The organism is Corynebacterium sp. HMSC073D01, assembly GCF_001815555.1.
In the GTDB taxonomy this organism is placed as follows: Bacteria; Actinomycetota; Actinomycetes; order Mycobacteriales; family Mycobacteriaceae; genus Corynebacterium; species Corynebacterium glucuronolyticum.
On the sequence record NZ_KV821013.1, the window covers coordinates 173014 to 215517 of the forward strand.

The window sequence follows — 42504 nt, forward strand, 5'->3', positions numbered from 1 at the left end:
TCACCCCGAATTTCGTCGGTACACTCGGAGACGTTCCAGGTCATTGATATTTATCCAGAAAGGTGAAAAATCATGGGAGATTTACTTACGGATCATGGTCCGAACCCCTACGTGCTGAACATTGAGGAAGTTACTAAGGAAAATGAGAACTTCCGCGATACCCTGTGGACTGGCAAGCACCTTCAAATGACGGTAATGAGCATCCCCGCCGGTGGAGAAATCGGCGCTGAGGTGCATGACGACCATGATCAGTTCCTTCGCCTCGAAGAGGGCAAGGCACGAGTTATGATCGGTGATTCTGAGGATAACCTCGACATCGACCAGGAGGTAGAGGACGACTGGGCAATTTTCGTTCCCGCTGGTAAGTGGCACAACGTCGTAAACGAGGGAGACAAACCGTTCAAGGTGTACTCGATTTACGCAGCTCCGGACCACGTCGCCGGAACCGTTCACAAGACGAAGGAAGACGCGGATAACGATCCGAACGAGCAGCACTAGCGCTCCGGGGCACCGCCGGTTTCTGGCGTGTGAACCACGGCGTAGGTCAGATTGTCGGTAGCGCCCCCACTGCAGACTAAAGCCGACCCAGATCAGAAAAATACTTGGTCGGCTTTGCTTATGTCGGCAGCAATAGCCACGGGGGATTGCCCCCTGCAGCAGTAGCTGCGGGGGTTGCCATCTAACAGCGCTTTGTACGCACTGTTCTCGGCAACTGCTTTTACGGATCCTTGATTCTCAAGCTCTGACGCATGGGAGTAGGAGAGTCTAGATGTAGGAATGAGAAAATTAAGGCGCTAGCTACGCTCAGGCATCGAACCAGGGTGCCACATGCCAAGCTCGGACGGCATGTCGTCATCGTCGGGGATTTCGCCCAGTGGGACGAAGCCTAGACGCTTGTATAAAGCTGCTGAGTCTGGGGTTGATGCTTCCAGATAAATCGGTGTCTCACCGGCACGCTCTATACCGTGTTTTAGGAGTGTGGTACCTAGACCCTCTCCCTGGTGGCCGGGACGCACAGCGAGGGTGTACAGGTACCAGTGGGGGAACTTCGGGTGAAGCATCTCAGAACGTCGTTCACGGAGCACCGCTGCGATAAAGGACTTGCCAAAGACCCGTACGTAGTCAGGGACGTAGCGAAGAAGCGACAGAAAGGTGATGGGCTTTCCAGGCTTGTTCCACAATGCGACCCCAAGCATCTCGCCTTCTTCGTTGAACTCTACGTCAACAATACCGTAGGGGAGATACTCGTGCCGGAGCTGGAGATCGAAGATTTTTCGGAGGTTCTTCGTCTCGTCGGACAGTGGCTGCATGATGCGGCGAAATGCTGGGTCGGTTTCAAATGCATCGGTGAGGATATCAACGATCTGGTTGACATCGCCTTCAGTAGCAGGACGGATCTTTAATGTCATAGTTCTTATCGTAACGCCACGAGGATTCTCACGCCGTGTTGCCTTAGGTATGCAAAATCCCCCCGCATTTCTGCGGGGGGATGCTGTGCCCGAGGGGGGACTTGAACCCCCACCTCCGTTAATAGGAGACTAGCACCTCAAGCTAGCGCGTCTGCCAATTCCGCCACCCGGGCTAGGTGATGTTCACACTCTCGTGTGTGGCACGTGGAATACTTTAACCTACACACCTCAACGCAACCAAATCTGCAGGTCAATAGGTAAAACTTGCGGCTATTCAAGTTACAACGATGTTGTTTTGAACGTGGCGCATCAGGCATCCCACCAAACTGCTGGCAGTCTACGACTGAGACCTTTGGAACAGTGTCTTCCAAGTGAAGTAGCAAGTAGCCATCTTTCTCGAGCATTAGGCCTGGCTAGTCTGTGCGCGAAGGCAAACTTTCACCTAGATTTGGAGTATGACTGACTACCGAAACGACTCTCGCTTTCCAGGCCCTGATCCGTACGCACCGCTGAAGAATCTTCCTTCCTTCACAGTAACATCCACCGATTTTTCCTGCGGTGATCAGCTTCCGAAACAGCAGAGGGGAGCCGCTAGTGTTTCCCCTCAGTTGGCATGGAACGTCGACGAGCTCCCCGAGGGAACGAAGTCGATCGCGATCACGTGCTTCGACCCTGATGCACCAACAGCTTCGGGTTTCTGGCACTGGGGTGTCTTTAACATTCCTGCGACCGTCTCTTCTCTGCCCAGCGGAGCTGGCAAGCCTGAGCTTGAGGACGTACCTGAAGCCGTGTCCTTGAAGGGCGATTCTGGAAACCGTGGCTACTACGGCTCGAATCCTCCTGCCGGACACGCTCCGCATCGCTACCTCTTCGCTATCCATGCAGTTGACACGGAGAAGCTTGATATCGACCCGGATTCTCCTGTCACTGTCCTTGGATTCAATCTCTACTTCCACTCCCTTGCTCGCGCGATCTACTGGGGCTGGGACCAAAACTAGGCTTGCCAAAGGCAGTGGCTGCCGTCCACTGTCTTCACAGGATGCCTAATAGGGTTGGCCTTACTACGGTCGCTCATTCTCTCAACCAGCGATAGCTGAGGCCTAATCCGCTTCTGCACGTCGATGTCGATGCGGAGGGGAGAGGACACTGGAGCCAAAAACTGCACTATAAATTCTTCGCGCCGAGTGGGAGGAGATCGTCCTGCTCGGAGTGAACGCTTGTGCTGATTTCCTCGCTGTGTGTGTCTTCGGGGGGATAATCTTGATCGTGTTGGTTCGCACGGCAGATTCAGGTGTCTCGCTCCCCGTCGCTATCGCCAACCCTCGTGGGGGAGTAGCTGCGCTCCCTTAAGTTACGACTTCTTGTTCATGCTTCCGCAACGAGTGCGGTAGATCATCCGGAGCCAGGTCTTCGGCCCGGACGGTGTGACCAACCCGTTCGATAAACGAAAAGGAGAAAATAAGAAATGGCAAACCGCTACTACCGACGTTCCGGCGAAATCCTCAGAGACGACGGGCAAGAAATCTGGTCAATCTACAATCCGAAACTTAGGGGGTGGGAGCGGACGAAGCGCGCGAACGAAGCGTACGCAACGGCGTTCCAAGACCCGTTCCACAGAATCAGCGGAGAAGAAGCCCTTAAGTCAATCGCAGAGCGACAGCAGCGCCGGGACAAGTGGGAAGAACGATACAAGCGGGAGCACCCCGACGAGTGGAACAAATACCACCCGGACAACCCCGTCCCCATCGACTAGCCCCGTACCGGGACGTCTAGACGGCAACCCCGCCACAACACCGCGCACAGGCAACAATAATCCCGCGCCGGTTGAGGTGAGCACGCGTGAGCTAACCAAGGCGGACGTTAAGGCATGCCTAGACGAAGTTAACCTGACAGCCGTTGACAATGTTGACATCAACCCGCCGGGTATGGGAACACCGGAGAGCGGTGATCTTGGTTTAATCCCCCGCGAGGGGCGGGATGAGGTGGGGAACACAGCAACAGGTATCGCTCCGGGAGACCCCGTAGCGATACCTGTGCCTCTTGTTAATTCTCCTCGGGGACGTAGGGCTGCTTGCAGCCCACGGCATCAGAAAGGTTCTGGTAGCCGTGTACATCCAGCTGTCGCAGAAGATCCTTGTGAATGTCGCGGATGAGATCCGGGCCCTCGTAAATCATCGCGGTGTAAATTTGCAGAAGGTTAGCACCCGCTGCGATCCGGTCCCACGCATCCTTCGGCGAGGAAATACCACCGACAGAGATGATTGCGAGCTCACCGTCAAGCTTGTCGTACAGCCGCTTCGTCACGTCGAGCGCGCGGCTGGTAAGTCGCGGACCGGAAACACCGCCGGCACCCATCTTCTCAACCTTGGCCTTGGGAGTGTTTAGGCCATCACGCGAAATCGTCGTGTTCGTAGCGACAATGCCAGCCAAACCCATCTCGCGCGCCAAGTCGGCGACAGCATCGATATCGTCGTCTGCGAGATCGGGGGCAATCTTTACCAATACCGGGGTCTTCGTAGACTGCTGAACCACCTCGATGATCGGACGAAGCTCATCAACGGCTTGCAGGTTGCGCAGCCCAGGGGTGTTGGGGGAGCTGACGTTGATCACCAGGTAGTCGGCCAGATCACCGAGAAGGGTAGCCGAGCGACGGTAATCATCGGCGGCATCTTCCACGGGGACGACCTTGGTCTTTCCGATATTGATGCCGATAACATCGTCGGATGTACGCCGACGGAGATTGTCCGCAACAGCAGCCGCACCGATATTGTTGAACCCCATGCGGTTGAGGATGCCTCGATCTGCCTTCAAGCGAAACAGTCGGGGAGCGGGGTTGCCCGGTTGCGGCGAAGCCGTGACGGTACCGAGCTCCGCGTAGCCGAAGCCAACGGCCGTCCACGCATCGGGAGAGGTTGCATCCTTGTCAAAGCCTGCGGCAAGGCCCAGCGGACGGGGGAAGGTGACCCCGAAAACTTCTTGCTCAAGGCGGGGATCGTGTACTGCGATGATCTTTTCCAGTACGCGGTTGAGGGGCGTCACCAACTGTAGAACGCCTAGTCCGCCACAAATGATGTCGTGAATACGCTCAGGCTGAATGGTGAACATTACCTTCAAAGCAGCGTCATACAGCGCGGTACGGACAGGGTGAGCCATGTGCGGACTCCTTAACAATACGTGGGCGTTATCCGGTGGTACCCCACATGAGAGTCTTCGCTTTGCACCCGTAACAGGGCGCTTATCTGGACTCACATGCGAGTTATACGACCATTAATGTACCCCACTGTATGGGGGATACTCCAAGCGCGTCCCGCGAGTTTATTTTGCGGGGATAATCTGCAGACCTTCACCGGAAGCAGACCCGATGACGAGGGTGCCGTTGTCAAGAACAGCAAGTGCCTGTGCATCAGCAACGGTGTTCTTTGCGTCCTTCTCAATAGGTTTGCCTGTAGCCAGTGAATAGCTGGTTACCTTGTTGTCGCCCAGGGTTGTCACCCAGGCAGTGTCTGAATGGTTATCCCAGGCTACTGCCCACGGATGCGGACCAATCGGAACCGACTGGTGCAGACGGATGACATCGAGGTTGTTGTAGATCCGCAAGGAATCCCCGATATTATCCGCAACAAGCATCGTTGTGTTCTCTGCGGGGGCGATGCGGGAAACACCAACGCCGGCTCGAAGCGAGCCACCCGTACGGTCCTTCACGAGGTCTACTCCGGTTACCCTGGTCTGACTCATATCGGAGGCTACGACAGCATCCGGTAGGTCCGTTTCACCCGTGCGCGGGAGGGCGATGATTTGGTGAACGGGTCCACCAGTGTTGACCTCGGTGTTGGATGTGGATTCTCCGGGTTTGAAGATTGTCACCGCGTCGGCCTCTGGGCTACCGCCAATGACCGTGCCGTCGGTTGTTACTGCCGCAGCAACAAATGGTTGGAGCGCCGAACGGACATTATCTAACGCTGGCTTTTCGGCATCGATGAGGAAAATCTCACCGGAGTTACCGCCATCCCTAGCAACAGGGCAGGCGATGACGAAAGTCTTTTCGGTGACCGTGAGGTCTCCACACTTCGCACTGATCTGCAGCGTTGTGCCCTCGTTTTTCTCCAGGGCGTCGACGGTGCCAACGTGCAGGAACGGTCCCGTGCGCACAGCGAGGATGTCTCCAGCAGCCTCAATGTCCGTGATCTCCGGGAATTTCTCGTCAACCTGGAAGACCGTGCCATCGGGCTTGTTAGATGCCGGTGACTGCTGAGGAGTGGCGTTGCCTACAGGGTTATTGATGTAGTCCGTTTGTTCCTCAGTTGTCTTCATCGATTCCTGTTCATCGGCAGCACCGCAGGAGGTGAGTCCGATGGACAAGGCCGTAAGAAGGCCACATGCGCTGATAAGTTTCCGGCTCCGAATATTCACTCGTCCTACGCTACCAGAGTGAAAAATGAACTCCCACCACGGCTTTCCCGAGCTGTGTCTGCGTGGTGCTGTGTGCTGGAGGTGCGTGCTTAGGCTGACCCGGTAGGACAGGGCATGATCCCGGTGAGCGGATTTGTGGGTCCCGTTCGAGCAAAATATGAGTGGCCTGTGACTATTCGTGACTACTCCTGCGCCGTGTCTCCCGAGTTGGTTTGGCGACGGTGTATGGTTGCACCCGTGATTGCTACGGAACTAGCCGCCGACGCAGCGGCTCACACCGCCGACACGATGACGTGGGGACAAACGATTGTCCTGTCCATCGTGCAGGGCCTTACCGAATTTCTCCCTGTAAGCTCCTCCGGGCACCTTCGCATTGTCAGCGAACTGCTCTACGGCCATGATGCCGGCGCTTCCTTCACCGCCGTTGTCCAGCTCGGCACGGAGGCTGCCGTCCTGGTGTACTTTGCCAAGGAAATCTGGACGATTATCCGCTCCTGGTGCATCGGTCTGGTGAATAAGGAAAAGCGCGACTTCTACTACCGCATGGGATGGATGGTCATCTTTGGCACGATTCCCGTTGGTGTTCTCGGGTTCCTAGGCAAAGATCTGATCCGTGAAAATCTTCGCAACCTGTGGATCACAGCAGGTGTTCTCGTGGCCTTCTCCTTCGTCTTCATCTGGGCAGAAAAGGTGGGATCCAAGAAGCGTGGCTACGACGAGCTGACTATGCGGGACGCAATCCTCATGGGCTTTGCGCAATGCCTCGCCCTGATTCCTGGCGTTTCTCGTTCCGGAGGCACGATCTCCGCAGGCCTTTTCCTCGGTCTGAACCGCGAGGTCGCGGCGAAGTTCTCGTTCCTGCTCGCGATCCCCGCAGTGCTTGCCTCCGGGCTGTTTTCGCTTCCCGATGCCTTCGCCCCCGAAGCCGGCCAGGCCGCAACGGGCGCGCAACTTCTTGTGGGCACAGTTATCGCCTTCGTGTTGGGCTATGCCTCCATCGCATGGCTGCTGAAATTTGTTTCAAACAACTCGTTCTCCTGGTTTGCCGCTTACCGCATCCCCGTCGGTATCTTGGTCATGATTCTGCTGGCAACAGGCGTTTTAGCAGCCTAGTCCCCGTACCCATCCGTCCACAGCCCCTCCGCGCTCGAATCAAGGTCGCCGGAGGGGTTTCGCCTATCATCGTCCGCTTCCTATCTCCGTCCGCGTCCGCGAGCTTCTGGCCGTTTCCAATCGCTTACCGTTTCCTCCTGTAGATTTGGTTGCTTTCCCCACGGTGGCCCTTTGTCCGCCCGCACCAGTTCAGTGCCGGGGGGCTTGTCTGGAGCGACTCTGGATTTTCTTCCGGTCAGGCACCCTCCGGGCGGCTTTTAGGCACCTGGGTGATCTCTCCTCTCTAAGCTCCCTGTCCCTTTTCAGTGCGTCGGCTTTTCGACGTTTCGTCGTTACGGAGTTCGGTTACCCCCGGGTTTGCCCGCGTACGATGACTATGCAGTCCGCGCAAGAATACGCCCGCGAGGTGCGAAGTAGCCGGATTGTTGGGGTGACAACTAAGGTGGGTGGCATGCAATCGTGGCCTGTACCTGAACATTCCGCTTTCGACTCACTGACCGGCACACCTGTGCCTCTGAACCTTTATGATTCGGCCGATGACCGGATCAAGCCTGTGAAAGCGGGTAAAGTCGCCACCATGTACGTGTGTGGCATTACACCGTACGACGCGACCCACCTCGGCCACGCCGCTACATACCTCGCTTTTGACCTCATCTACCGGCAGTTGAAGGCTAATGGCCACGACGTTCACTACGTCCAGAACGTGACCGATGTGGACGATCCGCTCTTCGAGCGCGCCGAGCGCGACAACGTCGACTGGCGAGAACTGGGCACCTCCCAGATTGACCTCTTCCGCTCCGACATGGAAAAACTCTCTGTATTCCCGCCACAGGACTTCGTCGGCGTGCAGGAAGCCGTGGATGAGGTTATCGATATGGTTCAGGAGCTCATCGATAAGGGCGTGGTGTACGCCATTGACGATCCCGAATACCCCGACCTCTACGTCCGCGTGAACGCAACCGAGCAGTTTGGCTACGAGTCCCGCTTCAGCCGTGAAGAGATGCTCGACGTGTTTGCCGAGCGCGGTGGCGACCCCGAGCGCCCGGGCAAGGAGGACCCGCTCGACGCCCTCGTGTGGAAGATGGCGCGACCGGGGGAGCCCTCCTGGGACGCGCCGTTTGGTGCTGGTCGCCCGGGCTGGCACATTGAGTGTTCCGCTATCGCACGCAACCGGTTGTCGGTGCCCTTCGACATCCAGGGCGGTGGGCGCGATCTTGTGTTCCCGCACCATGAGTTCTCCGCCGCACACGCGGAGGCGGCCACCGGCGAGCCCCGCATGGCGGGGCACTACGTGCACGGCGGAATGATCGCCCTCGACGGTGTGAAAATGTCGAAGTCCCTCGGCAACCTCGTGTTTGTATCCAAACTGCTGGAAGAAGGCCACACTCCCGCAGCGATCCGCCTGTCGGTGTTTAGTGGTCACTACCGCGCCGATAGAGATTTCTCGGGAGCAATCCTTAAGCAGTGCGAAAGCCTTGTGGAACGGCTGCGGGCAAGCGTCGACAAGCCATCAACGCGAGCAGAGGCCGAGGCCCTCGTGACCGAGATCCGTGAGGCCCTAGCCGATGACCTCGACACACCACGAGCCATCGCTGCCATCGAAGCGTGGGCGAACCGTGAGTGGACAGGAGACTCCGACCCGGAGGCCGGTTGCATCGTTGCTAGCGCACTCGATGCCCTCCTCGGAATCAAGCTGTAAGTCCTGGAAGCGTTGCAGATTGGTGACGTACCGCGCGTTGAACGTGCGAAAAGACGGTATATCGGAGACAATGGAGCACATGAGTATTCGCGAGAGCATGCAGGCAAGCGTTGACGAGTTCATCGCCAACCTGGAATCCTACGCAACAGGGTCTTACCTCAGGGAGAACGAAAAGGAATTCTGGGAGCAGCCCTTCGATCCTGCTGTCCTTCCTGAGCTGCGGAGCATCGTCGAGGCATTCCTCGACAGCCTTGACCGGCTCGGTGATGAGCCGTCACAAGAGGCCATCCACGGTGTTGTCAACGGATTCATCGATCGGACGCAGGCCTTTGATGACACGAACGCCGGCGCTGTCATTGAGCCCGAGGAAGAAAACGACCTCAACCTCTTCATTCACCGCGCTTTGGAAGCAGGCGGGTTCGACGAGGAGACCATCGCTTCCACACCGGAGTTCGAGTAACCGCCCGAAGCATTGGCGGGGCAGCGACCTCGCGCTCCTCATCAGGGATGTCGGTACCGCCAGGTTTCCCACCTCCGAAAGGCGGCGATGAAACCCGGCTACATGCTTCTTTACCCACCTTCACTGTCACACGTCTTGTTCGAGAGTCCGTGGGGTGGGTTTTAGTCTGCGAGGACGTGGCGGGCTTTTCCGCATGGGCGGGCTAGATGGGCGCTACTGTATGCGGAGGTTCGGTGGGAGCTCTCGCATGCGAGGAGTGGCTACGCGGGTGTTGTTAGGGGGCTTGCCATGAACAGCCGGACTCCGTACCTCCTGTCTGGCTCTCGTGGCGCTCAAGGGCGGGTTTTGGTGGCTGGGGTAGAACGTCTACGGTTGAAACCATGGCACAAGAGCAGACCTCACGTGGCGGCACGCAATCTACCGCTGCGACCATTGAACAACTCAAACCCAATGAGAAGCGCAACGGTCGCGCGTACGTCACGGCCATGGGGCTGCAGGGAATCGGCGACCAGCTAGTCAACGCAAAGACAGTGCTGCCCTGGGTCTTCTCCGCCACAGGGGTGCCCGCCTTTATCACCGCGTTGCTCGTTCCGATCAGGGAATCCGGCTCGATGCTCCCTCAGGCCGCCATCACCGGCTGGGTTATCAGCAAGAAACGGCGCGCAACAGTATGGTCCATCGGTGCCATTATTCAGGCCCTGTCAGCCATTGCCATGGGCCTGGCCATTGGTCTTACCCGCGGAGTACTTCTCGGACTGCTCGTCATCATTTTCCTGGCCTCATTTTCCACCGGGCGCGCAATCGGGTCTATTTCTTCCAAGGACGTCCAGGCACGGACGATTTCCAAAGGTCACCGCGGCCGACTTACAGGGACCTCGACAATGATCGCCGGCATCATCGCCATCACCGTGGGCTTAGCCATCCGCGCCCGCGGTCACGATCTCTCCGTCGGCTTCCTCGCCCTCCTGATCGCAGCCGGTGGCGTGTGCTGGTTGTTGGCAGCGTTGGTGTTCACTCGGATCATCGAGCCAACACCCGAAAACAGCGCTTCGAAGGGGAACGGATCCAACTGGGTGAAGGATTCCTGGACGCTTCTTGCCACCGACAAGCCCTTCAGGCGGTTCGTCATCGTGCGTGCGCTGCTGCTCGCCTCTGCTTTGTCACCCGCGTTCATCGTGGCCTTGTCCTCACGCACATCGGATGTCCTCTCCGGCCTTGGCTCCTTTATCGTCGCCTCTGGTCTCGCCAGTCTCATCGGCGGGCGGGTCTCCGGAATACTCGCGGACACGTCCTCACGGAACACGATGGCCTACGGTGCGCTAGCCACATCCATTGCTTTGCTTGCCATCGTCGGGCTCAGTTACATTGACTTGATCGCCGCATGGACGCTGCCCATTGGCTTCTTTGCCGTCACCCTCATCCACACCGGTGTCCGCGTCGGCCGCAAAACGTACGTCGTCGACATGGGGGAAGGTGACCAGACAACCCAGTACGTCGCCGTCGCTAACACTGCGATGGGGGTTATCCTCCTTATCGTCGGCGCTATCTCCGGTGTCATCGCCATGGCCGGAGCCCGCGCGGCACTCGTCGCGCTTGCGCTCGTCGGTATCGTTGGGTTCTTTCTCGCCCGTTCCCTCCCTGATGTCTCCGTACGCTCCTCCGAACGTTCTTAGTACGCCTCCGATACATCGGAAAAGTCCTCATTGTGCACGGAGAGCTGTGCGTCGGATATAGTCACCTAGGACAGATTGTTGAATGACACACCAACGGAAGTGGTGCACGCAGTAGCAATGGCGATGAAAGCGATCTTTTTCGATATGGACGGAACTCTTGTGGATTCCGAACCCCTCTGGGGTCAGGTAACCGCAGAGTTCTCCCGTCGCCTTGGACACGAGATGACCGACGAAGAGCTGTACGCGACGATGGGTGGGTCCTTCGACCACACGGTCACCTACGTCGGAAAGCTTAACGGGCGGACGTTCAACGCTGAGGAGCGCAAAGAACTCATGCGCGTGTTCTACGCCGAGGTCATGCAGCTCATGAAGGACGTGCTCGTTCCTAAGCCCGGTGTTGTTGAACTCCTGGAGTCGGTCTCCGCGGCAGGTATTCCCCAGCTCGTAACCACCAACACGTACCGCACGCTTGCCGACGTCGAAATCGCCGCCGTAGGCACCCATTTCTTCTCGTCCTCCGTCGCCGGTGATGAGGTGGAAAACGGCAAACCGGATCCCGAAATGTACCTCAAGGCGGCAGAGATCGTCGGAGCTAAGCCAGAAGAGTGCCTCGTCTTTGAGGATTCCGTTGCGGGAATGACCGCCGCAAGAGATGCTGGATGCGTAGTCATCGGCCTTCCTCCCAGCCACGGCGATGCCATCGATGGTGTAGCAACGCTGCAGGAGCTCCACGGCTCCGATTCCTTCGAGGGAGTCACCGTCGACACGTGCTCAGTCTGGTTCACTCAGCTTGGTAGCAACGCTTAGCCGGAGCTAAGGCGGACTGGACGAGCTCTGCACAGCCATAGTCGGGGGTAAAACGCGTTAGTTTGTGGCTGGAACCAGGCACGGTAGGCGCGTTCGTGTGGCACAATGATTTGGTATGAAAACATTTGACTCTTTGTTCCAGGAGCTCGCTAACAAAACCGCTGAAAGGCCGGAGAGATCCGGCACCGTGCACGCGCTGGATCAAGGCGTCCATTTCATTGGCAAAAAAGTCATCGAGGAAGCCGGTGAGGTTTGGCTCGCCGGCGAATACCAGTCCGATGAAGAGCTCGCCGAGGAGATTTCGCAGCTGTTGTACTGGTCCCAAGTCATGATGATTAAGCGGGGCTTGACCACCGACGATGTCTACAAATACCTCTGACGTTCAGACGCTGCAGGTTCCTGCCTTCGGCTAACTCCGACCAACTTCGACCGACTTCGACTAACGCGAAAGGTTTATCGGAAGCCTCGCCCTCCTAGGCGAGGCTTCCACTGCAGGTGATCACTGACAACCACGTCAGGTCTTAAAAATCCGGGTGATGGCTGATTATTGACTACGCATCGCCCATATTCTTGACACATCCAATTTTTTAACGCTTAAAAGAAAAGAGCACTAACGGCATGCTGCGAATCGCTGTACCGAATAAGGGGTCTCTCAGTGAGGTGGCTATGGAAATCCTCACCGAGGCGGGCTACGCTCGCCGCCCCGATTCGAAAACACTCACTGTTCTCGATAAAGATAACGAAGTCGAATTCTTTTTCCTTCGCCCAAAAGATATCGCCATTTACGTCGCTGGTGGCCAACTCGATATCGGCATCACCGGCCGCGACCTGGCGTTGGATTCACAGGCTGACGTTGAAGAGCTCCTACCACTGGGGTTTGGAAACTCCCGTTTCTTTTTCGCGGCTCCAGCCAACCAAAAGTGGTCAGTAGGAGATCTAGAGGGGAAGCGGATTGCGACAAGTTACCCACACCTTGTGCGTGCTGACCTCGCTCGGCGCGGAATTCAGGCTACCGTCATCCGACTTGACGGAGCAGTGGAGATTTCCATTCGCCTCGGTGTTGCGGATGTCATTGCCGATGTTGTCTCGACTGGACGGACTCTGCGTCAGCAAGGTCTGGCTACATTCGGAGACCCACTCGTGAGCTCTGAAGCAGTTATTTACGGCCGCCGTGGCCGCGATGTAACAGAGGCGATGCGCATTTTCATCCGCAGAATTGAAGGAATTCTACGTGCACGACGGTTTATGATCCTCGACTACAACTGTCCCAAGAGTCTCCTTCCCAAGCTCACCACCATTACACCGGGACTGTCAGGAGCTACCGTGTCTCCACTGGCTAAAACAGACTGGGTTGCCGTGCGCGCTATGGTACCTAGGGCACAGGCAAACACCATCATGGATGCGCTATCTGCCGGCGGGGCAGAGGCAATCCTGGCCACGGATATCCGAATAGCCCGCTTGTAACACACGCGAAAAAGCCGGTCTGGTTCACAGTCACTCTGCCGAACCAAACCGGTTTCGCTTTATATTCAGGTGCTATCCGTCGCAGCGAGCATCCGCCTTCGTGCCGCGCAATGTCGGTCAGCGACAAGAAAGCGGAGCGGGTGTTTCTATCACGGTTGGTCTACGCCTATGCGAGAGCCCCCATCGGATCCCATACGGGCAGAACAATCGGTTCTCCGCCGATGGCCTCTTGATAATCTGCGGGAAGCAGATCACGCCGGACTGCTACAGCAAAGACGTACTCATCAAACCATGAATCGTTCATGGTCCAAAAGCCCTTGTCTGCCTTATCAGGGCCCCACGAGTTCTCCACACGCCAACGACGAGGAACCTTTTCCTCCGACTCATCCACACCAGTGAAGACCATGGCGTGGGTCATGAGTGAATCGCCGGAAATGACCCGTTCTCGTTTGTCCATTCCAAGCTCAACGCCGTACACGCCTTCGTAGTCCAGCACGTGTGCGTCCCAGACCCCGAGTGTGCTCTCTGCCTGTTGCAACGTATCGCAGCCGAACCAGACGGAGGTGCCCTCCGCAAGCGTGGCAGCAACTGCCTTCTTCATAACCTGGATATCCGCGTTGAGGTATGTAACCGGCGTGGCACCGACGACGTTGCCCAAATATTCGACGGTGAGGATATCCTTTGGCGCGTGCCGTGGATCATTGACCACGCACACGAAATCGTCAAGGTTGACAGTGACGTACGTGTCCTTGAACTCGAGGGGCGTCATCGTTCCCTTGCGAGTAAACGCATTATCCTTGTCTCGATACTGCCAGACGAATTCTTTCGGGGGAGTACCGAGGTGAATGGTCAGCACGCGGTACGCATCCTCCAAAGCCTGCCGCTTCACGGAGGCTCGTTCTTCTTCAGACTCGGCCTTGCGGAGCAGGTACGCGCCTCTGCGCAATACAGTGGACAGATCGCGATTCATTGCCCGCGTGTCTGACGATGAATTTGTATCCGGCATCGCATATTGCGGAACGATTCCGTACTTATTGATGAGCGCCACGAGCATGTTCCACTGGCCACCGTCCTCAATAGGAGCCTGCAGGAGGTGTGCCACCGTGCGGTCAAGGATGTCGCGTTCGCGCAGTTCCTCCATTGCCTCTAGGAAGTAGTTTGCTTTTTCAAGCTTGTCCCAGAAGTGAATGAAGGTCTGGGAGAGCTCAAAATCCTTTACCTTCGTTTCCTTCATGATGGGACCGCGCAGCATGTTCATACCTGCGAAAATCCAGCAGCGACCAGACTTCTTTTGGTTAGCAACCGCCCAGTCATCCACCTTCGTGGAAACACTGGTGTCGATGCCAGAGAGAATGTCCCGGTTGACCGCGAGCTTGTCCACGCCTGTTGTCGTGACAGCGTTGCGGGAGACGCGGAATGATCGGTCTGCCTGCAACTTTTCGTTTTCCGCCCTAATTGCATCGAGGGATAGTCCGCGTGTGCTCTCGTTTGTAGCCATTGTGTTTGTTCTCCCTTCCTAGCTCATCGGATCCCAGCAGGGCAACAGGATGCCTTCGCCATCCCATGCCTTCAGCAACTCTTCTGGCGCGTACTTTCTCCTCACGACGACTGAGAAGACGTTGTCGCGGAACCAATCGCTCGTCATCGTTCCGTAGCCGTCGCCACCGAGTTTCACTCCCTTGTGATCCTCATTACCCCAGGAATTTTCCACTCGAAAGTGACCGGACTGCTCATCAAAGCCAGTAAGAACCATGGCGTGAGTAGGAGCCTCCTCCCAGGTCAACATCCTTCCTGCGCGGTCGAAGGCGAGATCGATGCCGTAAATATCGGGAAGATTAATCAGGTTGCGATCCCACATCCCAAGGATTGCGTCGAACTGGGTGTTCACATCACAGCCAAACCAGACGGGATCGGACTGTGCGATGGAGTCAATCGCTGCCTGACGCACGACCTCGATATCAGCGTTTACGTACCGGTAAACGGGGGTGCCCCAGACGTTCGTCGCAAGTTCGGTGTCGTACGCCTGGTTGACCTTGTGCTCCGGCCGGGCATCGAAGGCAATTTCAACGAATTGGTCGAGATCGGGGAGGTATTTCTTTGCGAACTCTTGTGGAGTGAACTCACCTTCGCGGTGGAAATCGCCATCCTTGGTGCGGTATTGCCACACAAAAGATGTCGGCGGGGTGCCTAAGTGGATGCCAACGACACGCTGAATAGCTTTCATGGCCTCGTCAATAGAACCATTTTCCATTACGGTTTTTCGGACAATGGTGTGAATGGCACGGTTCATCGCAGGCGTATCGCCAGCCGAGTCAGAATCGGGCATTGCGTACGAGGGGACAGCGCCGTACTTAGCAACGAGGTTGTTGACGTAATTGAACAGGCCACCGTCACCTGCGGCGCCGTCGAGCACGAATGCAGTCTCGCGGTCACCGAGATCGATTCTGCCGTCATCGGTTCGGGCAGCGTGGGGCTCTTCATTGCCAAGCAAATAGTTAAGGGCAAAGTAGGCCTTTTCCAACTTGTCAAAGTACTGCAGATACGCCTGAGAGAACTCAAACTGCTCGAGATTAAGTTCCTTGGCTATCTTCTGCCGGTACATGTTGAGCGCGGCAAACATCCAGCAGCGTCCAGAGGTCTTCTGGTTCGTTACCTTCAGAGAATCGAGTTTGACTTCGATGGTGGGGTCCAGGCTGACTACCTTGTCCCTGTCCAAGGCGACCTTGTTTACGCTACATGCTGTGACAGCGTTTCGCGCGACGGCTACCGTGGGGTCTTCGGCCACCTTCTTCTGAATCTCCTGAACGCAGTCTCCGGTAAGAGGCTGCTTACGCATATCTTGTTCCATACCCTCCTTTATACGCCTGACATGCACATCTTTTGGGAATTATCGATGGTTTTCGGTACAGCATCCCGAGTGGCGGCATTTGCGGTGCTCGATGGAGGTGGACATGCCGTAGCGAACCGCTCTTTCACAACCTGAACGTGGGGAGCAAAGGAGCACAGTGGACAAGGTAGGGGGACACCGGACGCTCGATTGTCACGAAAAGAAGATGTTTGGGAGGAGGAGTAGTTCAGAGTTAATGCCTGACATTGGCCGGAAGCATGTGTGGAATGCCTAGTTAGTGTTTGAGACTCGTACTGGCGCCGAGTGGCACAGCTCACCAGCACGTAACGGGACTGAAGAAGAGCTGCATGGTCACATGCGGGGCTGTACAACCCCATGTGGGGGGTAAAATCTTACGTTTAAGCCAAAGACAGGGGAGTATGCCCTCACCACGATGTGACTATAGTGATGGAAATCACCCTAGTTGATCCCTAATTTCCGCATCATTATTCACAGACGACTATCTCTAATGAATAAATACCGCAGAGGTGACTGTTAAAAAGCGCCCCCAGATAGGTTCTTACCTCCGATCTCGCCACATTCAATTGCATTCCTGCATAAAAACTGCCCGGATTCCAACTCATTTCGCGGTAAAACTATTTATTTTGGTTGTTAAAAATGTCTGTTGAACAGAACGTTTGGCAGATAGGTCTTACCTAGCTATCGTGATGTTGTTCCTACGAAGCAGTAGGCAAGAGGTTCGTCTCACGAACTGAGGGTGACGTGTGTCCATTCGCCATTTTCGCGCAAGCCGAACGCTTAACCTGTGCAATAATCGTGGGGTAGCTACTCTTATAGTGGCTACAGGGTGAAGTACAAGGAGCCCGGTGCATCCGCAGCAGGTTCCCCGGGACCCTCACCGTATAACCTAATAAGCCGTTGAAGTTCTAAGGATTGATTAACAATCCCCCTTATTGAATAGCCATTTTCTCTAACGCTACGTGGCCCGTGCCAGGTAGCGGACACAGTACGAAAGGGGCTAGGAGAGAACTGCGAGGCGATCGAGTCTCCATCGCTTTTCTTCGTGCCACGCGCTTCCTGGCGGAGTCGTTTGGCGTGTTGGGTTTAGAGATGGGATAGTGACGACCTATCGGTCATGATCTGGATGGTCCGGAAAACGGCTTTTGAGACCTAAACATTTTACGCCTTTTGATTAGACAAAAGGAGAAAGCATCTCATGCTTGTCGCACTACAAATAATCATCGTCATCGCAGCCATCGTTCTCGGCGCGCGATTGGGCTCCATCGGCATCGGCTTTGCCGGCGGCCTCGGTGTACTCGCACTAGGTATCGCCGGTGTCCCCGTAACAAAAGAAGACATTCCGTTCGATGTCATCGGCATCATCATGAGCGTCATCGCGGCGATTTCCGCGATGCAGCTCGCCGGGGGCCTAACTTATCTTGTACACGTCGCAGAAAAGATTCTGCGCAGAAACCCGAAGAACATTACTTTCCTTGCTCCGATCGTTACCTACCTGATGACCTTGCTTGCAGGTACTGGACACACGGCGTTTTCCACGCTCCCCGTGATCACCGAGGTGGCGAAAGAAGGAAAGGTTCGCCCGTCCAGGCCGTTGTCCGTGGCCGTTGTCGCTTCCCAAATGGCGATTACGGCATCACCGATCTCCGCAGCCGTCGTCTTCATGGCCTCTGTGCTTGAGCCACTCGGCGTTGGATATCTCCAGCTTCTTGCCGTAGCTATCCCTTCTACTTTCCTCGCTATCTTCCCCACGGCTTTGATTTCTAACAAGATGGGTAAGCAGCTTGAGGACGATCCCGTATACAAAGAGCGTCTCGCAAGCGGTCTCGTGCAGCCTCCAGCTCGCCAGAAAGACTACGTCCCGCCGGCAGGAGCAAAGCTTAGCGTTGGTATCTTCCTTGCTGCCATCGTTATCGTGATGGTGTACGCCACCCTTATCTCCGACCAAATTGGCCTGATCCAGAACCCCACACTTCCTCGCAACGAAGCCATTATGTCGATCATGCTGGGAGCCGCCACCATTATCGTCCTAGCGTGCAAGCAAAAGGCCGGAGAGGTTCTCAACACGCAAGTGTTCAAATCCGGTATGTCTGCCGCGGTTTGCGTGATGGGCGTTGCATGGTTGGGTACGACCCTCATCAATCAGTACATCGACCAGATCAAATCTGCATCCGGTAGCGTACTCACCGATTACCCGTGGCTCCTCGCAGTGATTCTGTACTTTGCTGCGTCCCTCCTGTACTCCCAGGCCTCTACCACCAAGGCGCTCATCCCAGCAGCCTTGGCTGTGGGCGTCAGCCCGCTAGCAGCAGTTGCAGCATTCCCTGCGGTTTCCGCGCTGTTCGTTCTCCCCACGTATCCGACGCTCCTTGCGGCAGTGGAAATGGACGACACCGGATCGACTCGAATCGGCAAGTACGTGTTTAACCACCCGTTTATCGTCCCAGGCACGGTATGCATCGCCATCGCAGTTGCCCTGGGGTTCCTGTTCGGTTCAGTCATTCTCTAGCAGACCTATAGCTAGCATCGGTCCTTCCCATCCACGCTGGCTGTTTCCGCTGTTTTGTTTTCACCACGGTCAGACCCGGCGGGCTGAGGAAACGGATCGAGGAGAGTGGCACAGCGATGACGATCCGCAGAATTTAATCTTCATATCGGACTGCTCACTACTGGATAGAATCCTCCTCGCCTAGTCGAGCAATGATAGTCCCCAGTTGTGGCTGTTCCTCCGTCAACTCACATGAAAAGGTGGTGTATTCGTTAGTCGTAGCGCGAAAGGAGAAACGACATCGTCTCACGTCCCTTGCGTTTGCTTTCCTACCCTCTAAGGGGTGGAGCTCAACAAAATGGTTGAACAATTATTTCGCAGCGTAGGGCAGGTAAGACACGATTTCACTAACAAAAAAGCTTGCCAAGATAGTATCCACGCAAAAGACAGTGGCATACTTAAGAACGTAGGACAAGCCTCCATATAAAAGCAGGTAATCTGCAATTTCCCAACCTCACGTTTGCCGTGATTTGTGGCAAACAATCTGAATAGAAAGTATCGAAAAAGTGGTAGACACTAACAAGTCCACTCGCACCGAAGAAGACCTCCTCGGAACGATGGAGATCAACAACGATTACTACTACGGCATTCACACCCAGCGAGCCATCGAGAACTACCAGATCTCCGGCGTAACCGTTAACTCCCAGCCAGATTTCATCCGGGGCATGGTATACACCAAGAAGGCAACCTCCATCGCCAACAACCAGGTGGGAGCACTGGAGAAGGAAAAGAGCGACGCCATCAACTGGGCATGCGACCAGATCATCAACGAGGGCGCGTGCATGGATCAGTTCCCGATCGACCTGTTCCAAGGTGGCGCCGGAACGTCGCTCAACATGAACACCAACGAGGTCATCGCCAACCTTGCTCTTGAGCACCTAGGCAAGGAAAAGGGCGAATACGATGTCATCCACCCGAACGATGACGTAAACATGAGCCAGTCCACTAACGATGCCTACCCGACAGGCCTCAAGCTCGGCTTCTACGCCGGTGTCCAGACGCTCGTCGCAGAGCTCGAGAAGCTCATTTCTTCGCTCTCTGCAAAGGGCGACGAGTTCGCATCCGTGTTGAAGATGGGCAGGACGCAGCTGCAGGATGCTGTCCCCATGTCCCTCGGTCAAGAGTTCAGCGGTTACGCTCACACGCTGGCAGACGAAATCGACAACCTGCAGCACGCCGCCAAGGAGCTTCTCGTTGTCAACCTGGGCGCTACCGCCATCGGCACGGAGCTCAACACCCCGGATGGATTCACCGAGGCAGTTACCAAGGCGCTCGCTGACGTCACTGGTCTTGATATCTCTTCCGCGCCCGACCTTGTCGCTGCTACCAGCGATCAAGCCTGCTACGTTTCTGTTCATGCTGCGCTTCGTCGCCTCGCTATCAAGCTCTCCAAGACCTGCAACGACCTTCGTCTCCTGGCCTCCGGACCGCGAGCAGGCCTGAAGGAGATCAACCTGCCCGAGCGTGCCGCAGGTTCGTCCATTATGCCGGCCAAGGTCAACCCGGTTATTCCGGAGGTTGTAAACCAGGTTTGCTTCAAGGTCTTCGGCAACGATGTCACCGTTGGCTACGCCTCGGAGGCTGGCCAGCTTGAACTCAACGTGATGGAGCCCGCCACGGGACAGGCAACTTTCGAGTCGCTGACAATCCTCACCAACGCGATGAAGACGCTGCGTGAGAAGTGCATTGACGGAATCACGGCTAACCCCGAGATCTGCAAGAGCCACGTTCACAACTCCATCGGCACGATTACCTACCTCAACCCCTTCATTGGGCACGCAGCTGGCGACAAGATCGGCAAGGAAGCTGCAGAGACGGGTAAATCGGTTCGCGAGCTCGTCCTTGAGCATGGGCTTCTCGACGAGGAAACCCTCGACAAAGTTCTTTCCGATGAAAACCTCATCAACCCGTCTATGGACATCGCTCCCAAGAAGTAGTCGGCTGCGCCTTCTACGTGGCGCTCCATCGACTTCCCCCTGCCTCCTGCGAAATATATTCAGCTCATCGTTCTCCATCAGGTGAGTCGCACCACGGTGGGGGAGGGAAAGGCCACAGCCCCTCGGGGTTGTGGCCTTTTTGCGAATATGTACTGCTGCTGGTTTGCCTTTCCCGGCCGGGTCAGCTCTCACCCCACTCACATCGCTCACTCCACATCTACAGGTTCGCGTTAGGATCGCTTGCGCTACACACCTCCCAGATGTCACAAACTCCCAGACCTCACACGCACCACAGAGATCGCGGGAGATCCGGGGGTCGCGAGTGCCATCAGAAAGCGCGCAGTTTCCGAGCCAGAGTGAATATGGAGTGAAGATGGTTTGTCGGAACTTTTCCCCGCCTTTGCTTAGAGATCAGGACGCGTCGTCCAAGACCGGGGACCCCTCTGCTACCTTGGCCTGATACCCCATTAAGGGGTAGAGCGGTTGTTATCAGAAATGTAAGAATAATCACCCTTGAAAGGCGCACATTTTCGGCATCCACTGCTTTGTATCGAGATTCATGAAGCTGAGCAGACATGCGCTCTATCTGATATCACCATTATTTCAGGCCATTTACAGATCTCCGCTCCGTTTAGTGACCTAACATTTGGTGACATCTTTAGAGTATTCGCACATTCGGTCCCGAGAGGAATTCCCCCACAGCCAACCTGCAAACCAACATTTGCAGAACGACAAAGTCCAAATATCGGTACTCTCATATGTATGACAGAAAAAGTCCCATCAGATGTTGAAATTGCACAGGCACACAAGGCCCTTCCCATCACAGAGATTGCGGAAGCTGCAGGAATTCCCCAAGAAGCACTGATCCCGTTCGGCACCAACAAAGCCAAGGTGGACATCAACTACGTCAAGGACCATGGCGAGAAGGCAAAGGTCATCCTCGTCACAGCGATGTCTCCGACACCAGCGGGCGAGGGCAAGACCACCACGCTCATCGGTCTCGCCGATGCCCTTAAGCTCGAGGGCAAGAACACCTTCGTCGCTCTGCGTGAACCTTCGCAGGGCCCGGTCATGGGCATAAAGGGTGGTGCTGCCGGTGGCGGTTACGCCCAAATCGTCCCGATGGAGGAGATCAACCTTCACTTCACCGGCGATTTCCACGCTCTCGCTGCTGCAAACAACACCCTGGCAGCTCTCATCGACGCCCATATCCACAACGGCAACGCGCTGAACATCGACCCCCGCCAGATCACCTGGCGCCGCTGCCTCGATGTCAACGACCGTTCCCTGCGCCACATCGTCACCGGCCTCGGCGGCAAGGCCCAGGGCACCCCAACGGAAACCGGGTTTGACATCACTGCAGCATCGGAAATGATGGCAATCCTCTGCCTCGCGTCCGACTACAAGGATCTCAAGGAGCGCATCGGTCATATCGTCGTTGGCTCCACCTACGACGGTAAGCCGGTTCAGGTCTCTGAGCTTGGCGTCGAAGGTGCTCTCACCGCACTGCTCAAGGATGCCATCCACCCGAACCTGGTACAGACCCTCGGCGGCGTTCCGGCATTCGTCCACGGCGGCCCATTCGCCAACATTGCTCACGGCTGCAACACGCTGACTGCGACGAAGACGGCCATGAAGCTCGGCGATTACGTGTGCACGGAAGCCGGCTTCGGTGCTGACCTCGGTGCCGAGAAGTTCTTCGACATGAAGGCTCGCTACGGCGACATCAAGGTCGATGCGGTTGTCCTGGTCGCCACCATTCGTTCCCTTAAGTACAACGGTGGTGTTACCCGCGAGGATCTCACCAAGGAAAACCTCGAGGCTCTTGAAGCCGGTGTCGTCAACCTTGAGCGGCACGTCGAAAACGTCCGCAAGTTCGGTGTTGAGCCCGTTATCGCTCTCAACGACTTCGTCTCCGACACCCAGGCCGAGCGCGACTTCATGAAGGAATGGGGCGAAAAGAATAACGTCCGCGTCCTTGAGTCCAAGGTCTGGGAGAAGGGCGGCGAAGGTGCCCGCGAGCTCGCCAAGGCCGTCATCGAGGTTGCCGAAAGCGGAAAGAGCGATTCTCACCCGCTGTACGACTTGGAAGATGGCATCGAGGCCAACATCGAAAAGATCGCAACGGAGCTGTACCACGCGGACAATGTCCAGTACTCTGCCAAGGCTCAGAAGGACCTCGCGTTCTTCAAGAAGAATGGCTGGGACAAGCTGCCGGTCATCATCTCGAAGACCCAGTACTCCTTCACCGATGATGGCTCGAAGCTCGGTGCACCCGAGGGACACACCCTCCACGTTCGTGAGCTGCTGCCGAAGATCGGTGCAGGCTTCATCGTCGCCCTCACCGGCAACGTGATGACACTGCCTGGCCTCGGAAAGACCCCGGCTGCTCTGAAGATCGACATTGACGATAACGGAACAATCTCCGGACTGTTCTAGTCGCAGCAAATAAGCGGCCTCCACTTACGTTGGAGGCCGCTTCTTCTATATCTGGGGCCTTCGAACACCGCTGCGAAGAAAAATTGCAGGTAGAGATGGAAACTCTATCCCAGATCTGGACTAGTCCTCGTTGGGCCACCCCGGGTACTCCGGCGGCGTGCCACCAAAAGCGGGGCAGATGGACTGGTAATCGCACCAGCCACACAGTTTGGACGTGCGGGGTTCAAACTCCCCGCGCGCGCCTTTGTGCTTGATTTCGTCCCAGGTCTGGACCAACTCACCAGCAAATTCTTCGAGCGTCGCCTCGTCAGGGCTTAAGGTGAGATCGTCCCCTACAGCCAGGTACATGAGGCGCAGCTGGGCCGGTATCACGCCGTACAGGCACCACCACACGAGGGCATAAAACTTCATTTGAGCCATCGCGTCGTCGGCAAATCGCGGGCTCGGCTTCTTTCCCGTCTTATAGTCGACAATCCGGACCATGCCGTCCGCGTTCACATCAACGCGATCGATAAAACCGCGGAGAGGAACATCGTCGCGAAGCGTCGTCGAAACAAATTCCTCCATCCGGTCCGTCTCTAGCCCCTGCGGATTTTCCATCATGAAATAACCCTTAATGAGCCCACGGGCTTGGACAAAGAAATCCATCTCCTTGTGCTCGGGAACAACCTCGGCATTGCCGGGATCCTCCGCCTTCATTTTTTCCCACGTAGGAACGATGAGTTTCACCGCAGTAGGGTAGGTGCGCTCCTCCGGGGGCAGGCCCATGAGATGCTCGAGGACAGCATGCACGAGTGTGCCCTTGAGCTGATAGTCCTTCGTCTCCGTGGGAATCTTGTCTATCGCTCCGAAACGGAAAGACAGAGGGCACTTTTTGTATTGGCTCACTCTTGACGGTGACAGTGCCACCTTAAACCGGCGGAAATTCTCGTTCGCTTTTCTACTCACAATATCTTCCAGCATACTGAACAGCCTGTGAGAAGGAAGCACCTCGCTTGACAAGGGTATCCACGTAGGCGAACAACAAGCCCTGGATATAACTTTTGGTTTTCCGCCCTTGGCACGCTCTTCTACGACCGGCTAGCCCTGGGGGACTGTTGCCGCTAAGGAAATACGTAAGCTGCCGGGTACCCTTAACATTATGAGTGCGTTCACTGAGTACGTTGATGCGAGCCCCAGCTCCTTCCACGCAGCTGATGAGGCTGCGAAGCTTTTGACTAACGCCGGGTTTACCCAGCAATCCATCGCCGGCGAGTGGGACAACACTCCCGGTGGACACGTGATGACGGTGGGGGGCGCTGTCCTTGCGTGGTGGATCCCGGAGAAAATTACGATTCAGCCGATTCGTATCGTCGGCGCCCACACGGATTCACCAGGTTTTAAACTAAAGCCCCAGCCGGAGTGGGTCACCTGCGGGTTCAGTCAGGCCGGGGTCGAAGTTTACGGCGGTGCCATCCTCTCCAGCTGGTTCGACCGGGAACTGGTTCTCGCCGGTACGGTCACGCTTGCCGACGGCTCCTCCCAGCTAGTTTCAACGCCTCCCGCCCTGCGCATTCCGCACCTAGCCATCCACCTCGACCGCTCTGCTAACCAGAGCTTCGCCCCAGACAAGCAGTCCCATCTGCAGCCGATTGTTGACGTCGTCGGAGATCCCGCCGTCGGAGGCGAGCCAATGGGGGTCCTCGAACTGGTCGCCCGGGCTGCCGACGTGCGCGCCCGTGACATCGTCTCCTATGACCTCATAACCTGCGATTCCCAGCCCGCTGCCACCACCGGTGCCGCAGGTAACCTCATCGCGACGGGCCGTCTCGATAACCTATCCAGTGTCTGGCCTGCAGTCACCGCGCTCATCCAGGCGACGGCACAAGCCCCTGATGCGATTCTTATGGCCTGCTGTTTCGATCACGAAGAGGTGGGAAGCTCGTCCCGTACAGGTGCGGGTGGCCCATTGCTCAAACAAGTCATCGACAGAATTCTCGCTGCTGCTGGATTGTCTTCAGACGAAAAGTACCGCGTTATTAACTCGTCCATAATGGTGTCTGCGGATGCAGCCCACTCTGTGCACCCCAATTATGTGGAGCGCCATGATCCACACGTGTACCCAGTGCTTGGTGCTGGCCCCATGGTCAAGTACAACGCGAACCAGCGCTATGCCACGACGGCCGAATCCGCTGCTGCTTTTATTCGTGCCTGCGACCGTGCGGATGTCCCCGTCCAGGAGTTTGTTTCCAATAATGACGTGCCGTGTGGCTCGACCATTGGACCCATTTTCTCCACTCGGACAGGTATCAACACGGTCGATGTCGGCATTCCGCTGCTTTCCATGCACTCCGCACGCGAGCTCTGTCACGCAGATGACATCGACTATCTCACCGCCGCTCTCCAAGCCTTCTACGAAGGCGAGGAGGACTAAACATGCGCGACCAAGTCGAGTTTGTAGAAAACCTCTACCGTAAGTTCGAGGACACAGAATCCCACGACAAGGTGCGGTTCGCCGCATGGTGCCTTCATCGGGCAGCGTGCCTACCCATCACCGCAGGCGTAAACCTAGATGAGCTGAAACGTGTCGCAGGGCAGCTGTGGGACGGGGACGATCCAGCAGGCGACGAAGCCACGATCACTATTACAGCGCTCGACCAGACTGATGACGACGCACAGGCTATCGCCGATGAGCTGACAGAGTCCGTAGTGGACGCACGTTTAGCTCTCAACGAGAACGATGCCGAGGCGACCGCACGCTGTGCCGAGCACAACCTCACTATCCTCACTTTTGCGACCTACCCCGACCACGAAAAGGTGGTGGCCAAGGAAATGGATGACCAGTCCAAAGTCGCTGAAAAAATCATCGCCGCCGAAGCTGTCACCATTGATTACCTTGCACCCGGCGCGGAATAGTACGTGGACGCACAGAATTACCATTGGCCTAACGCACTAGAATCTGCGTTCAGGTGCTTTGTCAGCGGCCAAGGCCACAGCACGGGTGAGGCTGCATCGACGAGCGCTAAGTTTTGCAGACATCCTGTGCCGACGAGCATACTGTTTGCCTGCTACGCCGTTTTCTGCCACGCTAATTTCTGGCACGCTCATGTCCGGCATGCTTATGTCCAGCACGCTGTTCTACAGCGTCAACGGTCCCTGGTGTGCCGCGTCAGCGGTGTGAACGTACTGTTACGGCAAGGCAAACGGGAAGCACGCCGGAACGGCTCTTGCTCCGCTGCTTTGTAACGGCGTCGGCACTGCCTTGGCTAGGCTGTTTCGGCTTGGCTCAGGTGTTCGCAGGCGAGATACCAGTCCGCATGGTGTCCGCTGGCTTAGACTTTTAGGAAGGAACCTTTTATGGCTTATTCCGGCCCTTTTGAGGCGGGAGACCGCGTGCAGCTAACTGACCAGAAGCGTAGGCATCACACGATTGTCTTGCAGCCTGGAGAAAGCTACTTCACGCACAAGGGCGAGATCCGCCACGATGACATTATCGGGGCCCCCGAAGGTAGCGTTGTGGAATCCACGCTAGGGGAGGAGTACCTCTGCTTCCGCCACCTCATGGTCGACCACGTCCTCTCCATGCCCCGTGGCGCGGCGGTGATCTACCCCAAGGACACCGCGCAGATCCTTGTCGAGGGTGATATTTTCCCAGGCGCAAAGGTTCTTGAGGCAGGGGCGGGCTCCGGCGCACTATCTATGGCGCTTCTCCGCGCCATTGGGTCGACGGGCAAGCTGATCTCCTACGAGATCCGCGAGGATCACCTCGCATTCGCGCGGTCAAATGTTGCAGAATACTTCGGGCACGAGCCCGAGCAGTGGGATCCTCGCCTCGGGGATCTCTCGGAGGTTCACCTGGACGATCTCGACGGTCCCGTCGACCGCATCATTTTGGACATGGTGGAGCCGTGGACGTGCATCGACAACGTCGCCGAGCTGCTGCATCCAGGTGGAGTGTTCATGACGTATGTGCCGACAGTGCCACAGCTGATGAACATTATGGAGCACATCCGGGACAAGAAGTGCTTCACCGAACCGCGTGCCTGGGAGACCCTCCTGCGCGAGTGGCGCGTGGAGGGACTTGCTACCCGCCCGGAGCACCGCATGAATGCACACACGGCGTTCCTCGTGTGGGCGCGGAGGCTTGCCGACGGTGTTACCCCTCCCCGCCCCAAGCGTCGCGCGCGGAAATAGGCTGGTAGCAGGTACCGAACCGGAGCACAGTTGAACACTGTAAAGTCAAGGACATGACTTCTGCACCGAATTCCTCCGGGTCCGTGCACCCGTCGCCCAAGTCCGAAGCCGTGGCTGCGGATACTCAGAAGCGTCGAGAAGCTGATCAGCGGCGACGAGACGCCGACTACGCCCGGCTCGTCCGCCAGAACCGAGATCTGGGGGCGCGGAACCAGAAGCTTGTGGAGCTCCTCAAAGCCTCACGGGACAAGCTGCAGACCTTGTACGGAGAGCTCGAAGAGCTCTCCACACCGCCGTCGACCTATGGCACCTACCTCGGCACGAACGAGCCCGGCTACTCCGCCGAGATCTTCACCGGGAACCGCCAGATGAGGGTCATGGTTTCCCCAAGCGTCGACCAGTCCGACTTGGAACCAGGCATGCGCGTGCGGCTTGCAGAGGGCAACATCATCGTCGACACAGCCGGCTACACCACATCCGGAGAGCTCGCCACGATGGTGGAACGAATCGGTGCTGATCGCGCCCTCATCGTCTCAGTGACAGGGGACAAGTCCGTTGTCACACTTGCCGGGCCGATTCGTGGGCAGGCAGAAGCCGGCGACACGTTGCTGGTCAACCTCAAGGTTGGCTACGCCTTCGAGGTCGTCCCCGTAACGGAAATGAACCGCCTTAACCTGCAGGAAATTCCTGATGTCACCTATGACGATATCGGTGGCCTGGACGCACAAATTGAGGCCATTAAGGATGCTGTTGAGCTGCCCTTCCTTCACCCGGAGTTGTACAAGGCCTACGACTTGCGTCCGCCTAAAGGCGTGCTCCTGTACGGTCCTCCAGGCTGTGGCAAGACGCTCATCGCCAAAGCTGTGGCAAACTCCCTCGCAAGCCGCATCGGGGGGCAGGAGTCGAGCTACTTCCTGTCCATCAAGGGACCAGAGCTACTCAACAAATTCGTCGGCGAAACTGAGCGCCAGATCCGCGTCGTGTTCGAGCAAGCACGAGATGTTGCCGAAGCCGGTAGGCCAGTCATCATCTTCTTCGATGAGATGGAATCTATTTTCCGTACTCGTGGGTCCGGCGTGAGCTCCGATATGGAGACCACCGTTGTCCCGCAGCTTTTGGCTGAGCTTGACGGGGTGGAGTCGCTGTCCAACGTGATTATCATCGGTGCGACCAACCGAGAGGAGCTTATCGATCCGGCGATCCTGCGCCCGGGTCGCCTCGACGTAAAAATCCGCATCGATCGACCCGACCGTGCTGGTGCCGTCGACATTTTCTCTCGCTATATCACCGACGAGCTGCCGCTGGCTGAGCCCGCCGAGGCGCTCATCGACTACGCCGTGAACCTCATGTTTTCCCAAACCCCCTACGTAGAGCTCACCTTTGACAACGGGGATTCACACATCCTTTACTACGAAGACTTCATCTCTGGTGCGCAGATCGCCAATGTCGTCGATCGAGCAAAGAAGCAGGCAATTAAGGAGCATTTGGCGAGCCCGGAGAGCACAGGGATTACCCGGCAGATTCTTGCCGAGTCCATTGCTCAGGAACAGCACGAGAGCGAAGACCTCCCGAACACGCAGAGCCCCGACGAGTGGACGAGGATTGCTGCCAAAAGGACAAAGGGCCTGAAAAACCACATTGTCGTCAAGGCCACGCCGCTCTAAAACCGAGCTACCAGTAGGAAACCGACAGAGAGCACTAGTTTAGGCCAGACGAAAAGACAACCGAGTAAAGAAGGAAGAACTGTGGCACGCTTCATCGGAACCGAGACTGAGTACGGCATCGCGACACCGGCGGATCCGTCGCTGTCGCCAATCGTCACGTCGACCCATGCCGTTGTGGCCTATGCCTCCACGACGGACCAATCCAGCGCGCGGTGGGACTTCGCGCAGGAATCGCCTCTACGGGATCAACGAGGTTTCGACCTGCGCCGCTACCACACCGTGCCGGTCATTGATCCCCGCGCGATTGGCGTGGCCAACGTCGTGGTTGACAACGGCGCCCGCTTCTACGTCGACCACGCACACCCCGAATACTCCTCGCCTGAAACAGCCAATGCCCGAGATGCTGTCCTGTACGATGCCGCCGGCGACGTTATTCTCCGCGAGGCCGTGGCAGCAGTCGCTGAACACACCGACCAAGGGCATTCGATCCTGCGTGGCCATGGCCCATGTCCGCCTCTGAAAATCTACAAGAACAACGTGGATGGAAAGGGCGCAAGCTACGGCAGCCACGAAAACTACCTCTACTCGCGCGACACCGACTTCGACATTCTCGCCCAGGCCCTCATTCCGTTCTTCGTCGTCCGCCAGGTGCTCTGTGGTGCCGGACGTGTCGGCTGGGGACAAGAGGGGGAGGAGCGCCCGGACCCGGGCGCGGGAGAAAAACAGCCATGGTTCCAGATCTCCCAGCGTGCAGACTACATCGAGACCACCATCTCACTGGAGACAACGCTCAACCGCGGCATCATCAACACTCGCGATGAGCCCCACACGAGCGATGCCTACGGAAGGCTCCACGTCATCATCGGCGACGCGAATATGAGCCACACGTCGAATCTTCTCAAGGTAGGGACGACGAGCCTCGTGCTGGATGCCATCGAAGACGGTGTGGACTTCAGCGATCTCGCGCTCATCAACCCTGTCGCTGCATGTCATACTGTTTCTCGGGATCTCACCGTCTCTACTCCTTTGCAGCTTGTCGACGGCCGGTCCATGCGCCCCCTCGAACTGTTACGCGAGTATGCCTCGCGTGTCACGCCGACAACCGATACCGACCGTGAAGTCCTGGAGACGTGGGAAAAGGTCATGGATCTCCTTGGCGACGACCCGCTGAAGACAGCCCATCTCCTTGACTGGACTGCCAAGCTCGCACTGTGCCAGGGCTTTGTTTCCCGTGGCGTGCCGTGGACAGACCCCAAGCTCCAGGCCATCGATATCCAGTACACGGATATCGACGAGTCACGCTCGCTCTACCACGCGCTCGTGCGCAAGGGGCGAATGGAGACGCTGTTTAGCGCCGCAGAGATCGCCCGCGCAGCGCACACCCCGCCAGCGGATACACGTGCCTATTTCCGTGGCATGCTCATGCGCCACATGGGTCACTACGTCACGCGGGTGAACTGGGATACGGCCGTGATTGAATCTGCTGGCCATAGGGTTACCGTCCGTTTCGCGGATGTGGACGCGTTCACCGAAGCTGACGTGGCCGACCTTTTCGCGGGAAATAAGGACGTGAACGAATTCATCGCGGAGCTCGTCCGGCGCGCCCCGTCAGCTGAAGCGTTCTAGGTTCACACCGTTGTGAGGGTGAAAGCCCTAGACTGTGAGATGACCGTTTGCCACGCGAAAAGCCTCGTCGTGACAAGAATAGTGATGTACAAGGAAGGGACAATCAACTGTGGATAAGCAGGTATATAGCTCCGGTGGCAAAGACCGCTCTGATGATGGCGACATCGCGGAAGCGGCTGGCCAGGTACAGATCAATACACATGAGGCTGATTCGCTCCTCGATGAGATCGACACTCTGCTCGAGACGGATTCCGAGGAGTTTGTGAAGTCCTACGTGCAAAAGGGCGGACAGTAGAACTCATGGGAGACTTCGATCCGTCCCGCGCCATCACCCGCCGCATCATGGGGATCGAAACCGAGTACGGCATCGCGTGTATTGATGACCGCACAGGTTCAGCGCCCCATGCCGCAGATGAGGTCGCGCGGCTTGCGTTTCGCCCACTTGTCGACGCATATAACTCCACAAACGTGTTCATTTCAAATGCCGGGCGACTGTATCTCGACGTGGGTTCACACCCCGAGTTCGCCACGCCTGAATGCGACAGCCTCAGCCAGCTCGTCACCTACGAGCAGGCCGGAGATCGCATCGTCACGGACCTTGCACAGAAAGCAGAGCGGCGAATCGCTGAATTGGACACCCCCGACGCAGCGGGGGCGGGCGTATACATGTTCAAGAACAATTCCGACTCCGCCGGGAGTTCGTACGGCTGTCACGAAAACTACCTCGTCGGGCGAGACGTATCGGTGAAGAAGCTAGGTGCAATTCTGCTCCCATTCCTCATCACCAGGCAGCTGTTCTGCGGTGCAGGTCGCGTCGCCATCCCGCAGCGGGGCAACCCGGCAACGGAGTTTGGCCCCGGTTTCTGCATCTCCCAGCGCGCCGATTTCATGTGGGAAGGCGTATCCAGCGCCACCACCCGTTCCCGGCCGATGATCAACACACGCGACGAACCGCACGCGGATTCCTCACGCTACCGCAGGCTGCACGTCATCGTTGGCGACTCCAACATCTGTCAGGTCTCGACAGCACTCAAAGTAGGCACGACCCTCCTGCTGCTCGAGATGATCGAGGCGGGAGTAGAACTGCCGACATTTGACATGGTCAACTCCGTGGATTCGATTCGCCGCGTCGCACGCAGCCTCGACGGGTCCCAACTCGTACACATCACCGAGGGCGTGGATGTCTCCGCACTCGATATTCAGCGGCAGTATCACGAGCATGCCTGCGCATGGCTGGAAAAACGGGAGGAGGATCCCGGTGAGCTCACCCGCATCGTCGAGTTGTGGGGGACCATTCTCGATGCCATCGGTTCTGGCAACCTCGATGCCATCGCCCGCGATGTTGACTGGGTGGCCAAGTATCGCCTCCTCCTGGGGCTGAAGGAACGGCACGGGTTGGAGTGGGATAACCCGAAGCTCCGCCACGTCGACCTCATGTACCACGACATCAGGCCCGGCCGAGGCATCGGACCGAAACTTGTGGCGAGGGGACTCCTTAATTCGTGGGTGAACGAGAGCGCAGTGCAGAAGGCGACCACCGTCGCACCAGAAACGACGAGGGCACACTTGCGTGGCACGTTCCTCACGGCAGCGCGACAGGCAGGGATTGACACGTCTGTGGACTGGATGCGTCTAAAGATCCTTCGACCGGAACCTGCTCTCGTTGAACTGAAAGACCCCTTCCAGAACGAGAATCCCGACGTGGAGGAGCTTTTATGTCGAATGAGGTAGCTGAGCACTCGCGACGAACAGAGCGACTCATCAATCTGCTCGCTGTGCTGATCAATTCTGCAGAGCGTCCTCTTTCATCCGCCGAGATTCGTTCCCGAATTCCCGGTTACAACCCGGAAGATAAGCCGGGACGCCAAGCATTGAGCAGGGACTTCGAGGCACTGCGGAAGGTGGGGGTCAACGTCGCGGAAACGTTCGACGGAAACCAGACGCTGTACTCCGTGCAGCAGCAGACTTTTCTGCCCGATGTCGAGTTCACCCCAGAGGAAGCCCATGTGCTGCAGTTGGCAGGCCAGGTGAGCTCCCATCATAAGCTAGGGATTCAAGCCCGCCGGGGGTGGAATAAGCTGGCAGCTTTCGCAACCGATAGGGATCGGGCCGAAACCCTTCCTTTCATTACCCACACCGAGCTGTGGGAAGTTGACTCCACGACGCTGAAAACAGTCCTCAATGCGATAAACAGGAAGCGTGCTCTCGCCCTCGACTACCGTCGCGACCAGCTCGCGCCGACAGAGGAACGCCACCTGGAACCGTGGGGAATAGCCTCACACAATGAGCGACAGTACCTCGTCGGATTCGACACTGACCGCGACGCGATCCGCAGTTTCCGTCTCATCCGGATCCTCGGTGCCGACATCAAGGGGAGCGCAACACACGAGCGACCGGAAGATTTTACGGCTGTCGCCGCCGAAGCTATGCAGAGGCTCCACCCACGCGTGGACGCAGTCGTGTCGGTAGTGCCGGGTGCAGCTCGTGCGTTTGTGGATAGGGGAGAAAGAATCGATGAAGAAACCGTCCGCTTTACATCTATAGACCGCGAGTGGTTGATCCGCAATGCGCTGTCTTATTGCGAATCTGTCACCGTCATCTCCCCGCAGGATGTCCGCGATGACGTGATCGAGCGACTACAGGCAATCGTTGCTAGCGCCTCGGAGGTGCCGCATGAGTCCCAAAAATAAATCTGCTGTTGGTTCCAGCCGGGTGAGCCAGGCACGCGATGAGCTCGTTCGCATGCTCAACGTTTTGCCGTACTTTAGCAGGCACAAGGACAGGACCGTGTTCGAAGCTGCCGCCGATTTTGGTGTCAGCCCGACTCAGATTCGGGAGGATCTTCTCCGCCTCCAGTGCTGTGGAATTGGCACGTACCCCGACGAACTTGTGGCGCTCGAAACCGACCGCGTGAGCGTGTCCATCGAGGACACCCAAGGACTAGACAAGTCTCTACGTTTGACTACAACAGAGGCTATTTCTTTACTCCTCATTCTCGAGTCACTCGAGGGGATTGACGGGCTCATCGACCCGACCGTTGTACAGTCGACCACCGACAAGCTCCGAGAGCTCACCACACGGTCTGCTGCAGCGATCGAATCTCTCCCAGATGCCAACGATGCGGAGACGAGCGGAGCCTTGACAGAGACTGCAAATAAGTTGAAGGAGGCTTTCACTTCTCGTCGAAAGGTGACTTTCAGCTACTACAACCGTTATTCCGATGCGACTACCACGCGTACTGTTGACGCTCTCAAGCTCTTCACCCACGACGGAATAAGCTACCTGTACTGCTATGACAATGATGCGAAAGCGGTACGTACCTTCCGGCTCGACGCTATCTCGGACCTATCCCTTTCGGACGTTCCCAGCAGACTACCGCTTTCAGAGTACGAAAAAGATCTGTCGGAGCCTTTCGATTTCTCCGGCGCAGGCATGACCGGAGCCCTCCGGCTAGCTCCAGATGTTCGTTGGCTTGCCGACGAGTCTCCGATGGACATTGTGGGAGAGCTTCCCGATAAGTGGGCTGCAGCCGAGCTACCACTCGTATCGCCGGATTGGCTTATTCGATTTAGTTTGGCCTATGGCGGTAAGGTAGTTGTGACCAGTCCGGAATCGGTTGCCACCGCAGTCCGGCAACGGGCAGAATCTGCTCTACAGAAATACGTTTAGACCCCTCACATAGGAGAACACCATGAGTCTTGGACCAGCTGAAATCGCCATCATCGTCCTTGTCATCTTGCTACTTTTCGGAGGCAAGAAGCTTCCTGAACTCGCTCGTTCCCTTGGTCGCTCCATGCGCATCATGAAGTCCGAGGTCAAGGAGATGCAAAACGACGAGACCGATAATTCTGCTGCTCCGCAGCAGCAGGCGATTGAACAGCCGCAGCAGCAGTACCAGCAGCCCCAACAGGGCCAGTACGGCAACCCTGCCCAGAACAACCAGTAAATAGAATCAGTTTCCTTTTACATTTATGAGCCAGAAATCACCCGCTAACGACAAGCGCACGCGGAGTCGACGCAAAAAGAAGAAGAACCCCGACGGCACAATGAGCCTCGTTGATCACATCAACGAGCTCCGCCGTCGACTGTTCATCTCGCTCGTCGCTCTCGCGATCAGCACTGTCATCGGGTTCCTGTGGTATCAGCATTCCATCCCCGGAGTGCCTACCCTCGGAGAGATCCTTCGTGGACCATACTGCAGCCTTCCGCCCGAGGTACGCGCGGACTTCTCCGGCGATGGTCACTGCCGCCTCCTGGCAACCGGCCCCTTTGAGATGTTCCTCCTGCGCCTGAAAGTTGGCGCACTAGCGGGGCTCGTTTTCTCCTCGCCCGTCTGGCTCTCCCAAATCTGGGGCTTCATCACCCCCGGCCTGCACAAAAACGAGCGTCGCTGGACGTTTACCTTCGTTTCGCTAGCTGTGACGCTGTTTGTCGCGGGCGCGGTGCTGGCTTACTTCGTTGTCGCCTACGGCCTCAGCTTCCTGCTGACCATCGGCTCCGAGGTCCAAATCACGGCACTTTCCGGCGAGAGGTACTACAACTTCGTTCTCGGACTCCTCGTCATCTTCGGCGTGAGCTTCGAGCTGCCGCTCGTCATCGCGATGCTCAATATCGCCGGCCTTGTCGATTACGAGGATCTCAAGGACAAGCGCTCCTACATCATCGTCGGGCTGTTTGTCTTTGCGGCCTTCATGACCCCCGGCCAGGATCCGGTCTCTATGCTGATCCTCTCCGTGGCTCTCACCATCATCGTCGAGATTTCCATCCAATTCACGCGCATCAACGATAAACGTCGCAAGAAGGAAAGCGAGAAGTGGGGAGACGACGAGGCCTCACCGCTAGACGAGTCCCAAGACGAGATCGCAGCCCCCATTCCGCGTCCAGAGAAGATCGCGAAGCCGATCCCGGTCAATCCCAAGGCTCGCCGGGTGAAAGACTATGCCGGAGGCACTCCCAAGCCACGGGCAGTCCCACGGAACATGGAAGGTGCGGACAAGCGCGGAACCCTTAATAAGCGGGAGCCCGGCGATTTCGACGATGTTCTCTAGCTAGAATTCGCGTCCGAGCTAGTAGTTGGTAGTTTGGGAACTATGACTGATGCGTTTCCTATGCTCGACGAGTTCGCTGCACGCCAGCTCTTCCCCCTCGATGAATTTCAGGTCGACGGCTGCCGCAGTGTAGAAAGCGACCACGGCGTGCTCGTTTGCGCGCCAACTGGTGCCGGCAAAACCATCGTCGGCGAATTCGCTGTCTTCCTTGCCCTGCGCAGGGGGCTGAAGTGCTTCTACACCACGCCAATCAAGGCGCTGTCCAACCAGAAGTACCACGACCTCGTAGACACCTACGGAGAAGAACGCATCGGGCTGCTCACCGGCGATGTTTCCATCAACGGCGGGGCGGATATCGTCGTCATGACGACCGAGGTTCTGCGCAACATGATCTACGCGGATTCGCCCGCACTGGCTCGGCTCGGCTATGTGGTCATGGACGAGGTGCATTACCTTTCGGACCGCGACCGCGGCGCCGTATGGGAGGAGGTCATCCTCAACCTCGACGAGTCCGTCAACATTGTCTCGCTTTCGGCGACGGTATCGAACTCAGAGGAATTTGGTCAGTGGCTCGGGGAGGTCCGGGGCACCACCGATGTCATCGTCTCCGAGGTGCGGCCGGTGCCGCTGACGCAGTACCTGCTCGTCGGGAACCAGCTCTGTCCGCTGTTCAACGCAGATTCCACACGCATCAGTAGCCAAGTTAAGCGCGCGATCTCCCACCAAGGCGAACAGCCAATCGGCTGGGGACAAACCGACCGAGATCGTCGTTATAAGCCTCTGGGCAGGCCAGAGGTGCTACGCCTGCTCGGCGGGGAGGGGATGCTTCCCGCCATTACGTTCATCTTTTCCCGTGCAGGATGTGACGGTGCCGTCGCCCAGTGCCTCGGGGCTCGTCTTGACCTCACAACAGATGAAGACAAGGATTGCATCGCGCAGATCGTCGATGAGGGCGTGGAGGAGATTCCGCCGGAGGATCTCGACGTCCTCGGCTTCAAACGGTGGAAGCTCGCCTGCACCCGGGGATTCGCTGCCCACCACGCTGGTATGCTTCCTGCATTTCGCCACATCGTGGAGAAACTGTTCGTCCAGGGACTGCTGAAGGCGGTGTTCGCCACCGAAACCCTCGCCTTGGGGATCAACATGCCGGCGAAAACGGTGGTGCTCGAGCGCCTGGTGAAGTTTAACGGGGAGGCGCACGTCGACCTCACACCGGGACAGTTCACCCAGCTGACAGGCCGTGCCGGCAGGCGTGGCATCGATACGCAGGGGCGCGCTGTCATGGTCTGGGAGCCGACGATGGATGTCGAAGCCGTGGCCGGACTCGCCTCGACTCGCACGTATCCGCTGGTTTCCACGTTCTCCCCGGGCTATAACATGTCGGTCAACCTGCTGAACACCATCGGCTACGCCAACGCCAAGCACATCATTGAGCGGTCCTTCGCCCAGTATCAGGCGGATAAGTCGGTCGTCGGCAAGGCCCACGAGCTGGAAAAGGCTAGTCGCGCGGTCGAGCAGCTGCACACCCAACTTGAGCAGGCGATCGACGGCCCCGTAGATGAGTTCCTCGAGTACATGCAGCTGCGCGCGGATCTCACCGATGCCGAGCGGAAGGCGAAGAAGGACTTCGTCGTCGAGCGGAACAAGGAGGCCACGGCGGTCCTGGCGAAGCTGCAGAAGGGCGATGTCATCGCGCTTCCAGGGAAGAAGACAACCCTCGCCGTCGTCATTGACCCGGCGCACCGCCGAAACGATCCGCGGCCACAGATCATTCAGCAAGGTGGCTGGAAGGGGAGGGTCTCGCCGGAGGACTTCCCGGTCCCGCCCATTACCGTTGGGCACACGCATCTGCCTCGCCATGGCAGGCTCGGACGGTGGGTGGATAATGAGCTCAAACACGGCCGCTACCCGCGGCCCAAGAAGATTCGTGCGCCCCGTCTGAAGACGAAGAAAGACCCGCAGATCAAGGCGTTGCGGGAGGCGATCCGCACGCATCCGGCCCACAACTGGGAAAACCGCGATGCTTACGCACGGCTCGGTGAGCAGCTCATGCGTGAGGAGCGACGCCGGGATAACTTACAGTCTGCTGTGTCGTCCGCCCGCGAAACTTTGGGCAAGACATTCGACCGTATCCTGGATCTTTTGGCAGAACTCGACTACATCACGCCAGGGGAGAACCCGACTGTCACCGACGAGGGCCAGCGCCTCGCCTTGCTGCACAACGAATCTGATCTCCTCATCGCCTCGTGTCTGAAGCGTGGCATCTGGGACGAGTTGGATCCGGCGGAGCTAGCCGGCGTTGTCTCCATGACCGTGTTCGAAAACCGCAAGGAAGTCCGCGGGCGGGTCGGTGCGCCGACCGAGAGGATGGCCACGGCGATGAACAACACGATGCGCATCTACACCGAGCTTTCCAGTGATGAGCAGCGCCACAAGCTCGCCCTGTCGCGGGAGCCGGAGCCGGGTTTCGCCTTGGCCATGCACCAGTGGGTGGCCGGAGCCCCGCTCGATTACGCATTGGAGGCGGCAGCCGCCAGCGGAGCTGAGCTCACGCCGGGCGATTTTGTCCGCTCGTGCCGGCGGGTCATTGATGTTCTGGAGCAGGTGGCCAAGACGGGGTACACCTCCGACATCACCCGCCACGCGAACCAGGCTATCGACGCTATTCGACGCGGTGTCGTCGCCGTAGGCGATTAGCTCACCGCATGCGCGATGCGTGCCAGGTGCGGACGCACGCAGGCGATCGTCGACAAGCCGGTGTTGACTCTGCAGGGGTTGAACACCAGCGATTGCACGCCGACGATCCGTCCGTCGGCGAGCACGGGGCTGCCTGAATCGCCGAGATGCACTTTCCTGCCCGGGTCCGGGGCGACGAGAGCGCCGGTGCGCACACGGATCCGCATGTGAGTTCCCAGACCGACCACCACCGGCGTGATCACGGTTCCGGGGATCGGCTCCCGAGCGACGGTGAGTACGCGCGTCAGTGGACGCAGGCGGGCAGGAGAAAGGGGCGGGTAGTAGGGGTGGGGATCCGCAGAAAACTTGGCGTTGGTGGTCACCAGGGCAAGGTCTGTACCGGCAAGTTTGTCCACACTCATCGCCCGCCGGTATGTCCCCGTCGCCTCCAGCTTCAGCCGGGTGTCTGCGGCGCTGACGGTGTCAAAGAAGTGCGCCACTGTAAGTACGACAGCCCCCGTGCGGTTGTGCCCGATGACCGAACCCACACATGTCGTTCGACGCGTGGAACCGCCTGACCGGCGGACGGCCGATAACGTGACAAGGTACGGATACACCATGCCCACCAGGGTAGCCGAGGACCGCACTGCGGTGGCTAAAATGACAGGCATGACTGAAACGTTCGACCATTCCGTGTACCAGAGGCGACTCGACCAGGCCCGCGAGACGCTCACTAAGCGTCACCTCGCCGGTGTCATTATTGGCACTGGTCCTGAGCTTGCCTACCTCACCGGCAGCTGGATTTCCTCCCACGAGCGGTTCACCGCCCTGGTCATCGCCGCAGACGGCACTGCTCGTCTTGTCGCCCCAGGCGTGGACAAGGGCGAACTCGGACGCTCCCCGGTGGGACAGATGGATATCGACATTGCTGGCTGGGCGGATGGTGAGGACCCGTACGCGCTCGCCACCGACATTTTCGGTGGCGGCGTGACCGGCCAGGTAGGTATCGGCTCCTCAATCACCGCCGACCACCTGTTTAAGCTCCGCGAGAAACTACCGTCCGCGCAGTTCGTTCTGGCAACGACCGTGCTAAAGGAACTGTTCATGCGCAAGGATCCCGAGGAAATCGAGTGGCTGCGCACGGCGGGGCAAGCAATTGACCAAGTCTTTTACAAGGTACCCGAGCTGCTTGTCGCCGGTCGCACCGAGCGGGAGGTTGCTGCGGACATTGAAAAGCTGATCCTCGAGGGGCACGATGTGGTGGACTTCATCATCGTCGGCTCCGGCCCCAACGGCGCGAACCCACACCACGACTTCTCCGACCGCGTCCTGGAAAAGGGCGATGTCGTCGTCGTCGACCTCGGCGGCACCGTCGGCCCCGGTTACCACTCCGATTGCACGCGCACGTTCGTTGTGCCGGGGGCTGAGCCGAGCGCCGATTACCAGAAGTTCATCCCCGTCCTCCAGCGCGCCCAGGAGGAGGCCGTGAAGGCGATTATGCCGGGAGTAACGGCAGAACACATCGATGCGGTTGCCCGCGACATCATCGCCGAGGCCGGCTATGGCGATGCGTACTTCCACCGGACCGGCCACGGCATTGGCCTGTCCGAGCACGAGGACCCGTTCATCATCGCCGGCAACGATATGCCTCTGGAAGAGGGGATGACCTTCTCCGTCGAGCCCGGCATCTACTTGGAGGGCAACGTCGGCGCCCGCATTGAGGACATCGTCGTGGTCACCGCCGATGGCTGCGAGCGTCTGAACAACACGCCGCGCTCATGATCACCATTGTCGGTATCGGCTGCGACGGTCCGCACGGGATAACCGCCCGCGCCCGGCAGGCGATCTCAACGGCGGATATTCTCGTCGGTGGACAGCGCCATCTGGACATGGTGTCCGCTCTCAATCCGCACGCGGATACGCACACGTGGCCCCGTCCGCTCGCACCCGGCATCGCGCCATTGTTCGGCTCCTTTCCGGCCAGCGCACAGGTCACCGTCCTGGCATCTGGAGATCCGCTTTTCCACGGGGTAGGTACCACTCTTCTTCGTGAGCTTCCCGGCGCAGACTTCACCGTGTATCCCCACGTCTCCTCGGCGACGCTCGCCTGCGCCCGTCTCGGCTGGACGGTGGAGGACACCCCCGTGGTGAGCTTGACCACGAGCCACCCCGACGAGGTTGTGCCGCTTGCGCAAAGCGGTCGCAGATTCTTGGTGCTCGGTACCCCCGGCGCCGTCGCCGCTGCTCTGGGGTCTGACTACGGGAACTCCGCGCTCACTGCTCTCGCCGACCTCGGTGGTACCGAGGAATCCATCACCCACGGTACGGTCGCCGCCCCGCCCGAGCCCGGTTCTTCCCTCGTGGTCACCGCTGTTGAGCCGTCCGGGCCGCAGGAGTCAGCGCTGCCCGGGCTTGTCGACGATCAATTTCTCAATGACGGTCAGCTCACCAAACAGGCGGTGCGCGTCCATGGCGTGACTGCCCTGCGCCCGTTACCCAACCAGCACCTGTGGGACATCGGCGGGGGAGCAGGCTCGATTGCCATCGAATTCTGCCGCTCAACTCCGGGCACCTCGGCACGTGTCTTCGAGAGAAACGAAGAGCGCGCAACCCGGATTGAAGACAATGCACAGCGCCTCGGCGTCTCCCGCCGTGTTTCTGTATCCCGCGGTGATGCCGGAACGTCGATTGCTGGTCTCACTGAACGCCCCGATGCCGTGTTCATTGGCGGTGGGCTCAGCGATAAAGAAATGGTCGATGCCGCCTACGCCGCGCTTGTTCCCGGTGGAAGGATTGTCGCCCACGCAGTCACACTGGAATCCGTCGGCAGGCTCGTGGAGCTGTGCTCACGTTATGGTGGCGAACTGACAAGCGTGGCGATCAGCAAACACCACGCTGTGGGACGTTTTACAACACTGCAACCCGCCCTCCCTGTCATCCAATGGGTGGCGGTCAAAGAGACAGAAAGCTAAACCATGACTGTTTATTTCATCGGCGCCGGCCCCGGTGCCGCTGATCTCCTCACCGTTCGCGCAGATAGGTTGATCCGCAACGCGCGCGTTGTCATGTACGCGGGCTCCATCGTTCCGGAAAGCGTTTTGGAGTCCACGCCGGACGACTGCGAGCTCATCAATACGGCGCGGATGCCCCTCGATTCCATCATGGAGACCATTTCTTCCTACCACGACAAGGGCATTGACGTGCTCCGCCTCCAGTCTGGCGACCCCTCGGTTTATTCCGCCCTTGCTGAGCAGGTGCGGCGTCTTACGGAGCTCGGTATTGACTATGAAGTTGTACCTGGCGTGCCGGCTTTCGCCGCCGCTGCGGCAACACTTGGCCACGAGCTCACGGTTCCCACCGTTGGGCAGACCGTCATCTTGACCCGCGTATCCGGACGCGCATCGAAAATGCCCGCGGGGGAGGACCTTGATACCCTCGGCAAGTCCGGGGCGACGCTCGTCATCCACCTGGCTGCCCATGATGCCCAACGTGTGTCCGATGAGCTCGCACCCAACTACGGCACCGACTGCCCGGTTGCCGTGGTCGCGTACGCGTCACGCGACAATGAGCAAGTGGTACGTACGACCGTCGGAAAGCTACCCCAAGACATCGCCGCAGCAGAGATCACCCGGACCGCCGTCATCATCGTCGGACCCGTGCTTTCCGCCACGCAGTTCCCCGATAGCTTCCTCTACTCCGACGACCGGCCACGCGATGATCACGGAAGGACGATCCCATGCGTGCACTAATCCTCGGCGGCACACGGGAAGCCCGCGACCTCGCGGCTCTCCTTGTCGGTCGCGGCGACTATGTCATCAGCTCACTGGCCGGCAGGGTCAAGGACCCAGCACTGCCCGTGGGCGAGGTGCGCATCGGCGGTTTTGGCGGGCCGGAAGGCCTCACAGAGTGGATTCGTGAGCACTCCATCGATGTCCTCTTCGATGCGACGCACCCCTTCGCCGAAAAAATCTCACAGTCCGCGGCGACGGCGTGCGCGACAACAGGCACCCCCCTCATCCACCTGCACAGGCCGGCGTGGGAAAAACAACCGGGGGAGACCTGGATCGAAGTGTCCTCCATGGACGAAGCGGCTGCCGAATCCGCACGGTTTAGCACCGTTCTGCTCACCATTGGCCGGCAAAAACTTGCCCACTTCGCCGGTTGCGACTCCACCCGCTTCCTCATCCGCTGTGTAGACCCGCCTGAGGTTGCCCTCCCTCCACAGCACGACATCCTCCTGTCCCGCGGACCGTTCACCATCGACGGCGAAAAGGATCTCATCCACTCCAACGGCATAGAGGCACTGGTAACGAAGAACTCCGGCGGGGACCTCACACACGCCAAACTAGAGGCAGCGAGGGACCTGCACATCCCCGTCATCATTGTGCAGCGCCCACCGCTTCCGGCAGAAGGCACCCTCGTACACACGGCTGCGGACGCGATCGCCGCCCTCCCATAGCCGGGGGTAGTGTACCCCCTATTTGTCATGCGA

Annotated in this window: 36 protein-coding genes and 1 tRNA gene; 29 read left to right on the top strand and 8 right to left on the bottom strand. The window is 58.0% G+C overall.

Going from position 1 to position 42504, the window contains the following annotated elements; translation table 11 throughout:
- The first annotated feature begins 72 nt into the window (after positions 1-72).
- Positions 73-498: a cupin domain-containing protein gene (locus HMPREF3044_RS00945; protein WP_005393964.1), complete on the top strand. Its 426-nt coding sequence runs from the start codon at positions 73-75 to the stop codon at positions 496-498.
- 296 nt (positions 499-794) lie between these two features.
- Here the strand turns inward: HMPREF3044_RS00945 and HMPREF3044_RS00950 are convergent, their stop codons facing one another.
- Both HMPREF3044_RS00950 and HMPREF3044_RS00955 read right to left on the bottom strand, forming a co-directional pair.
- Positions 795-1409 (bottom strand): GNAT family N-acetyltransferase, encoded by a 615-nt coding sequence (locus HMPREF3044_RS00950; RefSeq protein WP_005390056.1) that lies wholly within the window; start codon positions 1407-1409, stop codon positions 795-797.
- An 86-nt stretch (positions 1410-1495) separates the two neighbouring features.
- Positions 1496-1582: transfer RNA gene (locus HMPREF3044_RS00955), tRNA-Leu, on the bottom strand.
- Between the two features lie 282 nt (positions 1583-1864).
- Here HMPREF3044_RS00955 and HMPREF3044_RS00960 point away from each other — a divergent pair.
- Both HMPREF3044_RS00960 and HMPREF3044_RS00965 read left to right on the top strand, forming a co-directional pair.
- On the top strand, positions 1865-2407 hold the full coding sequence (locus HMPREF3044_RS00960) for a YbhB/YbcL family Raf kinase inhibitor-like protein (RefSeq protein ID WP_005393962.1): 543 nt from the start codon (positions 1865-1867) through the stop codon (positions 2405-2407).
- Between the two features lie 467 nt (positions 2408-2874).
- The gene (locus HMPREF3044_RS00965) at positions 2875-3162 is read left to right on the top strand and encodes a hypothetical protein (protein WP_005393960.1); all 288 of its coding nucleotides are present in this window, start codon (positions 2875-2877) and stop codon (positions 3160-3162) included.
- 290 nt (positions 3163-3452) lie between these two features.
- On the opposite strand, the gene HMPREF3044_RS00970 is transcribed toward HMPREF3044_RS00965, so the two are convergent.
- Positions 3453-4562 (bottom strand): quinone-dependent dihydroorotate dehydrogenase, encoded by a 1110-nt coding sequence (locus tag HMPREF3044_RS00970; RefSeq protein WP_005393958.1) that lies wholly within the window; start codon positions 4560-4562, stop codon positions 3453-3455.
- 162 nt (positions 4563-4724) lie between these two features.
- Entirely contained in the window at positions 4725-5819 is a 1095-nt protein-coding gene (locus HMPREF3044_RS00975; protein ID WP_050765588.1) for a YncE family protein, read from the bottom strand.
- 288 nt (positions 5820-6107) lie between these two features.
- Here HMPREF3044_RS00975 and HMPREF3044_RS00980 point away from each other — a divergent pair, with 288 nt between their 5' ends.
- From HMPREF3044_RS00980 to hisG, 7 genes are all read left to right on the top strand, one after another.
- Complete coding sequence (locus HMPREF3044_RS00980; protein WP_034989043.1) at positions 6108-6932, top strand: undecaprenyl-diphosphate phosphatase; 825 nt, start codon at positions 6108-6110, stop codon at positions 6930-6932.
- Between the two features lie 451 nt (positions 6933-7383).
- Positions 7384-8631: a cysteine--1-D-myo-inosityl 2-amino-2-deoxy-alpha-D-glucopyranoside ligase gene (gene mshC, locus HMPREF3044_RS00985; RefSeq protein WP_070738950.1), complete on the top strand. Its 1248-nt coding sequence runs from the start codon at positions 7384-7386 to the stop codon at positions 8629-8631.
- A gap of 79 nt (positions 8632-8710) precedes the next feature.
- Positions 8711-9091, top strand: a complete 381-nt coding sequence (locus tag HMPREF3044_RS00990) for a hypothetical protein (protein WP_034989040.1) — start codon at positions 8711-8713, stop codon at positions 9089-9091.
- Between the two features lie 380 nt (positions 9092-9471).
- Positions 9472-10764 carry an MFS transporter gene (locus HMPREF3044_RS00995; RefSeq protein ID WP_005390067.1) on the top strand — a complete coding sequence of 431 codons (1293 nt, stop codon included), beginning with the start codon at positions 9472-9474 and terminating at the stop codon, positions 10762-10764.
- A 99-nt stretch (positions 10765-10863) separates the two neighbouring features.
- The gene (locus tag HMPREF3044_RS01000; protein ID WP_239170939.1) at positions 10864-11571 is read left to right on the top strand and encodes an HAD family hydrolase; all 708 of its coding nucleotides are present in this window, start codon (positions 10864-10866) and stop codon (positions 11569-11571) included.
- A gap of 115 nt (positions 11572-11686) precedes the next feature.
- Entirely contained in the window at positions 11687-11950 is a 264-nt protein-coding gene (locus HMPREF3044_RS01005; protein WP_005393943.1) for a phosphoribosyl-ATP diphosphatase, read from the top strand.
- A gap of 239 nt (positions 11951-12189) precedes the next feature.
- Positions 12190-13035: an ATP phosphoribosyltransferase gene (gene hisG / locus HMPREF3044_RS01010; protein ID WP_005390070.1), complete on the top strand. Its 846-nt coding sequence runs from the start codon at positions 12190-12192 to the stop codon at positions 13033-13035.
- Between the two features lie 166 nt (positions 13036-13201).
- Here the strand turns inward: hisG and HMPREF3044_RS01015 are convergent, their stop codons facing one another.
- Both HMPREF3044_RS01015 and HMPREF3044_RS01020 read right to left on the bottom strand, forming a co-directional pair.
- Positions 13202-14533, bottom strand: coding sequence for a C1 family peptidase (locus tag HMPREF3044_RS01015; protein ID WP_005393942.1), 1332 nt, complete (start codon positions 14531-14533; stop codon positions 13202-13204).
- 18 nt (positions 14534-14551) lie between these two features.
- Positions 14552-15883: a C1 family peptidase gene (locus tag HMPREF3044_RS01020; RefSeq protein WP_005393940.1), complete on the bottom strand. Its 1332-nt coding sequence runs from the start codon at positions 15881-15883 to the stop codon at positions 14552-14554.
- A 1216-nt stretch (positions 15884-17099) separates the two neighbouring features.
- Here HMPREF3044_RS01020 and HMPREF3044_RS01025 point away from each other — a divergent pair.
- The 3 genes from HMPREF3044_RS01025 (at position 17100) to HMPREF3044_RS01035 (ending at position 22825) form a co-directional block, all read left to right on the top strand.
- The gene (locus HMPREF3044_RS01025; RefSeq protein ID WP_005393938.1) at positions 17100-18410 is read left to right on the top strand and encodes an anaerobic C4-dicarboxylate transporter; all 1311 of its coding nucleotides are present in this window, start codon (positions 17100-17102) and stop codon (positions 18408-18410) included.
- Between the two features lie 545 nt (positions 18411-18955).
- Entirely contained in the window at positions 18956-20386 is a 1431-nt protein-coding gene (gene aspA / locus HMPREF3044_RS01030; protein ID WP_005393936.1) for an aspartate ammonia-lyase, read from the top strand.
- 762 nt (positions 20387-21148) lie between these two features.
- Positions 21149-22825 carry a formate--tetrahydrofolate ligase gene (locus HMPREF3044_RS01035; RefSeq protein WP_005393934.1) on the top strand — a complete coding sequence of 559 codons (1677 nt, stop codon included), beginning with the start codon at positions 21149-21151 and terminating at the stop codon, positions 22823-22825.
- 120 nt (positions 22826-22945) lie between these two features.
- On the opposite strand, the gene HMPREF3044_RS01040 is transcribed toward HMPREF3044_RS01035, so the two are convergent.
- Positions 22946-23788, bottom strand: coding sequence for a RecB family exonuclease (locus HMPREF3044_RS01040; RefSeq protein WP_005393933.1), 843 nt, complete (start codon positions 23786-23788; stop codon positions 22946-22948).
- Positions 23789-23966: 178 nt separating this feature from the next.
- On the opposite strand from HMPREF3044_RS01040, the gene HMPREF3044_RS01045 reads away from it, so the two are divergent.
- From HMPREF3044_RS01045 to HMPREF3044_RS01100, 12 genes are all read left to right on the top strand, one after another.
- The gene (locus HMPREF3044_RS01045) at positions 23967-25238 is read left to right on the top strand and encodes a M18 family aminopeptidase (RefSeq protein ID WP_005393928.1); all 1272 of its coding nucleotides are present in this window, start codon (positions 23967-23969) and stop codon (positions 25236-25238) included.
- Positions 25239-25240: 2 nt separating this feature from the next.
- Positions 25241-25720, top strand: a complete 480-nt coding sequence (locus HMPREF3044_RS01050; protein WP_005390086.1) for a hypothetical protein — start codon at positions 25241-25243, stop codon at positions 25718-25720.
- Between the two features lie 441 nt (positions 25721-26161).
- Positions 26162-26998, top strand: coding sequence for a tRNA (adenine-N1)-methyltransferase (locus HMPREF3044_RS01055; RefSeq protein ID WP_005390088.1), 837 nt, complete (start codon positions 26162-26164; stop codon positions 26996-26998).
- Positions 26999-27051: 53 nt separating this feature from the next.
- Complete coding sequence (gene arc / locus HMPREF3044_RS01060; protein WP_005390090.1) at positions 27052-28662, top strand: proteasome ATPase; 1611 nt, start codon at positions 27052-27054, stop codon at positions 28660-28662.
- An 81-nt stretch (positions 28663-28743) separates the two neighbouring features.
- Positions 28744-30288 carry a depupylase/deamidase Dop gene (dop, locus tag HMPREF3044_RS01065; protein WP_005390092.1) on the top strand — a complete coding sequence of 515 codons (1545 nt, stop codon included), beginning with the start codon at positions 28744-28746 and terminating at the stop codon, positions 30286-30288.
- Positions 30289-30397: 109 nt separating this feature from the next.
- Positions 30398-30583 carry a ubiquitin-like protein Pup gene (locus tag HMPREF3044_RS01070; RefSeq protein WP_005390094.1) on the top strand — a complete coding sequence of 62 codons (186 nt, stop codon included), beginning with the start codon at positions 30398-30400 and terminating at the stop codon, positions 30581-30583.
- Positions 30584-30588: 5 nt separating this feature from the next.
- On the top strand, positions 30589-32019 hold the full coding sequence (gene pafA / locus HMPREF3044_RS01075; protein ID WP_005390095.1) for a Pup--protein ligase: 1431 nt from the start codon (positions 30589-30591) through the stop codon (positions 32017-32019).
- Positions 32004-32978 (top strand): helix-turn-helix transcriptional regulator, encoded by a 975-nt coding sequence (locus HMPREF3044_RS01080; protein ID WP_005393924.1) that lies wholly within the window; start codon positions 32004-32006, stop codon positions 32976-32978. Before pafA ends, HMPREF3044_RS01080 begins: the two co-directional genes overlap by 16 nt.
- On the top strand, positions 32962-33957 hold the full coding sequence (locus HMPREF3044_RS01085; RefSeq protein ID WP_005393922.1) for a helix-turn-helix transcriptional regulator: 996 nt from the start codon (positions 32962-32964) through the stop codon (positions 33955-33957). Before HMPREF3044_RS01080 ends, HMPREF3044_RS01085 begins: the two co-directional genes overlap by 17 nt.
- A gap of 22 nt (positions 33958-33979) precedes the next feature.
- Positions 33980-34234: a Sec-independent protein translocase subunit TatA gene (gene tatA / locus HMPREF3044_RS01090; RefSeq protein ID WP_005390098.1), complete on the top strand. Its 255-nt coding sequence runs from the start codon at positions 33980-33982 to the stop codon at positions 34232-34234.
- Between the two features lie 25 nt (positions 34235-34259).
- Positions 34260-35336 carry a twin-arginine translocase subunit TatC gene (gene tatC, locus HMPREF3044_RS01095; protein WP_005390099.1) on the top strand — a complete coding sequence of 359 codons (1077 nt, stop codon included), beginning with the start codon at positions 34260-34262 and terminating at the stop codon, positions 35334-35336.
- Positions 35337-35378: 42 nt separating this feature from the next.
- Entirely contained in the window at positions 35379-38033 is a 2655-nt protein-coding gene (locus HMPREF3044_RS01100) for a DEAD/DEAH box helicase (protein ID WP_005393920.1), read from the top strand.
- On the opposite strand, the gene HMPREF3044_RS01105 is transcribed toward HMPREF3044_RS01100, so the two are convergent.
- Entirely contained in the window at positions 38030-38683 is a 654-nt protein-coding gene (locus tag HMPREF3044_RS01105) for a trypsin-like serine protease (RefSeq protein ID WP_231286060.1), read from the bottom strand. The genes HMPREF3044_RS01100 and HMPREF3044_RS01105 overlap by 4 nt on opposite strands.
- Between HMPREF3044_RS01105 and HMPREF3044_RS01110 the strand changes: the two genes are divergently transcribed.
- From HMPREF3044_RS01110 to HMPREF3044_RS01125, 4 genes are read left to right on the top strand one after another with little or no spacing between them, the layout of a single operon-like run.
- Positions 38682-39794, top strand: coding sequence for a M24 family metallopeptidase (locus HMPREF3044_RS01110; protein WP_201839246.1), 1113 nt, complete (start codon positions 38682-38684; stop codon positions 39792-39794). The genes HMPREF3044_RS01105 and HMPREF3044_RS01110 overlap by 2 nt on opposite strands.
- Positions 39791-40984 (top strand): bifunctional cobalt-precorrin-7 (C(5))-methyltransferase/cobalt-precorrin-6B (C(15))-methyltransferase, encoded by a 1194-nt coding sequence (locus tag HMPREF3044_RS01115; protein WP_005390103.1) that lies wholly within the window; start codon positions 39791-39793, stop codon positions 40982-40984. Before HMPREF3044_RS01110 ends, HMPREF3044_RS01115 begins: the two co-directional genes overlap by 4 nt.
- 3 nt (positions 40985-40987) lie before the next feature.
- Positions 40988-41761, top strand: coding sequence for a precorrin-4 C(11)-methyltransferase (cobM, locus tag HMPREF3044_RS01120; protein ID WP_005393917.1), 774 nt, complete (start codon positions 40988-40990; stop codon positions 41759-41761).
- Positions 41749-42471: a cobalt-precorrin-6A reductase gene (locus tag HMPREF3044_RS01125; protein ID WP_005390112.1), complete on the top strand. Its 723-nt coding sequence runs from the start codon at positions 41749-41751 to the stop codon at positions 42469-42471. The genes cobM and HMPREF3044_RS01125 overlap by 13 nt, the downstream gene beginning before the upstream one ends.
- Positions 42472-42504 lie beyond the last annotated feature (33 nt).

What these genes read in the sequence shown, in the direction of transcription:
- HMPREF3044_RS00945 (WP_005393964.1), top strand. Translation starts at nt 73, where the DNA reads ATGGGAGATTTACTTACGGATCATGGTCCGAACCCCTACGTGCTGAAC.
- HMPREF3044_RS00950 (WP_005390056.1), bottom strand. Translation starts at nt 1,409, where the DNA reads ATGACATTAAAGATCCGTCCTGCTACTGAAGGCGATGTCAACCAGATC.
- HMPREF3044_RS00960 (WP_005393962.1), top strand. Translation starts at nt 1,865, where the DNA reads ATGACTGACTACCGAAACGACTCTCGCTTTCCAGGCCCTGATCCGTAC.
- HMPREF3044_RS00965 (WP_005393960.1), top strand. Translation starts at nt 2,875, where the DNA reads ATGGCAAACCGCTACTACCGACGTTCCGGCGAAATCCTCAGAGACGAC.
- HMPREF3044_RS00970 (WP_005393958.1), bottom strand. Translation starts at nt 4,562, where the DNA reads ATGGCTCACCCTGTCCGTACCGCGCTGTATGACGCTGCTTTGAAGGTA.
- HMPREF3044_RS00980 (WP_034989043.1), top strand. Translation starts at nt 6,108, where the DNA reads ATGACGTGGGGACAAACGATTGTCCTGTCCATCGTGCAGGGCCTTACC.
- mshC (WP_070738950.1), top strand. Translation starts at nt 7,384, where the DNA reads ATGCAATCGTGGCCTGTACCTGAACATTCCGCTTTCGACTCACTGACC.
- HMPREF3044_RS00990 (WP_034989040.1), top strand. Translation starts at nt 8,711, where the DNA reads ATGAGTATTCGCGAGAGCATGCAGGCAAGCGTTGACGAGTTCATCGCC.
- HMPREF3044_RS00995 (WP_005390067.1), top strand. Translation starts at nt 9,472, where the DNA reads ATGGCACAAGAGCAGACCTCACGTGGCGGCACGCAATCTACCGCTGCG.
- HMPREF3044_RS01005 (WP_005393943.1), top strand. Translation starts at nt 11,687, where the DNA reads ATGAAAACATTTGACTCTTTGTTCCAGGAGCTCGCTAACAAAACCGCT.
- hisG (WP_005390070.1), top strand. Translation starts at nt 12,190, where the DNA reads ATGCTGCGAATCGCTGTACCGAATAAGGGGTCTCTCAGTGAGGTGGCT.
- HMPREF3044_RS01015 (WP_005393942.1), bottom strand. Translation starts at nt 14,533, where the DNA reads ATGGCTACAAACGAGAGCACACGCGGACTATCCCTCGATGCAATTAGG.
- HMPREF3044_RS01020 (WP_005393940.1), bottom strand. Translation starts at nt 15,883, where the DNA reads ATGGAACAAGATATGCGTAAGCAGCCTCTTACCGGAGACTGCGTTCAG.
- HMPREF3044_RS01025 (WP_005393938.1), top strand. Translation starts at nt 17,100, where the DNA reads ATGCTTGTCGCACTACAAATAATCATCGTCATCGCAGCCATCGTTCTC.
- HMPREF3044_RS01035 (WP_005393934.1), top strand. Translation starts at nt 21,149, where the DNA reads ATGACAGAAAAAGTCCCATCAGATGTTGAAATTGCACAGGCACACAAG.
- HMPREF3044_RS01040 (WP_005393933.1), bottom strand. Translation starts at nt 23,788, where the DNA reads ATGCTGGAAGATATTGTGAGTAGAAAAGCGAACGAGAATTTCCGCCGG.
- HMPREF3044_RS01045 (WP_005393928.1), top strand. Translation starts at nt 23,967, where the DNA reads ATGAGTGCGTTCACTGAGTACGTTGATGCGAGCCCCAGCTCCTTCCAC.
- HMPREF3044_RS01050 (WP_005390086.1), top strand. Translation starts at nt 25,241, where the DNA reads ATGCGCGACCAAGTCGAGTTTGTAGAAAACCTCTACCGTAAGTTCGAG.
- HMPREF3044_RS01055 (WP_005390088.1), top strand. Translation starts at nt 26,162, where the DNA reads ATGGCTTATTCCGGCCCTTTTGAGGCGGGAGACCGCGTGCAGCTAACT.
- arc (WP_005390090.1), top strand. Translation starts at nt 27,052, where the DNA reads ATGACTTCTGCACCGAATTCCTCCGGGTCCGTGCACCCGTCGCCCAAG.
- pafA (WP_005390095.1), top strand. Translation starts at nt 30,589, where the DNA reads ATGGGAGACTTCGATCCGTCCCGCGCCATCACCCGCCGCATCATGGGG.
- HMPREF3044_RS01080 (WP_005393924.1), top strand. Translation starts at nt 32,004, where the DNA reads ATGTCGAATGAGGTAGCTGAGCACTCGCGACGAACAGAGCGACTCATC.
- HMPREF3044_RS01085 (WP_005393922.1), top strand. Translation starts at nt 32,962, where the DNA reads ATGAGTCCCAAAAATAAATCTGCTGTTGGTTCCAGCCGGGTGAGCCAG.
- tatA (WP_005390098.1), top strand. Translation starts at nt 33,980, where the DNA reads ATGAGTCTTGGACCAGCTGAAATCGCCATCATCGTCCTTGTCATCTTG.
- tatC (WP_005390099.1), top strand. Translation starts at nt 34,260, where the DNA reads ATGAGCCAGAAATCACCCGCTAACGACAAGCGCACGCGGAGTCGACGC.
- HMPREF3044_RS01100 (WP_005393920.1), top strand. Translation starts at nt 35,379, where the DNA reads ATGACTGATGCGTTTCCTATGCTCGACGAGTTCGCTGCACGCCAGCTC.
- HMPREF3044_RS01110 (WP_201839246.1), top strand. Translation starts at nt 38,682, where the DNA reads ATGACTGAAACGTTCGACCATTCCGTGTACCAGAGGCGACTCGACCAG.
- HMPREF3044_RS01105 (WP_231286060.1), bottom strand. Translation starts at nt 38,683, where the DNA reads ATGCCTGTCATTTTAGCCACCGCAGTGCGGTCCTCGGCTACCCTGGTG.
- HMPREF3044_RS01115 (WP_005390103.1), top strand. Translation starts at nt 39,791, where the DNA reads ATGATCACCATTGTCGGTATCGGCTGCGACGGTCCGCACGGGATAACC.
- cobM (WP_005393917.1), top strand. Translation starts at nt 40,988, where the DNA reads ATGACTGTTTATTTCATCGGCGCCGGCCCCGGTGCCGCTGATCTCCTC.
- HMPREF3044_RS01125 (WP_005390112.1), top strand. Translation starts at nt 41,749, where the DNA reads ATGCGTGCACTAATCCTCGGCGGCACACGGGAAGCCCGCGACCTCGCG.